The sequence below is a fragment of the Rhizobium sp. SG570 genome (assembly GCF_012275345.1).
Classification (GTDB): Bacteria; Pseudomonadota; Alphaproteobacteria; order Rhizobiales; family Rhizobiaceae; genus Rhizobium; species Rhizobium lusitanum.
This window is the reverse complement of sequence record NZ_JAAZQI010000007.1, coordinates 1-57,671: the sequence shown is the minus strand read 5'-3', so window position 1 is coordinate 57,671 and position 57,671 is coordinate 1. Positions and strand designations below refer to the sequence as shown.

48 protein-coding genes and 5 pseudogenes (1 of these 53 running past the window's edge) are annotated in these 57,671 nt (G+C 58.4%); 22 read left to right on the top strand and 31 right to left on the bottom strand.

The genetic code is table 11. The features are described 5' to 3' along the window. Positions 1-644: the 5' portion of a HAMP domain-containing sensor histidine kinase gene (locus tag FHT28_RS15700; protein ID WP_162740578.1), read on the bottom strand. The gene continues 565 nt to the left of window position 1, outside the view; 644 of the gene's 1,209 nt are visible here — the first part of the coding sequence; it begins with the start codon at positions 642-644; its stop codon lies beyond the left edge, outside the window. A 295-nt stretch (positions 645-939) separates the two neighbouring features. Beyond that, positions 940-1,791 carry a LysR family transcriptional regulator gene (locus FHT28_RS15695; RefSeq protein ID WP_168596823.1) on the bottom strand — a complete coding sequence of 284 codons (852 nt, stop codon included), beginning with the start codon at positions 1,789-1,791 and terminating at the stop codon, positions 940-942. 106 nt (positions 1,792-1,897) lie between these two features. On the opposite strand from FHT28_RS15695, the gene FHT28_RS15690 reads away from it, so the two are divergent. From FHT28_RS15690 to FHT28_RS15650, 9 genes are all read left to right on the top strand, one after another. Beyond that, positions 1,898-3,076, top strand: coding sequence for an MFS transporter (locus tag FHT28_RS15690; RefSeq protein ID WP_210255766.1), 1,179 nt, complete (start codon positions 1,898-1,900; stop codon positions 3,074-3,076). A gap of 230 nt (positions 3,077-3,306) precedes the next feature. Next, positions 3,307-3,750 carry a (2Fe-2S)-binding protein gene (locus FHT28_RS15685; protein ID WP_037198656.1) on the top strand — a complete coding sequence of 148 codons (444 nt, stop codon included), beginning with the start codon at positions 3,307-3,309 and terminating at the stop codon, positions 3,748-3,750. Between the two features lies 1 nt (position 3,751). Further along, positions 3,752-6,028 carry a molybdopterin cofactor-binding domain-containing protein gene (locus tag FHT28_RS15680; protein ID WP_168596693.1) on the top strand — a complete coding sequence of 759 codons (2,277 nt, stop codon included), beginning with the start codon at positions 3,752-3,754 and terminating at the stop codon, positions 6,026-6,028. Next, the gene (locus FHT28_RS15675) at positions 6,025-7,323 is read left to right on the top strand and encodes a c-type cytochrome (RefSeq protein WP_168596692.1); all 1,299 of its coding nucleotides are present in this window, start codon (positions 6,025-6,027) and stop codon (positions 7,321-7,323) included. Before FHT28_RS15680 ends, FHT28_RS15675 begins: the two co-directional genes overlap by 4 nt. 305 nt (positions 7,324-7,628) lie before the next feature. Continuing rightward, positions 7,629-9,065: a cytochrome ubiquinol oxidase subunit I gene (locus tag FHT28_RS15670; RefSeq protein ID WP_112442365.1), complete on the top strand. Its 1,437-nt coding sequence runs from the start codon at positions 7,629-7,631 to the stop codon at positions 9,063-9,065. 1 nt (position 9,066) lies between these two features. Beyond that, positions 9,067-10,077: a cytochrome d ubiquinol oxidase subunit II gene (cydB, locus tag FHT28_RS15665; protein ID WP_168596691.1), complete on the top strand. Its 1,011-nt coding sequence runs from the start codon at positions 9,067-9,069 to the stop codon at positions 10,075-10,077. Beyond that, on the top strand, positions 10,077-10,217 hold the full coding sequence (locus FHT28_RS15660) for a DUF2474 domain-containing protein (protein ID WP_080760542.1): 141 nt from the start codon (positions 10,077-10,079) through the stop codon (positions 10,215-10,217). Before cydB ends, FHT28_RS15660 begins: the two co-directional genes overlap by 1 nt. A 105-nt stretch (positions 10,218-10,322) precedes the next feature. Further along, on the top strand, positions 10,323-12,050 hold the full coding sequence (poxB, locus tag FHT28_RS15655) for a ubiquinone-dependent pyruvate dehydrogenase (protein ID WP_168596690.1): 1,728 nt from the start codon (positions 10,323-10,325) through the stop codon (positions 12,048-12,050). A 1-nt stretch (position 12,051) separates the two neighbouring features. Then, on the top strand, positions 12,052-13,344 hold the full coding sequence (locus tag FHT28_RS15650) for a cyclopropane-fatty-acyl-phospholipid synthase family protein (protein WP_168596689.1): 1,293 nt from the start codon (positions 12,052-12,054) through the stop codon (positions 13,342-13,344). Between the two features lie 237 nt (positions 13,345-13,581). Here the strand turns inward: FHT28_RS15650 and FHT28_RS15645 are convergent, their stop codons facing one another. From FHT28_RS15645 to FHT28_RS15625, 5 genes and pseudogenes are all read right to left on the bottom strand, one after another. Further along, on the bottom strand, positions 13,582-17,613 hold the full coding sequence (locus FHT28_RS15645; protein WP_168596688.1) for an ATP-binding protein: 4,032 nt from the start codon (positions 17,611-17,613) through the stop codon (positions 13,582-13,584). A 408-nt stretch (positions 17,614-18,021) separates the two neighbouring features. After that, a pseudogene (locus FHT28_RS15640) lies at positions 18,022-18,928 on the bottom strand (XdhC family protein); the annotation flags it as partial. Positions 18,929-18,947: 19 nt separating this feature from the next. Continuing rightward, positions 18,948-20,165 (bottom strand): MFS transporter, encoded by a 1,218-nt coding sequence (locus FHT28_RS15635; RefSeq protein WP_168596687.1) that lies wholly within the window; start codon positions 20,163-20,165, stop codon positions 18,948-18,950. Further along, positions 20,162-20,794, bottom strand: coding sequence for an MBL fold metallo-hydrolase (locus tag FHT28_RS15630; protein ID WP_168596686.1), 633 nt, complete (start codon positions 20,792-20,794; stop codon positions 20,162-20,164). Before FHT28_RS15630 ends, FHT28_RS15635 begins: the two co-directional genes overlap by 4 nt. 348 nt (positions 20,795-21,142) lie before the next feature. Beyond that, positions 21,143-21,469, bottom strand: coding sequence for a carboxymuconolactone decarboxylase family protein (locus FHT28_RS15625; protein WP_168596685.1), 327 nt, complete (start codon positions 21,467-21,469; stop codon positions 21,143-21,145). A gap of 189 nt (positions 21,470-21,658) precedes the next feature. On the opposite strand from FHT28_RS15625, the gene FHT28_RS15620 reads away from it, so the two are divergent. Next, entirely contained in the window at positions 21,659-22,270 is a 612-nt protein-coding gene (locus FHT28_RS15620; protein WP_168596684.1) for a hypothetical protein, read from the top strand. 127 nt (positions 22,271-22,397) lie between these two features. On the opposite strand, the gene FHT28_RS15615 is transcribed toward FHT28_RS15620, so the two are convergent. Beyond that, positions 22,398-23,081 (bottom strand): IS6 family transposase, encoded by a 684-nt coding sequence (locus FHT28_RS15615; RefSeq protein ID WP_168596683.1) that lies wholly within the window; start codon positions 23,079-23,081, stop codon positions 22,398-22,400. A gap of 95 nt (positions 23,082-23,176) precedes the next feature. On the opposite strand from FHT28_RS15615, the pseudogene FHT28_RS15610 reads away from it, so the two are divergent. Beyond that, positions 23,177-23,323: pseudogene (locus tag FHT28_RS15610) on the top strand (DDE-type integrase/transposase/recombinase); the annotation flags it as partial. Positions 23,324-23,487: 164 nt separating this feature from the next. On the opposite strand, the gene FHT28_RS15605 reads toward FHT28_RS15610, so the two are convergent. Then, positions 23,488-25,023, bottom strand: a complete 1,536-nt coding sequence (locus FHT28_RS15605; protein ID WP_168596682.1) for an acetyl-CoA hydrolase/transferase family protein — start codon at positions 25,021-25,023, stop codon at positions 23,488-23,490. 344 nt (positions 25,024-25,367) lie between these two features. Between FHT28_RS15605 and FHT28_RS15600 the strand changes: the two genes are divergently transcribed. Then, positions 25,368-25,826 (top strand): DUF3858 domain-containing protein, encoded by a 459-nt coding sequence (locus FHT28_RS15600; RefSeq protein ID WP_168596681.1) that lies wholly within the window; start codon positions 25,368-25,370, stop codon positions 25,824-25,826. A gap of 277 nt (positions 25,827-26,103) precedes the next feature. Here FHT28_RS15600 and FHT28_RS36175 read toward each other — a convergent pair. Further along, positions 26,104-26,532, bottom strand: a pseudogene (locus tag FHT28_RS36175) (IS3 family transposase); the annotation flags it as partial. 220 nt (positions 26,533-26,752) lie between these two features. Between FHT28_RS36175 and FHT28_RS15585 the strand changes: the two are divergent. Further along, positions 26,753-27,976, top strand: coding sequence for an MFS transporter (locus tag FHT28_RS15585; protein ID WP_168596680.1), 1,224 nt, complete (start codon positions 26,753-26,755; stop codon positions 27,974-27,976). A 10-nt stretch (positions 27,977-27,986) separates the two neighbouring features. After that, on the top strand, positions 27,987-29,102 hold the full coding sequence (locus tag FHT28_RS15580; protein ID WP_168596679.1) for an FAD-dependent monooxygenase: 1,116 nt from the start codon (positions 27,987-27,989) through the stop codon (positions 29,100-29,102). Between the two features lie 93 nt (positions 29,103-29,195). On the opposite strand, the gene FHT28_RS15575 is transcribed toward FHT28_RS15580, so the two are convergent. From FHT28_RS15575 to FHT28_RS15555, 5 genes are all read right to left on the bottom strand, one after another. Beyond that, a complete protein-coding gene (locus tag FHT28_RS15575; RefSeq protein WP_168596678.1) occupies positions 29,196-30,869 on the bottom strand; it encodes an FAD-dependent oxidoreductase in 1,674 nt (557 codons plus the stop codon). Positions 30,870-30,925: 56 nt separating this feature from the next. Further along, entirely contained in the window at positions 30,926-31,231 is a 306-nt protein-coding gene (locus tag FHT28_RS15570) for a UBP-type zinc finger domain-containing protein (RefSeq protein WP_168596677.1), read from the bottom strand. 24 nt (positions 31,232-31,255) lie between these two features. Continuing rightward, positions 31,256-31,627 carry a response regulator gene (locus FHT28_RS15565; protein WP_168596676.1) on the bottom strand — a complete coding sequence of 124 codons (372 nt, stop codon included), beginning with the start codon at positions 31,625-31,627 and terminating at the stop codon, positions 31,256-31,258. Between the two features lie 92 nt (positions 31,628-31,719). Then, a complete protein-coding gene (locus FHT28_RS15560; protein ID WP_168596675.1) occupies positions 31,720-32,361 on the bottom strand; it encodes a response regulator transcription factor in 642 nt (213 codons plus the stop codon). Then, positions 32,358-33,932 (bottom strand): ATP-binding protein, encoded by a 1,575-nt coding sequence (locus FHT28_RS15555; RefSeq protein ID WP_168596821.1) that lies wholly within the window; start codon positions 33,930-33,932, stop codon positions 32,358-32,360. Before FHT28_RS15555 ends, FHT28_RS15560 begins: the two co-directional genes overlap by 4 nt. A 377-nt stretch (positions 33,933-34,309) precedes the next feature. On the opposite strand from FHT28_RS15555, the gene FHT28_RS15550 reads away from it, so the two are divergent. Together FHT28_RS15550 and FHT28_RS15545 are read left to right on the top strand one after the other, a co-directional pair. Beyond that, positions 34,310-34,828: a DNA starvation/stationary phase protection protein gene (locus tag FHT28_RS15550; RefSeq protein ID WP_047557598.1), complete on the top strand. Its 519-nt coding sequence runs from the start codon at positions 34,310-34,312 to the stop codon at positions 34,826-34,828. A 70-nt stretch (positions 34,829-34,898) separates the two neighbouring features. Next, a complete protein-coding gene (locus FHT28_RS15545) occupies positions 34,899-35,870 on the top strand; it encodes an alpha/beta hydrolase (RefSeq protein ID WP_168596674.1) in 972 nt (323 codons plus the stop codon). A 258-nt stretch (positions 35,871-36,128) separates the two neighbouring features. On the opposite strand, the gene mug is transcribed toward FHT28_RS15545, so the two are convergent. The 6 genes from mug to FHT28_RS15515 form a co-directional block, all read right to left on the bottom strand. Beyond that, positions 36,129-36,698, bottom strand: a complete 570-nt coding sequence (gene mug, locus FHT28_RS15540; protein WP_047640071.1) for a G/U mismatch-specific DNA glycosylase — start codon at positions 36,696-36,698, stop codon at positions 36,129-36,131. Positions 36,699-36,741: 43 nt separating this feature from the next. Continuing rightward, complete coding sequence (locus FHT28_RS15535; protein WP_168596673.1) at positions 36,742-37,356, bottom strand: TetR/AcrR family transcriptional regulator; 615 nt, start codon at positions 37,354-37,356, stop codon at positions 36,742-36,744. 47 nt (positions 37,357-37,403) lie between these two features. Further along, complete coding sequence (locus FHT28_RS15530) at positions 37,404-37,778, bottom strand: nuclear transport factor 2 family protein (RefSeq protein WP_168596672.1); 375 nt, start codon at positions 37,776-37,778, stop codon at positions 37,404-37,406. Between the two features lie 125 nt (positions 37,779-37,903). After that, complete coding sequence (locus tag FHT28_RS15525; RefSeq protein WP_246704868.1) at positions 37,904-38,851, bottom strand: aldo/keto reductase; 948 nt, start codon at positions 38,849-38,851, stop codon at positions 37,904-37,906. A gap of 212 nt (positions 38,852-39,063) precedes the next feature. Further along, entirely contained in the window at positions 39,064-40,614 is a 1,551-nt protein-coding gene (locus FHT28_RS15520; protein WP_168596671.1) for an MFS transporter, read from the bottom strand. Further along, positions 40,607-41,569, bottom strand: a complete 963-nt coding sequence (locus FHT28_RS15515; protein WP_348644986.1) for an HlyD family secretion protein — start codon at positions 41,567-41,569, stop codon at positions 40,607-40,609. The genes FHT28_RS15520 and FHT28_RS15515 overlap by 8 nt, the downstream gene beginning before the upstream one ends. Before the next feature lie 1,228 nt (positions 41,570-42,797). Between FHT28_RS15515 and FHT28_RS15505 the strand changes: the two genes are divergently transcribed. Further along, complete coding sequence (locus FHT28_RS15505; RefSeq protein ID WP_168596669.1) at positions 42,798-44,759, top strand: elongation factor G; 1,962 nt, start codon at positions 42,798-42,800, stop codon at positions 44,757-44,759. Positions 44,760-45,038: 279 nt separating this feature from the next. Here the strand turns inward: FHT28_RS15505 and FHT28_RS15500 are convergent, their stop codons facing one another. Next, the gene (locus FHT28_RS15500) at positions 45,039-45,911 is read right to left on the bottom strand and encodes an SDR family NAD(P)-dependent oxidoreductase (RefSeq protein ID WP_168596668.1); all 873 of its coding nucleotides are present in this window, start codon (positions 45,909-45,911) and stop codon (positions 45,039-45,041) included. A gap of 26 nt (positions 45,912-45,937) precedes the next feature. Between FHT28_RS15500 and FHT28_RS15495 the strand changes: the two genes are divergently transcribed. Further along, positions 45,938-46,915, top strand: coding sequence for a LysR family transcriptional regulator (locus FHT28_RS15495; RefSeq protein WP_168596667.1), 978 nt, complete (start codon positions 45,938-45,940; stop codon positions 46,913-46,915). 179 nt (positions 46,916-47,094) lie between these two features. Here FHT28_RS15495 and FHT28_RS15490 read toward each other — a convergent pair. The 6 genes and pseudogenes from FHT28_RS15490 to FHT28_RS15465 all read right to left on the bottom strand — a co-directional run. Then, positions 47,095-47,231 (bottom strand): annotated as a pseudogene (locus FHT28_RS15490) (IS6 family transposase); the annotation flags it as partial. Between the two features lie 93 nt (positions 47,232-47,324). Further along, a complete protein-coding gene (locus FHT28_RS15485; RefSeq protein WP_047557266.1) occupies positions 47,325-49,262 on the bottom strand; it encodes a beta-galactosidase in 1,938 nt (645 codons plus the stop codon). 26 nt (positions 49,263-49,288) lie between these two features. Next, positions 49,289-50,386: a sn-glycerol-3-phosphate ABC transporter ATP-binding protein UgpC gene (gene ugpC / locus FHT28_RS15480; RefSeq protein ID WP_047557263.1), complete on the bottom strand. Its 1,098-nt coding sequence runs from the start codon at positions 50,384-50,386 to the stop codon at positions 49,289-49,291. A gap of 20 nt (positions 50,387-50,406) precedes the next feature. Further along, the gene (locus FHT28_RS15475; RefSeq protein ID WP_047640059.1) at positions 50,407-51,261 is read right to left on the bottom strand and encodes a carbohydrate ABC transporter permease; all 855 of its coding nucleotides are present in this window, start codon (positions 51,259-51,261) and stop codon (positions 50,407-50,409) included. 5 nt (positions 51,262-51,266) lie between these two features. Further along, on the bottom strand, positions 51,267-52,178 hold the full coding sequence (locus tag FHT28_RS15470; protein ID WP_168596666.1) for a sugar ABC transporter permease: 912 nt from the start codon (positions 52,176-52,178) through the stop codon (positions 51,267-51,269). A gap of 22 nt (positions 52,179-52,200) precedes the next feature. Beyond that, positions 52,201-53,433 carry an extracellular solute-binding protein gene (locus tag FHT28_RS15465; RefSeq protein WP_047640056.1) on the bottom strand — a complete coding sequence of 411 codons (1,233 nt, stop codon included), beginning with the start codon at positions 53,431-53,433 and terminating at the stop codon, positions 52,201-52,203. A 128-nt stretch (positions 53,434-53,561) separates the two neighbouring features. Here FHT28_RS15465 and FHT28_RS15460 point away from each other — a divergent pair, with 128 nt between their 5' ends. From FHT28_RS15460 to FHT28_RS15445, 4 genes and pseudogenes are all read left to right on the top strand, one after another. Next, the gene (locus FHT28_RS15460; protein WP_047640055.1) at positions 53,562-54,422 is read left to right on the top strand and encodes a helix-turn-helix domain-containing protein; all 861 of its coding nucleotides are present in this window, start codon (positions 53,562-53,564) and stop codon (positions 54,420-54,422) included. Between the two features lie 124 nt (positions 54,423-54,546). Continuing rightward, positions 54,547-55,062 (top strand): annotated as a pseudogene (locus tag FHT28_RS15455) (IS6 family transposase); the annotation flags it as partial. 260 nt (positions 55,063-55,322) lie between these two features. Further along, on the top strand, positions 55,323-55,589 hold the full coding sequence (locus FHT28_RS15450) for a type II toxin-antitoxin system ParD family antitoxin (RefSeq protein WP_168596665.1): 267 nt from the start codon (positions 55,323-55,325) through the stop codon (positions 55,587-55,589). Beyond that, positions 55,586-55,882 carry a type II toxin-antitoxin system RelE/ParE family toxin gene (locus FHT28_RS15445; RefSeq protein ID WP_168596664.1) on the top strand — a complete coding sequence of 99 codons (297 nt, stop codon included), beginning with the start codon at positions 55,586-55,588 and terminating at the stop codon, positions 55,880-55,882. The genes FHT28_RS15450 and FHT28_RS15445 overlap by 4 nt, the downstream gene beginning before the upstream one ends. A 439-nt stretch (positions 55,883-56,321) precedes the next feature. Here FHT28_RS15445 and FHT28_RS15440 read toward each other — a convergent pair whose 3' ends face one another. From FHT28_RS15440 to FHT28_RS15430, 3 genes are all read right to left on the bottom strand, one after another. After that, the gene (locus FHT28_RS15440) at positions 56,322-56,795 is read right to left on the bottom strand and encodes a type II toxin-antitoxin system VapC family toxin (RefSeq protein ID WP_168596663.1); all 474 of its coding nucleotides are present in this window, start codon (positions 56,793-56,795) and stop codon (positions 56,322-56,324) included. Continuing rightward, positions 56,792-57,094, bottom strand: coding sequence for a type II toxin-antitoxin system Phd/YefM family antitoxin (locus FHT28_RS15435; RefSeq protein WP_168596662.1), 303 nt, complete (start codon positions 57,092-57,094; stop codon positions 56,792-56,794). The genes FHT28_RS15440 and FHT28_RS15435 overlap by 4 nt, the downstream gene beginning before the upstream one ends. 110 nt (positions 57,095-57,204) lie before the next feature. Continuing rightward, complete coding sequence (locus FHT28_RS15430; RefSeq protein ID WP_168596661.1) at positions 57,205-57,582, bottom strand: hypothetical protein; 378 nt, start codon at positions 57,580-57,582, stop codon at positions 57,205-57,207. Positions 57,583-57,671: the final 89 nt, after the last annotated feature.

Here is a 57,671-nt window from a genome sequence, read left to right as displayed (position 1 = left end):
GCCTTCTCGACTTTCGGTGGGTCTTGGTTGAGCCAATGCAGGCCGGCACTGGCATGGGCGACCACCGCGGAAAGCGAATCGTTGATTTCGTGCGCGATTGTTTCCGCAACGCCAGCCAACGTGATTGGATTAATGTTTTCAAACATCGGATAGGGAATAGTCCGGACGGCCGAGCCTGTTTCGGGAAGGCTACTGACGACCTGCGCCGATCCAACGGCAGCTTCCTGCAATCTCAAGACCTGCTCAAAAGCTGACGCGTAAAGCTCGATAGCCTGAACGGTGGATGCGGAGAACCCGCTCACATCGTCGGCCATTTCCAGATAGAGTATCGATGAAACAAGACTTGTCTGGCCCATCGGAACAGCGAGACAAGCTGTCGCGGCCGCGGGCGCCTCACCCTGATGAGCGCACACGACGCTCGCGCCCAGTGAGGTAGCCTCGATCGCTGCCTTGGTTTGATGTGGCATGGGCATGGACGAAGGTATTCCGATGAAAGGCGCCTCGTTGCTGCCGCCCACAGACGTATGAATGAACAAGCCTTTATCGCCTGGGCAAAGTAGAAGCCCTCTGGCAGCACCGGAAAACTGGACGGCCGCATCCAGCAGTGCGACGATGCTCCCATCTGTCCTTCGGAGTCCGCCCATTGGTTCTACTCCCAAGCCAGAAAATGCGTCGACCATACCCAACACCGTGTCTAAATGTTCGTGCAGCGGGCATCAAAGCCGTTGACGCGCATGCTCGTCAACTTGGGGATCGCTACGGGCCCTCTTTTAGGGCGAAACTATTCAAATTGAGCCGACTTGAACGCCGTATTGTTCAAAATCACAGATCGGTGGCAGGAGGTTAAACGTGGCCGTAATCACGAGCCGCTGCAAAATGCGGCCTGGATGAGGGCCAGCCAGCATTCTTAACCGAGGGCGCTGCAGCAGTTTCGGGCTGTCAGTTTGCCAACATGCTCACGGCCATGTCTACAAAGGCACGTAGACGTGCCGATCGCCTCACGTCACGATGATAGCCCATCCAGATCTCTCTTGGGGGAGGGGCCTCACCGAGATCGACCCGCTTCAGTCGCGATTGCTGGTCGCCGACCGGACGGGGCAAGACCACTATTCCGACACCGGCACAACTCATTTGCGCCTGGACGTTCCGATTGTTCGATTTCAGAGCCACTTTCGCACCCGGCAGCTTCTGCTTCAGCCAATCGATGTCCGGAAAAGCACCGAGAGATGTGTCCATCGTAACAAGCGAAAATCCTGCGCCTTTCCCAGGTTCGGGAACATCGAGGTCTGCGTTGATGTAGACGCCATAAGGCATCTGTATCAGCCGCCGCTGGACAATATCGGCTTCCGCAAAGGGCAGAATTCTGAAGGCAACGTCAGCTTCTCGCTGGGCCAGGCTGAAGAGGCGGGTTCCGGTCAGGACTTCGATATCGACATCAGGATGGGCCTTCGAAAACCTCGCCATGACCGGAGGAAGCACCCAGGCGCCGAACCAGTCGGGAGAAGAGATGCGTAGCGTCCCCTCAAGCTTCTGGACGTCTCCGGCAAGCCTGCGTTCCATCGCAAGTGCCGCTTCCTCCATGTGTTCCGCCATGGTCAAAACGGCAGCACCTTCTTCGGTCAGTACATAACCGTCGGCAGTGCGTTGAAAAAGTGTTTGGCCGGTTGCCTCTTCCAGCGCCTGCAGCCGGCGGCTGACCGTGGGATGGCTGATCTTCAAAAGCCTGCCGGCGGCGCCGAGCGTGCCACTACGCGCAACCGCCAGGAAAATACGAACGTCACTCCAGCCCATCTTCACCCCGTTCAAAACCGTACCGTGACTGTGCAACATCGTCGATTGAGGAACAAGGTCGTTCGGAAGATAAGACTTTCCATTCTTCCACGAAAGGAGGTCAGAGATGGCTTTCACCACTCAATCCACAGCGGTTGCCCCGAGAATGACGACACCGCTGACTTTCGCGATGGCACTTGCCACAGGCGTCGCTGTCGCGAACATCTATTACAACCAACCGATGCTGAAGATCATGGCGCACGAGTTTCCTGGCGCGGCCAGCCTCGTGTCTCCCGTCACCCAGCTCGGATACGCCGCCGGCCTCTTTTTACTGGTTCCGCTCGGCGACATTGTTGAGCGTAAGCGTCTGATCGTTGCCCAGTTTGCCGTTCTCGCGGTCGCACTGCTGGCGCTTGCATTCGCTTCGGGCACGGCAACTGTGCTGATCGCTTCCGTGTTCGTAGGTTTCACGGCGACGGTGGCACAGCAGATTATCCCGTTTGCTGCTCATCTCGCTTCTCCCGATCGGCGCGGCGCAACGGTTGGCACGCTGATGTCCGGATTGCTGGGTGGGATCCTGTTGAGCCGAACCGTTGCCGGCTATATCGGCGGCGGCCTCGGCTGGCGCGAGATGTATATGATCGCCGTACCGGTGGCGATCCTCGGTGCCATCGGCATGTGGGCGGTTCTGCCGTCAGCGGCGCCATCGAGCCAGCTTCGCTATCCGGCGCTTCTCGCATCGATCCGCACGCTTTGGAAGGAGTTGCCGGAATTGCGTCGGGCGGCTTTCACTCAGGCGCTGTTGTTCGCTGGGTTCTCCGCCTTCTGGACTGTTTTGCCCTTCCGTCTGGCAGAACCTCAGTTTGGAATGGGCGCCGGCATGGCTGGCCTGTTCGGTATCGTCGGAGCGGTTGGTGTGATCGCGGCGCCGCTGGCAGGCAAGATCTCCGACCGGCGCGGCCCTGCCATCGTCGTGAAGCTCGGGGCGATCATCTGCCTTCTGTCCTGGGTTCTGTTTGCGGCCTCGCCCACCATCACTGCTCTCGTCATCGGCGTCACAACCCTCGACTTCGGCATCCAGTCGGCGATGGTTTCGAACCAGTCGATTGTTTATTCTCTGCGTCCCGAGGCTCGCGCAAGGCTCAACACCGTCTTCATGGGTTCGATGTTCCTTGGTGGTGCCGCAGGTTCGGCGATCGGAACGGCTGCCTATAATCATTCCGGTTGGACGGCCGCGACGCTCGTCGCCTGCGCAGCCAGCGCGGTTACCGTCGGTCTTCAGTTGAGCAGGCGGGCTCCTGAATGACCAAAGCGATGCGGCGGAGATGATCTCCGCCGCATCGTATCCTGCAAGTCGCCGCGATCGCGGATGCCCCGCCGCCTCGCGGCAGAGCCGGGTTGGCCCCTACACCTTGGTATAGGGGCGCTACGCTTAGGTCTCAGTTCTTCGAGACTGTATTCATTCTAAAATAATGCGGTCATTCACCGCTCATTTCCGTATCAGACATCCGATACGAACATCGAAAGCTCCCCCTCATGGCGATATCTGCAACCGTGAACGGCAGGGCCGTTCAACTCGACGGCCCTCCGGACATGCCGCTTCTATGGGCGCTGCGAGATCTTCTTGGCATGACCGGAACAAAATTTGGCTGCGGTATCGGCCAATGCGGTGCCTGCACGGTGCAGGTCGACGGCAAACCGGTCAGGTCCTGCGTGCTGCCGATCGGCGAGCTGGACGGCGCGATTACGACAATCGAAGGGATTGGCGAGACCGAGGAGGGGCGCAGAATCCAGAAAGCATGGCTTTCACTCGAAGTCGTGCAATGCGGATACTGTCAGTGCGGTCAGATCATGGCAGCATCGGCGCTGCTTGCGCGCGACCCGAAGCCGGATGATGCGGCAATCGATGCGGCCATGTCAGGCAATATCTGTCGTTGCTGCACCTATCCGCGCATCCGCGACGCGATCAAGGAGGCTTGATATGGGGCTCTTTGGATTGCTCGACGACAATCGTCTCCCGACTCTCGGTCGCCGGAAGTTTCTCGCTGGCAGTGCGCTGGTCATAGGTTTCGCCTTCGCCAACTCTGCGCGCGCGCTTGTACCCACAACAGGCCTCGGTCGCGCGGGTGCTCTCGATGCTGCGGCAACCGGGTTCGATGGTTTCGTACCGGATGGGTTCATACGCATCGGCACGGACGGGCAGATCGTTCTTGTCGTCCCGAGCGCGGAAATGGGCCAGGGGATTGCAACAACCGAGGCGATGTTGCTCGCCGAAGAACTGGAAGTCGGGCTGGATCAGGTGGAAGTCGCTCTCGCACCGGCCGATCCGACCGCGTACAATCAGTCTATTCTGAAAGGCCAGATTACCGGCGGATCGACCTCCGTGCGGGCATTCTACCTGCCTTTGAGACAAGCGGGCGCCGCCGCGCGCACCATGCTCGTCAATGCTGCCGCAGGTCTCTGGCAGGTTCCGGCCGCCGAATGCAGCGCAGCAAGAGCGGTCATCACCCATAACCCGACGGGGCGGGCAGCCTCTTATGCTTCGGTTGCCGAAGCCGCCCGTTCGCAGCCCGTCCCTAAGGATGTTCAGCTGAAGAAGCCGGGCGAGTTCAAGCTGATCGGCAAACCGCTGAAGCGGGTCGATACACCGGAGAAAGTCACCGGTGCGGTAAAGTTCGGCATCGATGTCATGGTCGAGGGTATGCGTTACGCCGCGATCACGATCTGTCCCACCATTGGCGGGAAGGTGAAATCCGTTGACGATACCGCGTCGCGGGCCTCGCCAGGTGTTATCGATATTCTGCGGATCGAAGATGCCGTTGCGGTTGTCGGCGAGACCTATTGGGCCGCCAAGAAGGGCCTTGATCTGCTCGCGGTCGAATGGGACCTGGGACCGAACGCGGATATGTCCTCCGATGATTTGTGGGACGGGTTGCGCAATGCCAAGGCCACGCCGATCGTCGGCAAGGTGGTCGGAGATCCCGACATCGCCCTTGCTTCAGGCGTTCGGATCGAATCCACCTATGAGCTTCCCTACCTGGCACATGCTGCTCTGGAGCCGATCAACACGACCATTCACATGCAAGGAGATCGCTGCGACATCTGGGTGAGCACCCAGGTGCCCGAAATCGCCAGGGTCGTTGCCGCGGAGATCCTCGGATTACCGATCGAAAAGGTGACGGTGCATCCGCATCTGATCGGCGGCGGCTTCGGTCGCCGTCTTGCCGTCGACACGATCCAGCAGGCAGCCCGGTTCGGCAAACTCGCAAATTATCCAGTAAAGATCATCTGGACCCGCGAGCAGGATATCATGCACGACTATTTCCGGCCCGCCTATTTCGACAGGGTCACGGCAACGCTTGATCCGAAAACGCGCCTTCCTTCTGCGTTCCATCATCGCACGACCGGCTCGACCGTCAGAACCTATTACGATCGAAAGCCCTGGCCGGAAGGCAAGCTCGATCCCGATACGCTCGGAGGGTCGGTCGACATGCCCTATGCAATCCCGAACGGGAAGTGGGAATGGGTTCGTCAGGACAGTCCGGTTTCGTTGAACTGGTGGCGCGGCGTGGGTGAGGGCCACAACGTCTTCGTCATCGAAAGCTTCATCGATGAGCTCGCGCTGGCGGCGGGCAAGGATCCGATCGAATATCGGCTTGCCATGCTGCAGAACAACCCGCGTGCCATTGCGGTGCTGAAGAAGGTCGCCGACGCCTCTGGCTGGGGGGGAGAGCTTTCGGCTCGGCGCGGCCGCGGGGTTTCCTTGCACCACAGTTTCGGAACGTTCGCTGCCCTGGTGATGGAAGTTGAAGTCGATCGCTACGGCGAGGTCTATCTCAGGAACGGGACGATCGCCGTCGATTGCGGTCAGCCGATCAATCCGGACGGCGTCGTTGCCCAGATGACCGGTGGCACGCTGTTTGGCCTGTCCGCGGCGCTCCACAACGGGGTGACCTTCAAGGATGGCCGCGTTCAGGAAAGCAATTTTCATGACTACCGGCAGATCCGCATGAACGAGGTGCCGCCTTTCCAGGTCTTTGTCATGCCCAGCACCGAAAACCCCGGCGGCCTTGGTGAAGTCGGGACCGTCTCGGCGCCGGCAGCGCTCACCAACGCGATTTACGCCGCGACCGGTGTGCGGCTGCGTTCGCTGCCGATCGACCGCAAACTCTTGATGGAGAAAGGGCATGGCGATGAGGTCGGCGGTGCCAGCTACCAGTCGAAGACGATCACCAGCCACCGGGGAGTGGCACAATGAGATACTTGCCCAAATTCCTCTTCGTCATTTCTGGCTTGGTCGTCGTCGTCGGGCTCGCGGCACTCGCCTTCTTTTTCTGGCCGCATCGACTGCCACAGGTGACCGCAAGCGCCTCTCAGCCGCATGGTTCGGAACTGATTGCACGCGGGAAATATCTGACCACCGCTGCCGACTGCGAAGCCTGTCACACCGCCCCCGGAGGCAAACCCTTCGCCGGTGGGCTCGCCTTCAAGCTTCCCTTCGGAACCATCTATTCGCCCAACATCACACCCGACACGAAGGATGGTGTCGGCTCCTGGTCGGATGCCGAGTTCGTCCGCGCGGTTCGCTCAGGTGTCGGCAGGCATGGTGAAGATCTCTACCCTGCCTTCCCCTACACATCCTACGCACTCCTCTCGACCGACGACATCCTTGCCATCAAGGCCTATATCGAAACGCTCAAGCCCGTGTCCGGTTCGGCGCCTGAGAATGAGCTGGCCTTCCCGTTCAATCAACGCTGGACGCTGCGGTCGTGGAAGCTGCTCTTCATGCCTTTGGGGCCTTTTGAGCAGGATACCTCAAAGAGCGAGCAGTGGAACCAGGGCGCCTATCTCGTCGAGGCTCTGGCACATTGCGGCGAATGCCACACGCCGCGCGGCCTGATGTTCCAGCGCGAGCAGGGCGAAGCCCTGTCTGGCAGCCTCGTTGACGGCTGGAAGGCCTGGAACATCACCTCCGACAAGGAGACGGGTCTCGGCAAATGGTCGGACGAGGCGCTCGCCGCCTACCTGTCGAGGGGCTACGCGGCAGATCATGGTCCGGCTGCCGGGCCGATGCGGCAGGCAATAGATTTGAGCCTGAGCAAGCTGCCACAGTCTGATATCCAGGCGATTGTCACCTACCTGCGCACCGTTCCGGCGAAACCAGCAAGTTACGAAGGTCCGCCGGTCAACCCGGTCGCCCCTGCTGCCCAAGCAACGAAACCATGGACACCGGACGAAGGCGGCAACGCTGTTGGCAAACGAATATTCGAAGGTACCTGCGCCAGCTGCCACGGCTTTGATGGCTCAGGCCAAAATATCGCCCGCGCAGCCTTGTCCGGCTCTCATTCCGTCAATGACCCGAGTGGTTCAAACCTTGTCAGGGTCATCCTGCAGGGGACCGTGGATCAAAGCGGAACGTCGACGACGGCGATGCCGGCATTCGCAAAAGGATACTCCGATGCAGAGATTGCTGCGCTGGCGAATTATGTGATCGGTCATTTCGGTGGCATGAAGGGACAGGTCACACCTAACGTCGTCTCGGCCGCTCGATAACAGCCTACCGATGCTCGTGGCGAGCAGGCACCCGGTTTCCAGAAGGGAACCGGGCGTTTTGCCATGGCTATCAATGAGGCCGGCTCGCCTTTGCCTCGGTCGCTCAAACGCACTTCGAATTTGAATATTGCGACACAAAACGCCCTATCCATTGGCATATCTAGGCATAGCCCAATCTATACCTACGTTTAGTTGCGACCAAGTCTCCCAACCGCGAATGTCATGGCAGACGCTCCGACTACGAGTGTCACGCAATCGAGCAAGCATTGCTCGCCATCGAACCATTCACGCGAAGGAGAGCCTCGATGCTGGGTTTCAGCGCATTGGAACTTGCGCGACTACAATTCGCTTTCACCGTCTCGTTCCACATTATCTTCCCTGCCATTACGATCGGCCTAGCCAGCTATCTGGCCGTGCTTGAGGCACTGTGGCTGATCCGTCGAAATCCGGTTTACGTAGAGCTCTATCACTTCTGGTCGAAGATTTTCGCCGTCAATTTCGGCATGGGCGTCGTCTCGGGCCTCGTCATGGCTTATGAGTTCGGCACCAACTGGAGCGGCTTTTCGCAATTCGCCGGCGGCGTCACAGGCCCGCTCCTCACCTATGAAGTGCTGACGGCCTTCTTTCTTGAGGCGGGCTTTCTCGGCGTCATGCTTTTCGGCTGGAACAAAGTCGGCCCCGGCCTGCATATGTTCGCGACGGCCATGGTTGCCATCGGCACGCTGATCTCCACAACCTGGATCCTGGCGTCGAACAGCTGGATGCAGACCCCTCAGGGTTTCGAGATCATCGATGGCCGGGTCGTGCCGACCGACTGGCTGGCGGTGATCTTCAATCCTTCCTTCCCCTTCCGGCTGGCTCATATGACGCTGGCAGCCTACCTCTCGACAGCACTGTTCGTCGCTGCTGCTGCAGCATGGCACCTGCTGCGGGGCCGCTCCACGCCGGCGATCCGGAAGATGTTTTCAATGGCGCTCTGGATGCTGCTTTTCGTTGCGCCGGTGCAGATGTTCGTCGGCGACGCCCATGGCCTCAACACACTCGAACACCAGCCCGCCAAGATCGCTGCGATCGAGGGGCATTGGGAGAATGATCCGAACGCCACCAGCCTCCCGCTGATCGCCTTCGGTATTCCCGACATGAAGGCCGAGGAGACGAAATACGCGATCGAGATCCCGTTCCTTGGAAGTCTGATCCTGACCCACAGCCTGCATGGCAAGATTCCCGGCTTGAAGGAATTCGCGCCTCAGGATCGCCCGAACTCGACGATCATCTTCTTCACCTTCCGCATCATGGTCGGTCTTGGCATGGCGATGCTCCTGCTCGGCGTCTGGGGTGCTTACCAGCGTTGGCGCGGCAAGCTGTTCGAAACCCGGCTCTTCCTGCTCTTCGCCCTCTGCATGGGGCCGACTGGGTTGATCGCGGTGCTGGCCGGCTGGATCACCACCGAGGTTGGGCGTCAGCCCTGGGTCGTCTACGGAATCCTGCGCACTCAGGATGCGGTCTCCAACCATTCGGTCCTGGCCCTCAGCGTTACGCTGGTCATGTTCATCGTCATGTATTTCCTCCTCTTTGGAACAGGCATCGGCTTCATGTTGAGGATGGTTGGCCAAGGTCCGGAAGAAGGCCGCGGCAGCATGGCGCCATCCCAGGATGGTCAGGTCCATAGACCCGCAAGACCTTTTTCCGCCGCTCCCGACAACATCAATTCAACGCCGCTGCGCGAAACCACGGAGGTTTAAGATGGGTATCGATCTTCCCCTCATCTGGGCTGTCATCATCGCCTTCGGTGTTATGATGTATGTGATCATGGATGGTTTCGATCTCGGGATCGGCATCCTCTTCCCGTTCGTGTCCGATCGGCTGGAGCGGGACGCCATGGTCAACACCGTGGCGCCGGTCTGGGACGGCAACGAGACTTGGCTTGTTCTTGGCGGAGCCGCCATGTTTGCGGCCTTTCCGCTTGCCTACGGCTTCCTGCTCAGCGCGCTTTATCTGCCGCTGATGTTCATGCTCGCCGGCCTGATCTGGCGTGGCGTTTCCTTCGAGTTCCGCTTCAAGGCCGCGGATCACCACAAGCCTTTCTGGGACAAGGCCTTTGCCGGCGGTTCTTATGTCGCGACCTTCTCGCAGGGCGTGGCGCTTGGTGCCTTCGTCAACGGTTTCGAGATCGACGGCACGACATTCACTGGTACGGCGCTGGATTGTTTCACGCCATTCAGCATTTTCACCGGCTTTGCCCTCATGGTCGCCTATGCGCTTCTCGGCTCGACCTGGCTCATCATGAAGACGACCGATGACCTGCAGCGCCGCATGCGCGATCTGGCCCAATGGATCTCGATTGCCCTGCTCGTGGCCATCATCATCGTCAGCATCTGGACCCCGATCATGCATCCGCAGGTGGCGGCGCGCTGGCTGAGCCTTCCCAACCTCTTCTTCTTCGCGCCTGTGCCGCTTCTGGTTTTGGGGGTGACCTGGCTTCATCTGCGTGTCCTGCGCAGCCGCGCGGTCCATGTTGCCCCCTTCATTCTCGCGCTGATCATGATCTTCCTTGGCTACACCGGCCTAGCAATCAGCATGTGGCCCTACGTGATACCGCCCTCGATCACGATCTGGGCGGCAGCGTCGACGCCGGAAAGCATGGGCTTCGCGCTGGTCGGAACGCTGCTGATCATTCCAATTATCCTCGTCTACACGTCCTGGTCCTATTACGTGTTTCGCGGCAAGCAGGCTGTGGGTGAGGGGTATCACTGATGGCGTTCCGGAGCCTCGCTCACGGTCCCGCCAAACGGGTCGGATGGTTGGTCGCCATCTGGTGCCTGTCGGTGATCGGTCTCGGCGTCTTCGCCATGATCTTCCGCTTCATCATGTCCCTGGCGGGACTGACCGAATAGGCCCGCCAGCTTCATTCAATCAAACCAATTCCAGCTTTGAACACTGCCATTTAGGCTGTTCGCCTTCGCAACTGACGCAGTTAGCGATCCATCAAGGAGAGTACCATGAGCAAGAAAGCAGCAGACGTCATCACCGAGATCCTTCACGCCGCCGGCGTGCGCCGCATCTATGGCGTCGTTGGCGACAGTCTGAACGGGCTGACCGAATCTCTGCGCGTTCGCAAGGATATCGAATGGGTCCACACAAGGCATGAAGAGACCGCAGCCTTTGCCGCCGGCGCCGAAGCGCATCTGACCGGCGAGCTTGCCGTCTGCGCCGGTAGCTGCGGACCGGGCAACCTGCACCTGATCAATGGTCTCTTCGATTGCCAACGTTCTCGTGTTCCGGTGCTTGCCATCGCCGCTCAGATCCCTTCGGCGGAGGTCGGACGCGGCTATTTCCAGGAAACCCATCCGGATCAGCTATTCCGCGAGTGCAGCCATTTCTGCGAGATGGTGAGCCACCCGGATCAGCTTCCCGGTGTTCTGGAATCGGCGATTCGCGCAGCCGTCGGCAAGCGTGGCGTGGCGGTGATCGTCATTCCAGGCGATGTGGCGCTGTCCGAGTTCACGGGCAAGATCTCCCAACCGGCGGCATTCGCTCTGCCGCAGCCGACAGTCACGCCCCAGCCCAGCGAGATCGTCCAGTTTGCCGACATTCTCAACAGCAGCTCCAAGACGACGCTGTTTTGCGGCCGCGGTTGCCAGGGCGCCCATGCCGAGCTGCTGAAGCTGGCCGAGAAACTAAAGGCTCCGATCGTCCATGCACTTGGCGGCAAGGAACATGTCGAATGGGACAATCCCTATGATGTCGGCATGACCGGCCTTATCGGCTTTTCTTCCGGCTACGCCGCGATGCAGGATTGCGATACGCTCGTCATGCTGGGTACCGACTTTCCCTATCGTCAGTTCTTCCCCTCACATGCCAAGGTCGTCCAGGTAGATCTGCGACCGGAAAATCTCGGGCGCCGTGTCCCCCTCGACCTCGCCCTTGTCGGCGACGTCAAGTCGACGATCGAGGCCGTTCTTCCGTTGGTCGAGGCCAACCCGAACACGTCGTATCTCGACTTCTGCAAGAAGCGGTATGTGAAGGCGCGGGCCGGACTCGATGAGCTGGCCACCGGCAAGGCGGGTCGGACAATCCATCCGCAATATCTGGCAAAGCTCGTCAGCGACCATGCGAGCGAAGACGCCGTATTCACCTTCGACGTCGGCACGCCAACCATCTGGGCCGCGCGCTATCTGAAGATGAACGGCAAGCGCCGGATCATCGGTTCTCTCGCCCACGGTTCCATGGCCAACGCCATGCCGCAGGCAATCGGCGCGCAGTCCGCTTATCCCGGCCGTCAGATCATTAGCCTGTCCGGCGATGGCGGCTTCTCCATGCTGATGGGCGATTTCCTGACACTGGTGCAGCAGGATCTGCCGGTCAAGGTCATCATCTTCAACAACTCGACCCTCGGCTTCGTGGCCATGGAAATGAAGGCGTCCGGCTTCCTTGAAACGGGGACCACGCTGAAGAACCCGAACTTTGCCGATTTCGCCCGGTCGGTCGGAGTCCATGCGCTTCGGGTCGAGGATCCTTCGGAGCTTGAAGGGGCGATCAAGGACATCCTGGCGCATGATGGACCGGCGCTGCTCGACGTCGTCACCAATACCCAGGAACTGTCCATGCCGCCGCAGATCAAGGCGGAACAAGTGAAGGGCTTCAGTCTCTGGGCCCTGAAGACGGTGATGAACGGTCGCGGCGACGAACTGGTCGACTTGACGCTGTCGAACTTCCTAGAGCGCTGACATGATCCTTGAAGCTGCACTTGAACGCCTGGTCAAGATCGGAACGTTGACCGTGACCTTTCCCGATGGATCGGTGAAAGCCTTCGGCACGGGAGAGGAGCCGCGTGCCTCTCTTGCAATCCGGAGCACACTGGCCCAGCGCCGGCTGGCAAGAAACCCGGCGCTTGCGCTCGGCGAGGCCTATATGGACGGAGAAATCGAGTTCGGAGACGGCGACCTCTTCGGCACGCTCGATTTCCTCGCCATGAACTCGATGGAGGGCGGCAGCCATCCCTTCGACAAGCTGATGGAGAAGGTCCGCCGGCTGCGTCGCAGTCTCGACCAGTTCAACACGACCGGGCGCTCCAGGCGCAATGTCGCCCACCATTACGACCTCGACGATCGCCTCTATTCGGTCATGCTCGATCATGATCGGCAATATTCCTGCGCCTATTTCCCCGATGGGGACGAGACGCTGGAAGACGCCCAGCTGAAGAAAAAGGTTCACATCGCCTCCAAGCTGATGCTGGACCGGCCGGGTCTTGAGGTTCTGGATATAGGTTGCGGTTGGGGCGGCATGGCCCTGTTCCTGGCAAGGGATTACGGCGCCCGCGTAACGGGGCTGACCCTTTCCCAGGAACAGCTTTCCGTGGCTCGTCGACGGGCCTTCGAGGAGGGTTTGAGCGATCTCGTCTCCTTCGAACTGAGTGACTACCGCAACTGGGATCACAAGGTCGACCGGATCGTGTCAGTCGGCATGTTCGAACATGTCGGCATCAATCACTACAAGACCTTTTTCGACAAGGTGAAGTCGCTTCTGCGCGACGACGGTGTGGCGGTGATCCATGCGATCGGGCGGGCAGACGGGCCGGGTAGCACCAACCCCTGGATCACCAAATACATCTTCCCCGGCGGTTACTCGCCGGCAGTGTCGGAAGTCATGTCGGTGGTGGAGAAGTCGGGCCTATGGGCAACGGATATTGAAATCCTGCGCCTGCATTATGCCAGGACGCTTGAGCTGTGGCGCGAGCGTTTTGACCGGCATCGTGCCGCCCTGACGACGGTTTATGATGAACGGTTCTGCCGGATGTTCGAGTTCTATCTCGTCGGATCGGAACTTGCTTTCCGCCGCTGGGGTCACATGAACTGGCAGATTCAGCTGACGAAAGATGTTGCAACCGTGCCTTTGGCTCGCGACTATATGGCGGCAGCGGAACGGCGAAAATTAGCGTCCATGACATCACAGGATGCGACGCCGATACATGCGGTGCCATTGAGAGCCAGCCATGGGCGCGCAGAGCAGATAGCTCAATAAACGAAACAGGGGAAGGAATCCTATTTAGATTCATTCCTTGCGACCTTTGGCGGGTGGCATTTTGGCGACCGCCAAAGGTCTTTACTGCGGAAGAAGGGCGCTCATTCCCGAACACAGCTCGATCGTCTCCAGCCGACCCGAAATAGAATAACGTGAGAAGCAGGCCATCCACCCCACCTTCAATGTCGGGGCCAGAACCAAATTCGTGTTTACTTGCCCCTGCTGACTTGGATCCGCCTATTCGGCAGCTGTCTGGCCGCCGTTGGGGGGGGCTTGTGTCAAAGGAAGGCGGAAGATCATAGTTGTGCCTGCAGCATTCGAGCTTCCGACGCCAAGGCTGCCGCCGTGGACTTCTGCAATCGTCTTGCAAATTGCAAGCCCCATGCCCAGACCCTTGTCCTTGGTCGTAAAGAACGGGTCGAATATTGACTCACGTGCGGAAGCCGGAATTCCGGTACCCGTATCTGTGACAGCTAGAACAACGAATGCATCGCGTATCTCGCTTTCAATCTTCAGTCGGCGCCCGTCCGCGCGAGGGTCCATTGCGTCGATTGCGTTGGTCATCAGGTTGAGAACTACCTGCTGGATCTGGATCGGGTCGGCAAAAAGCTGCCCGCCTTCAATCAGGTTGCAGTCAATCTCGACGCCTTTTGTTCGCTCGTCTGTCTCTACAACCGACAACACGTCGTTTACCACGTCTTTGATGTCGATAAACTCGAGGTTGGCGGGGGCCTGTTTTACCAGAGCACGCAGGGCCGATATGATATTGCTCGCCCGTACACCTGATTGTTCGATTTTACTAAAATTCGTTATCGCATTTTCGATCTGTGGGGTCGGCTGCTTCAGCCAGCGAATGCCCGAGTGCGCGAACGTTACGATGGCTGACAGCGGTTGGTTCACCTCATGAACGATCGAAGCAGCCATGCTGCCAAGAACTGTAACATGTGAGTTTTTGATCAATTCTGCGCGCGCACTGACAAGCGCGGTTTCGCGGAATTCCCGGGCGGTATTGCCACGCAATTGTTCGTGCAATTGTGCTTTGAGACGAAGGGATTCGGTCGTTGCGATAGCGAAGAGTTCGATCGCCTGTTCGATCTCGAGCGAGAATGCATCGCTCATGGCGTTGTTCTCGAGATACAGTACCCCTATCACTCTGTCCTTATCCATCAACGGAACGCAGAGTAATGAACGCGCAGGGCATTCGCGCAGGCTCTCGGCGTGGATATCGCCAGCTTCGGACACCGCGTTGCCGTAGCGCAGACTATGTGCAGATTTCACGACCATATTGATGATGGATACCGGGGCCATCTCGCCAGTCATGAGGCAGGGCTCGGTGGTGAAGCTCGTCATGCCGTCGCGAAACCGTGTGCTGGCAACGATAGACAACTGAACCCCATCCACGGCGATCAGTTGTCCGCGCATTGCGCCGGAATAGTCTATGGCTGCGGCAACCAGGTCGTTGATCAGCGAATCGGCACGCTCGATCGGTGGAATGCTCTGTTCGGGCAGTTCGACATCGACGGGCACGGAGAATATGTTTGCGAATTCGGTGCGCAGCCGATCTGCCTGTTGCTCTGCACCCCACTTATGGAAATTCTCCTGGGCGTGGCGGATATGGCCAAATGCGGAGAAGGAGAGGCCGATCTCAAGAGCCAGGCGACCTACACGCTCGTGGACGAGGGCAAGCTCGTGCAGAAAGCCTGCCGCCTTTGCGGCATTGATGGATAGCTCGTACTGACGTAACGCCTCAATCGTGTCGCCCGAGGCACGGGCTGCTTCTGCATTGATGAAGGCAAGCTTGTTGGCGAAGGTGGTCGGGTTCTGCTCTGCGAGGAGGCGAAGAATATCCAGCCCTGCTGAATTGGGTGTTCCGCTTCCGAGCATCTGCTCGCACAATGCCGTGTAGAAATGAAGGTCTGCAAGGTGGATATGTGCCGGCGTTGTCCATTTCCATGTGCGCGCCTCTGAAAATGACTCCGCAGCAGCTGCCAACTTCCCGTTGTAGAATTGGGAAATCCCTTCAAACAAATGACCCCAGAAGATCAGCGGCGACATCTGAGAAGCGGCGTCTGCCGTCGCGATTGCCAAGATCGTTCCAGGCTCTACGGCGCGGTCTTTCAAACTGTCTACAAGGGCGAGCTGAACCCGAAGGATTCGCACGACCTCCTCGAACCCGACGCTTCTCGCCATGGCAATCCCGCGATTGGCCTCGTTGCTGACCACAGACAGCGGCGCTCCCATGGCGAGCAGATCTGACACGATATGGTTCGTCGCGTAGCAGGCCATGCTGATATCGCCGCTGTTCTTGCCATGCTCAAACGCTTCCTTGGCGCGCGAAAGCGCATAAGAAAGTGGCTGCAGCCACACGGAAACCTGGTCCAAAGCAACAAGGGCCGAGGTTCGATATGCCTGGAAAGAATGAGCATGAGAAAGCGTCACAGCAGCTTCGGCCATGGCCAGAGCGCTGTCGAAGTCGCGGTAGTCACTGGCGATGCATACGCCGCACCATGCCAGACCGTAGCATGTCGCTTCGCTCACACCGTGAGCAGCGGATAGCTCGACAATCTTTGCGGTATGAAGGAATTTGAGGCCATCGTCGGAGAAAAATGAAGACTGCAACGTCGCGAGGAGATCCATGGCGACGATGATGGTTTCATCCGTTAGGCGAGGCTGCGCAGAAATCGCGGGGAAATTGAGCGCCTCGATCGCAGAATAAACAGCGCTGCGGGCACATTCCAGCTCTGAAGGGGACGGTTTCCTTGTAAGTTTGATATCGAGTAGATCCAAACCGACCATTGCAACGTCCATTGCCTGCTCGAATTGCCCGCGCAGGATCAATACCGCCGCGCGCAGACGCGCGGCTCGAGCGCGCTCATGCGTCGAGTTCGCATGGGCGATCAGTCGCTCCAATTCGCTGTCGTCAATCGCGGCACCATCGCGCTCAACTAGGATGGCGCAGCGCAGCTCTGCGAATTCCCAATGATACCGATCCGAGGCATCCAGGAGCGAAACGAGTTCTATCCCCTTTTCCGCATAACGAAGTGCGCCTTCGAGCGACCCCACTGCCTTGGCAATCTTGGCGGCCTTGTCGAGAGCGGCAAGAGCTGGGCCGAGGCCTTCAAGGAGGAGCGGGTGATGTTTTGCCTTGACGATCTGCTCCGCTGCAGCCAGCTGCTGGTCGGTCGCAGATGCATTGAGTGTCAACATTGCTCTGGCAATCTTGGCATGCCGCTCGGTACGTTCATCTTTGTTCAAGCTTGCGCGAATGTGCTCGCGAACCGCATCGTGCGAAAACTGCCATGCGTCGCCCTCCGTTTTGAAAAGGCCTAGCAGTAAAGCAGGCTCGATCAAGCGGTGAAGGTCCTCGATGTCGATGGAGGTCGCCGAGGTCAAAAGGGCGTTGGTGCCTGTGAACCCAATACAGGCGGCAGATTGCAGGACATTTCGTGTCGCATCCGGCAACTCCGTGATGATGCGGGTCAAAAGCGCGTCGAGGCTCCAGTTTTTCTGGTGAGAAACGAACTGGGCGAGGTCAGGCGCTATTTCGGCTCGATCCAGGACATTCAATATCAATTGGATGTGAAACGGATTGCCGGCCGCGACCGACTGGACCAAACGGGCGAGCGGACCCGTCGTTTCTCCGAAGCGCTTCGAAGACACCAGTCCTTCCACAGCTTCAAATGCTAATGTCTTAAGGACTATGTCAGTGACGCGGACAGCGGTGTCGCCGAGGAAGCTCTCCAGACCCGTGTCGCCGAAGTCAGTCCGGTCGTCGTTTCGATAGGTACCGATCACCAGAATGTCACGGAATCCACGTTCCGAAAGCGCGCGCATCAATTGCATCGAGCTTTCGTCGAGCCAGTGGAGATCGTCTATCAGAAGGACCAGTGGAGATTTGGGGGATGTGCTGGATTGTATGGCTTCAATAAGCCGGTCTTTGACCCGATTTACGGGACCAAGTGTGCTTGCATCACGAACCGATGCGATCTCTTCGAGTTCTCGGGGCGAAAGTAGCCGAGCGAGAGCCTTGAGGATAGCGCTATATGGTACATGCCGAAACGCCTCGTCCGCCTTGCCGATAGCATGCCTAATCGTGTGGTGAGCCGAAAGAAATGCATTGACCACCGAGGTCTTGCCGTAACCGGCGGCACCGCCGATCAAGACGATCTCGCCATATCCGCTCTGGATCACGCGTTCATAGGCCTGGCGAAGGAGTTCGAGTTCAGCTTCCCGACCAAAAATCTGTCGGTTTCCAAAAGCGTAGTTCATGATGTACCGCCGAGGGTTCGCTTGCGAACGACACGAAGAGCATCGGGGTCAGGCGCTGTCAAAACGTTTCTGCAGTGCAGCAAATCTTTAGGTGATCAATATTCAAAATACATGCATTTTAGACAATACGGAGGGATTTTAGTGAGTTAGCCTGCGGAGGTCGATCAAGGGTCGCTCTGCAGCTGCACGGTTGGCGTCTTCGATAGTATCAATATCGAATGTGGCGGCGCTTGCTATGTCGCACAACTGCTGTGCGACTGAGGATTGACGCAAGATATCCTGCGCGCCCACGTCGCCGTCAAGATCTTTCATATTCGAGAAAAGTGATTTAGGTACAATCACTGGATGGCCAGGCCTTTTGCCATTGCTCGCGCGAGTGATCACCCTCGCCGTTTTCCCGAATGTCGCGAGTCTGGCTGCGCTCACGTCTGCAAGGACCGACAGTTCCAAGGATTGGCATCCTTGGTCGGCCCAAACAACCCGATGGGTGCTTTGATCTTACGAATAGCTTCGTCAGAGAAGCCTTCCGCCAGCAGCCACTCGCGACGCTTCTTATGGGTTCTGCTGCTTCCGAGTGCGCCAAGATAAAAAGCCTGTGAGGCGAGCGCTTTCGTCAGGATGGGCATTTCAGCATCGAGGTCGTGATGTAGAAGTGCCACAGCGGTATGAGATGAGCGTCAATCAGGCTGTCGAGCTTATAATACTGGGTGGGTTGGAGCAGCACCACATCGAGCTCCGCTGCTGCGCCCAAACGGCTGACCGTTAGCGCCTCGATTGAGTTGCTTGAGATGATTAGCCTCAATGCTGGGCGATATATGGTGACGAAGTCGTTTCCGATCCATCCCGACCGTGTTGGGGACTCACAAACAAGGAGTTGTTGTGTCGCGGCAATGTAGCGTATCGCCACCTCTCTGCGATCAGCCAAACTATCGAGCGCGTATCGCAACGGGGTTACGTCGCGCAATATGTGAATCGAGACGCTTATGCCTCCCCCGCAAGGAAGTACGATATCGAAGAATGGAGATCCCACGCCGAGGCGCACGTTGCGGTCTTCTCCGCGAGCCATGGCATCCAGGGCCTCAGCTGCGACAGCTGCCTCGATGCATCCGCCCGAGACATAGCCGCAAAAGCTACCATCTTCGCAAATGGCAATCTGCGCGCCGAGAGCGCGCGCAGCGCCACCCCTGATCTCCACGAGGGTTGCAAGGGCTACTCGGCAGACGGCAAATGCCTCAACCGCGAACCTCAGTATTTCGACAGGATCGTCGCTCAGCTTCGAACGGTGCGGGGTTGCAAGCAAGCTGTCGTTGTTCATCAGCACAGAGCTTCATCCTTCATGGGTCATGGCGGGCACGAGAGTGGTTCGCTCGCATTGTTCGAATACGCACTGCGTCGAGCAGCAATGTGATGACAGCCAGTACCGCTATGAGGGCCACCCCTGTAACAACAGCGTTTGCCAGTCCTGCAGTAGTCGCGATACGCCCGAGTGAAAGGGCGACTATCGCTTGGGCGAGATATGCGACAAGGAATAATGCAGACAGGGTCGCTGCTCGATGCGTTTTCGAGGCTCCTTCATTGATCAAGGACAGCCCTCCCAAGAGCAGAAGGCTATAGGCCACTCCAGCCCCAATTTGAGCGGATGCGAAGACAATGAGGAGTTGCTCCTCTGCGGCGATAGCCAGACAGCCCACCGAAAGCAGCCCGATGACAGCTCCGATCCGCAATACGCTGCCTGGAGACCTACCGCGGACGGGAGCGGTTGCAAAGGCAGACGATACCGCAAAGATCGTGATAATCCCTCCGTTCATCAACACGTTTGTCGAAGCGACCACGTCATGTGCAACCTGAGCACCAAGGGAGAGCGTCATTGCGCCCAACACATAGGCGGTTGTGACCGCAGCAGTCGCCGATACAAACGGTGCAAAGAACCCATTGGGGATAGACGGAATGCTTGGTCGCCACTTTCCATGAGGTCGCGATGCTGTGCGATTTGGCAAATGCCAGGTTGCGATCGTAACAAGCACCAGGATGCCGGTCAGGACTGCAAAGTTCAGCCGGGAAGGGAAGGGGGCGTATTGGATCAAGGCGCCGCCGACGAGCGCCGCGCCCGACATGCCGATCGCTTGCGCGACCGCCGTGACGCTTCCTGCCTGCTTGAGCTTGTCGGGGGCGCTGAACTCTAGAACAGCCGCGGCCGAGGGGCCGGCCGATAGACCGACACCTATCCCCATGAACGCTCGCCCAACAAAGATCCAGTCGATGTCAGGCGCGATCGCAAAGATCAACGATCCGATCGTCGACGCAAAGAGACCAATCAACATGGTTTCTCGGCGACCGATATAGTCCGAGAGATTGCCGAAAAGCACGAGGACCAAAACGACGAACACCGGATAGACCGCGAAAATTGCGGTCGTCGAAAAGGTCGAGAGGCCCCACTCATGCGCGTATATCGGATATGTCAAAACCGGAGCGGCGCTCGTCCAGATCGTGTGGGCGACAACGGCAGCAGCGGTCAGGAAACTTGCCTGCCGCCCAAATATCGTACGTCTCATCGGGTGACCTCCGGCACACGGCGAAGCCGGAAAGCAGCGCCTAGGCGCTCGGCGCGCCCGACCCCGGGATATCGCCATCGAAATCCGAGGAGCTTTGCCCGCTCTTCTTCCGCCTGATTAAGGATTTGGCGTCGTGTGGTAGCCGCCTGTCCCGCATCAATGTCAAAGCCAAAGCTCCAATCGGGATGTTCGAATGAAACAACGTCGCTGGCCACCGCATCACCTGTCACGATGAGCGGCACGTCGCTTTCGAGAATCACCGCGATGTGACCTGGAGTATGGCCGCATGAGCTGAGAACCCGCAATCCGGGTATGATCTCGTCACCATCTTCAACCAGCGTCACGCGCACGAGGATCGCGGAAAGAGTTTTTCGCGTGTGGGCCCCGCTCATACGCTCATATTCTGTTGTCGGTTCATCGTTGTCCGTCATCCAGAATGACCACTCGGCTTCGCTCATCACATAGCGGGCATTTGCATACCGCAGTGACCCGTCCGGCCGCACAAGGTCCCAGATGTGACAAGGATGGGCATGCGTAAGAACGACAAGGCTGATGTCGGCCGCATGGACGCCAATCGCTTCCAGATTGGCTTCCAGAAACCCTGTTTTCTCGCTTTTTTTTGCCGGCACCGACGTCGACGAGGATCATCTCATCCGCGGTCACAAGGAAGGGTATGTTTGATGGCGCAGGACAAATCTCGTCGGAGCCACTGTCCTCACATTGAGATCCGTCCGAAGCTGTATGAACGTTTTCCCCCAAAGGTCCGAAATCGGAGCTTTCAGCTGGTGCGTCCGAGAGGACGGTGACGTCAAATGCACCATCGCGGAAGCTGTAAAAATCTCTCGTCGATGTCATGACTATTCCAATCTGTTCGATAAGGCACAGATCGGGTGTCTGAAGTGCGAATGGAACTGACGATTCCGGACAGTCAAAGTTCAAAAGTGAACCGGACATCCTGTGCGATGATCGGTGGAGCGTCATTCACCGTGAAGCGTCCCGAGAGCCTCATTGGCGATCGCCGAGGCACTGATTGCGGCAGGGAAGCCGCCATAGAAGGCGAGATGGGTGATTGCTTCACTGATTTCCTTCTTGCTCAGTCCGTTTTCGACGGCGCGGCGAAGATGCGAGGCGAGCTCGTTCGGCCGGTACATCACCACAAGGGCAGCGACAGTGATCAAGCTGCGGTCACGCTTTGAAAGGCCGTCACGTTCCCAAACTTTGGAAAACAGAGGGTCATCGACAAAATCGGCGAGCGCTGGCGTGAAGGCTCTGGCCCTATCACGGGGGCGGATTTGGTCGGGCATCTGATTGTCTCCAGGGGATTGGGGCATTCCATGACAATACTGATCGCCATCCCGATGGCCCATCGCGCAAAAGTCTGGTCTGACCAGACCTTTGTATAGGTGACGGCCGCAGTTGAGGCCGCTAACCTAGCTCCACAGTCGCTGATCTGCGATGGCGTTGGCGGCATGGCGGACAGACGGGACAATTGGATGGGCTTCGCGCAGGCAGAATTTCAGACGGCACGTCATGGAGAAATCCCGACGCCCCGGCTTCCGACCCCAGTTGCAAAGGCCGGCCCGCTCTTTTTCAGCCTTAACAGCTATACCAAGATGCGAGGCTTCTCTAACGCGACGCTGGCGCAGGCGGGAATGTTGCTGCTCCCCATGAAGTTCAATGATGCATCGGATCGGTTCGATGCCATTGAATGGGGGCATTGCTTTCATCTGATCGCGCAAAAGCTGCACGCGCGCGAGTCTTCGCCTTTCGAATTGGGAATGTCACCGGGCATATCGTTTGTATTCGACGCTTGTGGTGATGTGGAAATCATAGACGAGCCCCCCGTGGCAACCGCATCTGACAAGCTGAAACGCCAAGCCAGACACAATGCCGGCAGCAAGCCGGAGCTTGTGGTCCATCTTGTGTCGTCGCTTCGTCGTGAACATCTCGTCCTCGGAAAGGACACACTTTTGCTTCCTTGCCTCGAACCAGCGCAGGGTCGCGGCGGCTCAGTGGCAGATTTCCTTCGCGCCGACGGATGCTGGGCGCTTCCCTCTACGGTCCTGTGCCGAGAAATCGCCTCGCGAATACAGGCGTTCTGCTGACGGGCCTTGGGGTAGGCTAGAGGGAAGGGCGGTAGCTCGTCGCCACCGCCCCGCTGCAATCAATCCCAAGGGAGGTTCTGTCGCAAACTTTTGGAAAGGTTGCGGAAACAGCTATCGCTGAACATAGTTATGCTGCGATTGCGGCGAATTGCTGAAATGCGGATTGGCCACTTGTTGGAAATTGCCGCTTGCGGATCATATGCGCCACTTCGATGCCATCCAGTGTTGCTGGCGCAGACTGATAGGATTTGAAGCCTTTCATCGGACGTGTCAGCTTCTTAATAAACCGGTGGTCTTGCCCGATCATGTTGTCGAGGTATTTGACCTGCAGGATCTCGATCAGCCAGAACCATCCCGGCAACAGCAGCATCCAGTTCATGTTTTGCAAACCTGCCAGGTTCGCACCGCTCTTGTCGATGACGACCTTTTCAGGCCAGCCGTTGTTCTCGATCGTGCGGGCGAAGAAGGCGCTGGCCGCAGCCTCATCGCGGTGTTCAGACAGCATGAAATCAAGGATTTTACCGAATTTGTCGACAGCCCGATAGAAATAGGTCCATTTGCCTTTGACCTGGATATAGGTCTCGTCCATCCGCCAGGAACTGCTGGTAGCAGATTTCTGGCGCTGGGCTCGGCCGGCAATCAAGGGCGACTGTTTCACAACCCATCTGTTCAGCGTCGCGTCGTCAACGACAACACCACGCTCAGCCATGATCTCTTCCAAATCACGATAGGAGACCGCATATCTGATGTAGAAAAACACCGCGTATAAGATCACGTCTTTCGGGTAGTGACTGCCTTTGAAATCGATCATGATCGGGGAACCCAACAATGCCTGCTCATCTTCAACCCAGATCTATGGCATGACCATACAGGTTGCAAATCCGGTGAAAAGTTTGCGACAGAACCTCTCACAAAGGGCTGAACAATCGGGCGGAGAATTCCCATCAACCCATCAGACGGCGTGAGCGGATCATGAAACGCTTCAAATCATCACGACAGCTTCAAGGCTTCGTTTCCATCCACGATCCGATCGCCAACCTATTTCTTGTTCCGCGCCACGACACTCCTTCTGCCCATTGTCGCGAGCTGCGAGCTGCGAGCGGCCGCGATGCAGATGTGGAGCGAGATCGCCCATCTGCAGGTCGCTTGATCACAGACCTCGTGCCGCACTTTAACCCGAGACCGATAACTTTACAGTGCCCGGCATCGCCCATTCCTCAAGCCAGCATGGAACCGGTCTCGATGAACCGCTGGTGCCAGGACAGTGCTTCGCCCAGTAACGACGGCGACTGCTGGCCATAGGAATGTTCCTTGGCTCGCCGGAAATAATCGAGCAGTGCCGGCTTGTAGTCGGGGTGCGAGCAGTTCCTGATGATCACTTCGGCACGCTGCTTGGGCGAAAGGCCGCGCAGGTCGGCCAGCCCCTGCTCGGTGACGATTACCTGCACGTCCTGGGTGATGTGATCCACGTGGCTTGCCTGCGGCACGATTGCGGAAATCTTCCCGCCCTTGGCCGTCGAGGGCGTCATGAAGATGGAAACATAGGCGTTGCGTGCAAAATCGCCTGACCCGCCGATGCCATTCTGGATCCGCGACCCCATGATGTGCGTGGAATTGACATTGCCGTAAATGTCGGCCTCGATCAGCCCATTCATCGCGATACAGCCCAGACGCCGGATCAGCTCCGGATGATTGCTGATTTCCTGGGGGCGAAGGATCATCTTGTCGCGGAAGCGCGCCATGTCGCCATTGAGCCGTGCTGCAGCCTCGGGGCTCAGCGAAAACGCCGTGGCGGAAGCCATGCGAAGTTTGCCCGCCTCTAGCAGGTCCAGCATGCCGTCCTGGATCACTTCCGTGTAGGCGGTCATGTCCTCAAACGGCGCGTCAACAAGACCGCCGAGCACGGCGTTGGCAATGTTGCCGACACCCGACTGGATTGGAAGCAGGGAGGCGGGAAGCCTCCCCTTTGCCACCTCATGACGAAAGAATTCCAGCAGATGCCCGGCGATGGACCGCGCCGCCTCGTCCGGCAGCGCGAAAGGAAGGTTACGGTCCGGCGCGTGGGTCTCGACGATTGCGACGATCTTTTGAGGGTCGCAGCGGAAATACGGCTCGCCGATGCGCTGGTCGGGGCGAACGAGTGGGATGGGGCTGCGGTCGGGCGGCAATGCGGTGCCGTAGTAAATGTCGTGCATGCCTTCGAGGGCCGCATTCTGCCAGTTGTTGACCTCGAGGATCACCTGGTGCGCGCGATCGAGCCAAGTCTTATTATTGCCAACCGAGGAAGACGGGATAAGCGAGCCGTCGGGCCTGATCCCGGTCACTTCGATCACTGCCGTATCGAGCGGTCCGAGAAAGCCTTGCCACGCCATGGGTGCGACCTGGCTCAGATGCATGTCAAAATACTCCATCTCGCCGCGATTGATCATTTCACGGGCGACCGGATCGGAATTATATGGCAAGCGAAACTCTATGCCGTCGGCCGTGGCAAGGGCGCCGTCCAGTTCTGGTCCGGTTGAAGCGCCGGTCCAGACGCGTACCCGGAAAGGGTTGCCGGCTGCATGCTCGGCTTCGATCCGCCTGGCCAATGCGAGGGGGACGGCTTTGGGATAACCGGAGCCCGTAAAGCCACTCATTCCCACGGTACTTCCCGAGGTGATGAATGAAGCTGCGTGCTCCGCACTCGTGATCTTGGCGCGCAATCTGTCGCAGCCGATGCGTTGGCGATCCACCGTTCCTATCTCCCTTTTCATATCAATTCGCTCGTCGTCGCTTGCCGGCCGCAACTGGCCGAACGATTGTCGGCCAGTTGATAGGCCTTTACTGCAATGAGCATGACCTGTTAGCGACCCAATCACAGATCAAATACCATCTCTCTAGCGGCGTCACCTTGTTCCAAGTCAAGGCAGATTGGTTGACGGTGTTTCCAGCCTGATGACTTTCGGTATTGAGGGTGCGCTCGACGGTCTTCTCCAACGCTTTCGTCAAGGTCAGCTCCAGCGTCCGGATCGCAAGGTCCGCCGCCGATCGCCAACACGACTGTCGTGGTTCGTTCATCGGAATAATTTATAAGGACGGTGTCAACCGTGGGGGTGCCATGCAAGTTGATATGTCCGACCTCGACCAACTTCAAAGCGCGTACAAAGCAGCCGTAGGGGAGTGGATCGCGGCGATAATGCAGGAGGAGGAACTGGCCTCGGTCAATCACTCTGTCGCAGACGTCGACAAATGGGAGGCGGCGCATTTCAAGGAGGATGACGTGCGCGGCAAGGCGCTTCCCTCGAATCTCAAGATTGCGACCGCTCCGAAAGATGTCGATGTTCAAAATGAAGTCGGCTTTTACACGGCCAGGTACGAGAAAGAAGACGACCGCCTTGTCGTTCACCGCCGCCTAGTCCTGAAAGCCAGAGAACTGAAAGCCGCGGACTATATGGATCTTGAGAGGCTAATCTACGCGGCGCAGAACGACTTTACCGCGATAGTGACGACGAGCACTACGCAGACCGAAGCGCAGCCGGCACATGTGGACGTCGACATGGGCAAAAGCCATTCGTGAGACGCGCGCTCGCCGATGAAGGTGCGGAGCTCGCGGTGGCTTCGCCGTGACAGGCAGAGCGGGGATGGCGGTAGATGCAGCAACAGAGCTTTGAAATTCAGCGAAAATTAAGAGATCAGATGGGGCCATCCGCGCACGATCGTAACCTACTTTGTAGCCGGATTGCGTAATCGGATCAATACGTTGAATTCCAGCTACAGGGGGCGAATCTGAATGAGCCAGAATAGTGTTGATTTGGCTGTGGCTAACATGGCGGTCGTCGGTGATCAGGTGACTGGCCGTCTGAGCACCAACGTCGATTGGACTGCTCGACGGCGACGCGGCCATCGTGGCGGCGGGTATCGATTGCGCCTGTATAGCGCTGAAGAAGCATGCCATGCACCTTCATCACCCGATAGACACGTTTAGCGTTTGGCCACGAGCGGCTTTCGCTGCAAGCGTTACGGCGCAGGATGGCGTGAACCCTGCGATATCCGTAGGTTGGCATATCGGTGATGATCGCTTTGTTCTCATGCCGTTGTAAGCAGCGATGTAGGGACGAGCGGGTCAAATGCGGGATCGTAGCCTGCAGGACGTAGAGGCAGTCATCCAGCGGCAGCAGTGTGTGTCGGCGGAAGGCAACGATGATCGCCTCTTCCTCGATTGAAAGTGTCGCCGCGCCCTCAGCTATCATCTATTGACGAGGAAGGGGTTTTGGCAACGGCACTTCAGTGCGCCCCAGCCACCTGCTGACGATGCGTAGCGCTCGATCCCATCCGGTCCTTCTCGCTCATCGCAATTTCCCTTCATCGTATTCGCTAGGTCTAGCATGGAACCCATCGATGCGAACCTAGATCGATGTATAGGTCAGGGTAGACGTCCATTCGATGTGCGTGCAGCGCCGTTGGACATACCTTGCTCAGATCAATTGGCGATGGAGCAGGATGATGGAAAACACAGGACAGATACAGGCCGGGGCGGCAAGGACCGCCCATGATGATGCGATCGGACAATCAGCACTGCTGGCCATGGCCGTCGCGGGCGGCATTGCCGTCGCGAACATCTATTACAATCAGCCGATGCTCGGTCTTATCGAGGCGGATTTTGGCCAGCAGCCGATTGCCGGCATGGTGCCCACGGCGACCCAGCTCGGCTATGCGCTCGGGTTGTTCTTGCTGCTGCCGCTCGGCGACCTCGTTAATCGCCGCCGCATGATTATCGGTCAGTTGGTGGTTCTAGCGGCAGCGCTGGCGCTCGCGGCACTTGCGCCGACCGCCTGGACGCTGGTCGCAGCCTCCGTCATCGTCGGCGCGTGTTCCACTGTCGCCCAGCAGATCGTACCCTTTGCCGCATCTCTGGCAGCGCCGGAAAAGCGCGGCGCCACGATCGGAACGGTCATGGCAGGGGTACTGTCGGGTATATTGTTCAGCCGCACCCTCTCCGGTTTTGTCGGTGTGCATGCCGGCTGGCGCGAGATGTTCTGGATCGGGGTGCCGCTTGCCCTTTTCGCCGCAGGTCTCATGTTTGCCGTCCTGCCGCATCACCGGCCGATATCGACTTTGCGCTATCATCAGGCGATCCGGTCGCTCGGCCAGCTGTGGAAACGGCATCCGGCATTGAGGGCTGCAACGACCATTCAGGCATTCCTGTTTGCGTCCTTCACGGCCTTCTGGACTATTCTGGCGCTCTATCTCGCCGGGTCAAAGTTCCAGCTGGGAGCGGACGTTGCAGGTCTGTTCGGTATCGTGGGTGCAGTCGGCATATTTGCGGCGCCTCTCGCAGGCCGGATCGCCGACAGACGGGGACCACACTTTGTGGTCTGGATGGGCGCGGGCCTAACGATCGCCGCCTGGCTGATCTTCGGCGTCTGGGCATCGGTCGCTGCCCTGGTTATCGGCGTCATCGTGCTCGATTTCGGAATACAAAGTGCGCTCATTTCCAACCAGCACATTATCTATGCGCTCGATGCGGATGCCCGCAGCCGGCTCAACACGGTATTCATGACCGGTATGTTTCTCGGTGGAGCGGCAGGCTCTGCACTGGCGACGTTGGCATGGGGCGAGGGCGGCTGGCTCTTCGTTAGCCTGCTTGGCGCGGCACTTGGCATCGCAGCGTTCTCCGTGAAAATCTTTCATCATCGCCGGCACTCGCCAGCGGTTGTCGGACACTGAGGTCGGGACCATGAAACAGCTTCGTATCAGAATCGTCGGCGGTTCGCTCGCCGGCCTCTTCGCCGGCATTTTGTTACAGCAGGCCGGCCATGATGTTCGCATCTACGAGCGATCGAAGAACGGTCTTGCCGGCCGGGGAGCGGGTCTGGTCGGTCAGAGCGACCTGCTGCACATTCTCCGGCTGATCGGGTGTGAACATGTTGCCCGTCTCGGCGTGGTGGCGAAGGAACGCATCTATCTCAATCAGGATGGTAGTATCGCCCAGACCGTTAACATGCCACAGACGCAAATCTCCTGGGATTTCCTGTTTGAAACCGTCGCGTCGCATATCGCGCCCGAAACCTATTTCTTGGGCCGGGACGTCATCGAGGTGCTGGACGGCGGGAGCGGTGCGGAACTGATTTTTGGTGACGGTACGCGGGAGAGAGCCGATCTTGTGATCGGCGCCGATGGCCTCGGTTCCGTGGTGCGCGGGGCGGTCAATGCCAGGGATAATCAAAATCGCTATTCCGGCTATGTCGCTTGGCGTGGGTTGATTCCGGAAACGAGCGTGCCAGCGGCCGCCGCGCTGCTTCTCGACCGGTTTGCCTTCCATGTCCGCCCGGGCGTGCACGCTCTCGGCTATCTTGTTCCAGGTTCGAAAGGCGAGTTGAGCAGGGGCGACCGTCGATACAACTGGGTCTGGTACCGCAAGGTGCAGCCAAGCGCACTTGCCGGCACGTTCACCGATCTCGATCAGCGGACGCATCCGTTTTCGCTACCGCGTGGCGGCTTGTCGAACGACCGCCGGGAAACTTTTCGCGCCGATGCCAGGCAGATGCTTCCGCCGCAATTCGCGCTGGCGGTGGAAGCGGAGCTCAGCCCGTCGATACAAGGGATTTTCGACTACGAGGCACCCCGCATGATCGGCCGATCCATCGTTCTGATCGGTGACGCCGCATTCGTCGCGCGACCGCACACCGCGATGGGCGTGTCGAAAGCAGCCGGCGATGTCATGGCGTTGAGCAACTGCCTGGCGTCTGCGGTTGACCTTCATGCCGCCCTGCAGCGGTTCGAGGCTGATCGCATCTCCGTTGGCCGGGAAATCGTTGCTTATGGCCGGCAGCTTGGTGCATCGGCAATTTGATCGTCGACTGATCGTCTATCACGTCGGAGAATGACATTTCGACCCGTTGGTATCCGCCAGCGGGTCGTTTGATTTAGAATATTGGCGGGTGTTTCAGTGCGAGGTCTTCATCAGGCTGAGCGCAGCGTGGATCTGGGAGACAACAGCGGCACCTTCTCCGACTGCGGCGGCCACCCGCTTGGTCGATCCGGCCCTGACATCGCCGATGGCGAAGACATTCGGCAGGCTGGTTTCCAGCGGCAGGGGACTGCGGGTGAAACTGCTCAGTGCATCGAAGGATTGTCCGGTGACGATGAAGCCCTTGTCATCGGTATGGACGCGGTCGCTGATCCAGCCGGCATTCGGATCAGCGCCGATGAAGAGGAAAAGATGATGAAGTGACAGCTGTCGTTCGCTGCCATCAAGCCGATTGCGCAGGGTCGCGGATTTCAAGCCGCCTGCGGGATCGCCGTCGATCGCATCCACTTCGCAATGCATGTGCAGTTCGACATTGGGGAAAGCCCTGATGCGGTCGATCAGATATTGCGACATCGTCTCTTCGAGCGCGCGCCGGACGACGAGATGCAGTTTCTTGACCTGAGGTGCGAGGAAAACGATCGCCTGACCGGCAGAATTGCCGCCGCCAACCAGCGCTATCTCTTCACCGGTGCAGAGTTTCGCCTCGATTGGCGAGGCCCAATAGGAGATGCCATTGCCCTCGAAGCGTTCGATGTTGGCGATATCCGGGCGCCGGTAGTGCGCACCGGAAGCGATGACGATCGTACGCGACGTCACGTCTTTACCGCCGGCAAGATTCAATGTCAGCACACCGGCATCGCGCTCGGGCGCGATCAGTCCTTCGACCGCGACCGGCAAGACCATTTCGGCGCCGAACTTGAGTGCCTGGTTATAGGCGCGCCCGGCCAGCGCCTGGCCGGATATGCCGGTCGGGAAGCCGAGATAGTTTTCGATCCGCGACGACGCGCCAGCCTGTCCTCCTACCGAGCGTTCGTCGATGACGATGACGTCGAGCCCTTCGGAGGCGGCATATACGGCGGTGGCGAGGCCAGCCGGCCCAGCGCCAACGACGGCAACGTCATAAAGCTTGCCGGGTGTGAGTTCCGGCGTCATGCCAAGGCAAGCGGCGGCTTCCATGTCGGTCGGGTTTTTTAACACCGTTCCATTGGGGCAGACCATCAGCGGCAGTTCGGACGCGAGGATGCCCAAGCGTTCGGTCAGAGCACGGCCTTCGCCTTCGCTGGCAGAATCGAGCACGATATAGGGAAAGGCGCTACGGGCAAGAAATCCTTGTAGGCGTGACAGCGCTGCATTCCCCGGAACCCCGATCAGAACGGAACCCGCGCCGGAATCGATCAGACCAACGCGACGCAGGATAAAAGCCCGCATGATAATCTCGCCGACATCCGCCGAGCCGATCACCAGGGCGCGAAGATGGGCTGCATCGAAGGCAACCGCGGTGCAGCCGGCGGAGCCAGCCCGTGCTCCGGCCAGTGTCGGACGGCCCGAAAGTTGATTGACTTCACCCGACAACTGACCGGCACCATGGGTGGTGATTGGCGCCTCGTGCGACAGGCCTTCATGGCGAAAGACATCCATCGAACCTTCAAGCACCAGCCAGGCAGGTGCCGCGTGATCGCCGACCTTGTAGATAAATTCCCCGGGTTCAAAATGCTGCGGCTCGCCACTGGCAAAACGTTTGGCCGTCTCGACCTGACGAGGGCTCAGCTCCGGAAACATCTGGTGCTGTCTTGCGCTGAGATCCGCCATCAATTTTTCTCCTGGCTTGAAACGTGTTGGAAATGGCGTCGAGGATTTGTGGTGGTCTAGTAATAGCGAGGTATGGGGCCAAGCTGCGGAGTCTGGTCCGGCAGTTCAACCATGATCTCGTCGACGTAGCACCATCCCCAGCCTTCCGGCGGATCGTACCCTTCTATGATCGGATGCTGTGTGGCATGGAAATGTGCGGTGGCGTGGCGACCGGGGGACTGGTCGCAGCACCCGACATGGCCACACTCGCGGCAGAGCCTCAGGTGAAACCAAGCCTGTCCGGATTCAAGGCATTCCTCGCAGCCCAGCGTTTCGGGGCGAACCGTGCGGATCGTCGATGTGTGCGAACAACCGTGCGACATGGATTTACTCCTCGTTGGCGTGGATCAGTGCTTCAGCGCCTGTTCGAGACTCTGGAGCAGTTGGTTAAGATTCACGGGCTTGCCGAGAAAGGCAAAAGCGCCGCCACTCATCGCCGCCGCCCTTGTTATACTGTCGCTATAGGATGTCATGAAGATCATCGGCGGTTTCAGCGTATCCTGTTTGTTCAGCACAGCCTGCAGCTCGATTCCCGTGAGACCGGGCATTTTGACATCCACGAGCATGCAGTCGATTGAGGCGCGATCCTGGTCGGCAAGATACTCTTCCGCGGACGCGAACAGGCGACTCTGGTAGCCGCAGGACAAAATGAGATCGTCAAGGGCTTCTCGGATCGACCGATCATCGTCGACGATGGCTATGACTGGCGTCTTGTGCAATTTCTTTGGGCCTTGCCGTATTGGATCAACAACCCGGTATATGCTCCTTCGAGACCGGTCCTTGTACCATACAAGGGTCTAGGTTTTGCCTCTCACAGCCCAAGCAGCTCGGCTTTGCGGACCAGATCTGCTACCGAGCGCGCGTCCATTTTGCGCATGACATTGCCGCGATGGAGTTTGACGGTGATCTCGCTGATGCCAAGGTTGAAGGCGATCTGTTTGTTCATGAGGCCCTGGACGACAGCCGTCATGACCTCGTGTTCGCGGCGGGTCAATGTCTTGGCCAGTTCCGTGACGGCGCCACTGGCCGCAGACTGTTGGCGCAGGTCCCGGTCTTTCTGAAACGCCACGGAGACAGCATCGAGGATATCCTGATCCCGGAACGGTTTGCTAAGAAAATCCACCGCGCCGGCCTTCATCGCCCGCACGGTCATCGGTATATCGCCATGGCCGGTCATGAAGATGATCGGCATCTGGTTGCCGAGTCTTTCCAGATGAAGCTGGAAGTCCAGGCCATTGGCGCCGGGCAGCCTTACGTCGAGCAGTATGCAGCCTGGCCGCTTGAGATCGGCATTGTCCAGGAAATCCTGAGCGCTTTCGAACGCTTGCGCTTGCGTTCGGATCGACAGGAAGAGATCGACAAGCGCCTCTCGGATCGACGGATCGTCATCCACGACGTAAACGACGGGCGTATTGTTGTTCGTGGTTTTGGCGAGTTTTCTGACATCATTCATTGGATAGCCTCCATCGGCACGATCATTTCGAACAGCGCGCCGCCTTCGATGTGATTACTGGCGGTCAGGGAGCCACCACGGGCTTCGAGCATGCTGCGGCAGATTGCTAGCCCCATGCCGAGGCCGGTTTCCTTGGTGGTGCAAAACGGCTTGAACAATTTTTCGAGAATGCCGGCGCTCAGGCCAGGCCCACTGTCACAGACACCGACCCGGACGCTCCGTCCATCCGCCGGATTGATCGATACCGAGATCCGTCGAAGATCTTCCGGCGTCGCGGCCATTGCCTGAATGGCGTTGGTTATTAGGTTGATCAGCACCTGCTGCAGTTCGATGCGGACAGCACGGACGCTGGTGATGCCGGAAGTCTCGCTCGTTTCGAATATAATCCGGTTCCGGGAAAGTTCGCTCTCCATCAATGTTTGTGTCTCGCTGACGAGATCGGCCAGTGACACTGGCTCAATGACTGGCGAGCGCTCGCTCAGCATCGACCGGGTGCTCTGAATGATGTCGCTGGCACGCTGGCTGTCGCGCACGATGCGTTCAGCAGACCGGGAGACCGCAGCCAGATCCGGAGGGTCACGGTCTAGCCAGCGCTGAAGGGTTTGTGCATTGACGACAATTGCGCCGAGTGGCTGGTTGAGTTCGTGGGCCAGCGATGCAGACAGGGCGCCGACGGTCGCCGCGCGTGAGGCCAGTGCGAGTTCAGCCTGGGCCTCGAACAACGCCTTCTGGGCCAGTTCCCGCTCGGTGATATCGAACATGCCGACAATGACGCGGTTGAAATTGGCCACGTCCGCTGGAAAGCCGACCGTCAGCAACACCAGCTTGGTGGTGCCATCGCTAGTGATGATCGTGCCCTTTCCCTCGAAATAGCTTTGGTTTTCAAATATTGCCACCATTAGCCCGAGAAAGGTGGCGTCATCCTGCGCGATGTAGCGGCGCATCGAGCCGCCGTTCTGTGCACTGACATTGCCGAGAAGCTCCAGTGCCGCGGCATTGGCGGCGACCGTGGGGACGCTCGCAATACAGTTTGAGATGAAGTCCGGATTGTCTCGCGCGTAGGCACGCAGATCGACGACACCCTGCGTCTTCAGTTTCATCAACAACGCGCGCACCTCAGAATAATCACGCTCCCACAGGGCGACGCGGCTCTGCTCGAAAATCGTCCGGTAGCGTTCCTCGCTACTCTGCAAGGCGACATTGGATTTTATCAGATCATGACGCGCACGGTGGTTCCTTATGATCAGCGCACAGGTAATCAATATGGCCGCGACGGCCACAGCCAGGCGCAATATTGCTGCAAGGTCGGCGTCTGTGCCGTGGGCAGCCACGTAAGATAACATTGAAAGACCAACACAGACCGCCGTCAGCAGCAACGTTCCCTTTTCTGTCAGCGTTTCCGCCGACAGTAGGAGTGTGATGACATAGAGCGTGGCGAGCGCGCTGTGAATGTCGGTGAACGTATCGAGATAGAAGACTGTTACCGCAAGAGCGAATGCGAACGACAGAATGCCAGTTTCGTAGCGTGCTGATAACCGTCGTTTTGGATTCACAAGTTCAAGCGAAGGCATGCCGGTTCCCACCTGGATGTCGATCGCGTCATCAAGCCATCCCGTTGGAGAAAACGCAATTCCAAAATCCGCTATTCGCGTGTGAACTCAATCTGATAGGCGGTAAAAAAGAAAGGCCATCCCAGGGCGGCTGGGATGGCCTCGATCGGATCGCGACATCCGCTGGTTCAGGGGGAGAGGCCGCCTGAACCGTCAGGGCCTCGGTGCCCAGCATGTCTTCTTGGGAGGAGGTTGAAGACATTCGATATCTAACCTCAGCCGCAGCGCTGCGAAACTATACCAAAGTGTGGGTTCGACTAGCCAAGCATTGGATGTTGCGGGCGCGGGGCCTGGTCTAAAAAGTCTCCAGCAGCCCGCTCAACCCAATGGAGATCATGATGGACCGCACACTCGCTGAAAAACACCGCAAGTCGCCGCTTGCAACACCGACAACGCTTGGCACAAACGCGACTGCCGATATATCCGGCGCACTGACGGCGCTTCTGGCCGATGTCTTTGCCCTTTACCTCAAGACCAAGAATTTCCATTGGCACATGAGCGGGCCGCATTTCCGCGACTATCACCTGATGCTCGACGAACAGGGCGAGCAGATTTTTGCGATGACGGACGATGTCGCCGAGAGAGCCCGCAAGATCGGCGGCACGACGATCCGCTCAATCAGCCATATTTCCAAACTGCAGCGCCTGCTCGACAACGATGCTGATTTCGTCACGCCGGCCGACATGCTGGCCGAACTTCGCGACGACAATCTCACGCTGGTGTCGTTGATGAAGGAGACCCACAATCTCTGCGACGAGCACGGCGATATCGCGACTGCCAGCCTGATCGAGAACTGGGTCGACGAGGCCGAGCGCCGCGCCTGGTTCCTGTTCGAAAGCACTCGAAGCGCCGAGTAAGCATATCGGCCCGTCGATGGTCATGTCGGCCAATATGGACTTGGCCGGCTCAAAATCTCGGGGACATCTCATGACCAGCGAATTTTCCCTCTCGCGCCGGCAGATTCTGCTGACCGGCACTACTATTTCATTGGCTCTGGCCATTCCGGCTTTCGCTTCTGAAAAGAAAATCTCCCCTCATCAGCAAGGAACCGGACCAATGATCCATAGTTTCGTGACCACCAAGGACGGCGTTGAAATCTTCTATAAGGACTGGGGTCCGAAGGATGCGCAGCCGATCGTATTCCACCATGGTTGGCCATTGTCGTCCGACGACTGGGATGCGCAAATGCTATTCTTCGTCAGCAAGGGCTACCGCGTCGTCGCACATGATCGCCGCGGTCATGGCCGCTCGTCACAGGTGAGTGACGGTCACGACATGGATCATTACGCCGCCGATGCCTCCGCCGTGGCTGAGCACCTGAACTTGCGCAACGCCGTCCATATCGGCCATTCGACAGGCGGCGGCGAAGTCGCTCGTTACGTCGCCAAATATGGGCAGCCGCAGGGCCGTGTCGCCAAGGCCATTCTTGTCAGCGCCGTTCCGCCGCTGATGGTCAAGACCGCAGCCAATCCTGATGGCACACCGATCGAAGTATTCGATGGTTTCCGTAACGCACTCGCAGCCAATCGCGCGCAGTTCTTCCTCGACGTTGCCTCCGGCCCATTCTACGGCTTCAACCGCGAAGGCGCGAAGGTCTCTCAAGGCGTGATCGACAATTGGTGGCGCCAGGGCATGATGGGCAGTGCCAAAGCCCACTATGACGGCATCAAGGCCTTCTCGGAGACCGACCAGACAGAAGACCTTAAGGCAATCACCGTACCGATGCTGGTCACACAGGGCGATGACGACCAGATCGTTCCCTACAAGGACGCCGCGGAACTTCAGGCGAAGCTGCTGAAGAACAGCACCCTAAAAATCTACAAGGGCTTCCCGCACGGCATGCTGACCACGCATGCTGACGTGATCAATCCGGATCTGTTGGCGTTCATCAACGCCTGATTGTACCCTATCCGAAGGCGTATGCAGCGCCCACCTCATGGCCGGAGCATACGCCATTCCTCGCCGGGCGGCCCAATTCACGCAACTCGCGATCCAGTAGCTGCAATGTTAGTTCCAAGTCGCGCGAGGAACAGAGCCGCATTGCGCGGGAGAGCGACATGAGGTTACAGGGCTTCCTAGATGTCCACGCGCTTGGAATAGCAGGGTCGGTGGTTCGGATCCGTTCAAGAGCCACGACAAGTCATATCGTTTTCCAGCTCACAGATCTCCATGCCGGGCGGTGGGCTCAGTCTCCGCTCTCAGCTGAAGGTAATGCGCTTTCAGGCGATCCAGGCTGAAAGCTCTGTTGAGCCCGCTGGGGTTAGGCAGTACCCAGGTTTGTGCTCCGGCAAAAAAGTCGCTTTGCTTGCCCCAGTCGCAGTCGGGCTTGGATGTGATTGCTGCAAAGGCCGCTTTGCCGAGAAAGGCGAGGTTCGCGGGCGCGAACTTCCTCATCTTTGCTTCAAAGAGAGGTGCTGCCTCTTTGTAGTCGCTCGTCGTTATCTCAATGGCACTCCTGGTCGCGCGGGAGACAACGGCGGTAATGCCGCATCCGTACTGGAGAAGCTCCTGCTCTTCTTCGGCCTGCAGGAGTCGCGGCGTGAAGCCGGAAAGATGTAGCACCTTCCAAAATCGGTTACTCGGAGACGAGAAGTTGCGCCCGTCCCGGACAGCCGTCAAGGCGGGGTTCAGGCCGCAGAAAACGACCGAAAGACGGAAGTCAAGAACGTCAGACAGCCCGACTGCCGCCTGCTCCGCATTCTGATGACGAACGATATCCGAGGACATCGGTTACGTTCTCCTGTCGATTGGTTACGCCGATTAATGCCGATCATTGCTTCGGGCGGCTGGAAAGGCCGGCAATCTGCATCATGACGGGGCTTATAACCTCCTCCTTATGGAGTTCGCCAATCAGCAGTTTGAGCCAGCTGAAGCCGACCCATAACGAAATCTTGTCATCAACCTCGTGCGCCTGCAGTTCGCCCCGGTTTGCCGCGTCAGTCAAAATTCGTCTGACGTCGGCCGTCCGTTCGGGAAGGAACCTGTCACGCAAGGCGGTGAGGGCTTCCGGAGTGCCTTGCGCCTCGGCGATCAGTCCGCGCAGCGCGGCTCCTGCCGGATGCGCTGCCCAGAAACGCCAGAGGCTTGTCGTGTATTGCACGAGATCAGCAACGAGGTTTCCGGTGTCGGGAACAGGCACGGAAGCCGACCGTTCGGTCGTATAGATGGCGATGAAGAGGTCGGCCTTCGTTGGATACCAGCGATAGATGGTGGTTTTTCCGGCACCGGCGCGTCGTGCGACCTCATCGACCGAAAATCCCGCATAACCCCTCTCCGAAATCAGGTCTCGGGCGGCGGCAAGCACCGCCGCTTCGGCGTCGGGGCTGCGGCGCGATCCGATCGAGGTTCGTTTCTTTGCTGTCGAGGTCTTTGTCTTCGTGGTCATCACCAGCACCTATCCCGACTCGCCACCACCGATCAATGGCGCGTGTTCTATCTTTCAACCAAACGTGCCCAGGAGGGCGAGGGGGCGAACTGCTCAGTGAAGTATTGCGTCTCTCTAGCGACGAGCCTGTTGTGAAATTCCATGATGCTCACCGCATAAGAGGGCTTGCCGTCATAGGTCAGAACGAATTCCGTGACCCATAGGTTAGCGCTGCCGGTGATCCGGCGAGCGCAAAACCGCTTCTTGTTGGGCTGGGCGAAGCGGCTTTCCTGGATCTTGCGGCGACCATGGATCCGCTCGCCGGACTGCGGATATTCAAGCAATGCATCGTCGTGATAGATTTCATGCTCAACGTCAAAATCGCCGGCGTCTGATGCGGCCCAATGCCGCTCGAGCGCCAATCTCACTCTTTGGTCTTCCATCTTGGCCTCCTATAACTGCCGTCGTACGAACTGAAACTGGAGCTCCGAGGGCGATCGAAGCCTGGCGGCGCGCCGGAGAAGCGTTGACGGTCGCCTTGCCCCTCCGGGAGAGCTTAACTTGCGATCTACGTCGATTTCGCCCGAGGGATGAAACCGGGAACGCCTGTCTCGACGACGCTGTTGAACCGAACGTTCGTCGATATGTCGGAACGGATCCGTACCATTTCCTGATCTGGAAGCGTCGAGATTGCGAAATTTTCCTCGATGCGAAGCGGTTTGATCGACGTCGTCAGGAAGGCGGTGCCGCGCTGTACGGCCCAGGCAAGGGCCACCTGCGCCGGCGTCTTATTGACGCGGTCGGCGATCCCGGTGATGACAGGGTCTGTAAGCAAGTTGGGCTCCATCGCATGGCCCAGTGGCGCAAACGCCAGCAGCACGATCCCATTGGCCTGGCAATAGTCGAGCAGCTCCCATTCGGGCAAGTAGGGATGGGATTCCACCTGTACGATGGCGGGCATGATGCGTGCGTTCGCGACGATCTCCTTCAGCTTGTCCAAGGTGATGTCAGATAAGCCTATCGACCGACAACGACCGCTTTCCACGAGCGCCTCGAGCGCGTGCCAGGTTTCGATCAAGCTGATCCCGGCATCATAGATGATCTGACCGTTCTCGTCTCGCGGATCCAGTTCCTCGCCCGGAAGAAAAGCATAAGGCGTATGGATGAGATAGGCGTCCAGGTAGTCGAGCTTAAGACGTCGAAGGCTTGCTTCAAGCGCCGCTTTCACCCGTTCCGGGCGGTGGTTTGTATTCCATAGCTTCGTTGTGACGAACAGATCCTCGCGCTGAACCGTCCCATCCGCGATCGCCTCGGCAATTGCCTCTCCGACTGCCTCTTCGTTGCGATATCGTTCAGCGCAGTCGAAATGGCGAAACCCAACAGATAGGGCCTTTGCAACGGCCCGCTTCGTCGTGGCCGGGTCGGGGATGAGGGTACCGAACCCAACGGCAGGCATTTCTTTGCCGCCTGTGGCAAGGGGGATTGTCCTGTGGCGCAGCATATAGGGGGCTTCCATCGGCCTACTCCTTTGACTTGAGAACAAAATTGAATGGCTGTGATCGTTTGCCGCTCTGCAAGAGCTGATCAAATAACGATCGCATGTTGAGATCCTTTGATTGGAGAGCGATCGGCTATTGGCCAACTGTAACACGATATCGACGGGTCTTGACGTCACGTTCGAAACCGAGGCGCTACGCGCCGCGATCGGCAAATTGTCGTGACCTTACATCACGCGGTCAGCGGATGCGCAGGGGAGGGCTTCATGAGGGCAACTACGATCAATCCAGCGACCGCGGCCGCGAACGTAATCCAGTACCCGTCGATATAGGCCGCGACATTGGCTTCGCGCTGCACGATCGTGGTTAGAACGCCGATCCCGCGCTTGGCAACGTCTGCTTTCGATTCCATCCCCATGCTGGACGCAAGTTGCGACAGCGTGGTTCCCCATCCGGGCGTCGTCCCGGTGACGTGGAGGCCGATAAGATAGGAATGCAATTGCTCGCGCTGTCTGATCCAGGTCACCATGATTGCCGCCACGGTTTCCGAACAGATCAATCTCATAACCTGCACGTAGGCCGTCAACGATATGGCTCGCGCGGGGTCTACGTTGCTGAAGAGGGTTGCGACGGCTGCAAGGAAGACGATTTCCTCTCCGAATGTCTGGAGGATCGTGATCAGTCGAAATTCGGGCAGTGACCACTGGCTCGTCAACTGGGTTCCAATCCAGGCGGACAGCAGGAAACATGTAAAGCCTATCGTCAGGGCGGCGCGCTGCTTGAGTTTCCGCACGAGCGCCACGGCAGTGAGGGTCGCGCCTGCAACCAGAAGGATCGCATACGGCGCCTCGAAATCCCCAATCTGCTCAGGCCGCAATCGCGCCACCGAAGCAAGGAAGTTCGGCTCGATCAGCGAACTGCCGAGGCTTGTTGTCATGAAACACGCAATGGCGGCGAACCCGAGCGCTATGTTTCGCGTGCGAAGAACCGAGACATGGGCCCAGGGATGTTCGACCCGAGACTCGTGCCACAGAAACGCGCATATCAGAAAAAAAGCCGAGGCAAGCAAGGACACGATGAGGCCAGACTGAAACCAATCAAGCCGATTGCCCTGATCAAGCGCGAAATACAGCGTCGTGAGCGCCGAGCCGAACAGTGCCATACCGCCCCAATCAGCACGCCTGAGAAGGGCATGGTCGATTCCAGCCGGTTTGGTCCCATACCAGAAGAGAATGCCGATCATCGGGGAGACAATAGCACCTTGCCAGTACAGCCATTGCCAGCCGATCGTCTGGGAATAGCTGCCGGCCGTATAGAGGCCGAGATTTTGCGCGAACGGGATCCGCAGGACGTAGAAGGAAAGAGCGATGATCCAATACCTGCGGTCAAGATTGCGGAAAGCAGTTAGCAGCGTTGCGCCGACGAACATGCCGAGGAAAACGGCCCTTAAAGCATGCAGCGCGACCAGGTCATTGAATCCGTGGACGAACGGGATGACCACGGAGATCGCCGAATAGAGTATGGTCGGAGCGACCATGACCCGCTTCACCCCGAACACCGCAATCAACCAGCCGATCGACGGGGCCACAAGGATCTGTGGCGCCGTTGCGAAGGTGCTCAGCCACGCGCCCTCATCGAAGCCGAGCCCGAAGGCGCCACGCAGATCCGAGAGCCCAATGCCGGCAGTGCGGACGTCGAACGCTGTCAATATCGATGCCATGATCATCGCCACGGCGATGTAGCCCTGGCGAGAGAGGTCGCGCCGATGTAAGTTCTCAGACATGGTCTTCGCCCTTGGTGGCGATGCGCGTCGTGACCGACATACCAGGCCGCAGCCGATCGAAATTTGGCTGATCCGAGTCGAGTTCGATCCGAACGGTGAGACGCTGCGCGACCTTTGTGAAGTTGCCGGTCGCGTTGTCAGCGGGCAGCAGAGCAAAGGTTGACCCAGTCGCAGGGGATATTTTCGATACCGTTCCATGGAATGCCGTACCCGGCAGCAAATCGATAGAGATATCAACCGACTGCCCTTCGTGAACCATGGACAGCTGGTTCTCCTTGTAATTCGCCAGGATGTAGATCTTCGGAAGCGGGACGATCGAGATCAGGGGCGTGCCCGCAGCAACGTAGTTCCCGACCTGCGCGTTTCGTCTGGCGACGATGCCATCGACTGGCGCTCGTACGTTCGTGTATCCGAGCTCCAGTTCGCGGGCGGCAAGATCTGATGCTGCGGTATCGAGATTTGCTTTCAGTATGTCGCGCTGTCTGGCGAGGACGTCGAGCTTGACCCTCTGAGCGGCGACGTTGGCACGCGCTACATCCAGGTTTGCAAGCGCCCGCTCGTGAGCGGCGGTCGCCTTTTCGAAGCTCTGGACCGTACTTACCCTCCCGTCGATGCCTAGCCTCGTCTGTCGCTGGAGCTCCTTCTCCGCCTCGACCTCTTCAGCGGCAGCCGCCTGTTGCTGGGCAACGGCCACGTCGATCTGCGTCAGTTGAAACGTGTGCTGGGTGTCGTTATCGCCAAGTTGAGCGTTGACGGCAGCGAGCCTCGCTTTCGCGCCACGAAGTGCGACCTCATAGGGCTTTCGGTCGATGGTGAATATCGGATCGCCCGCCTTGACCCGGGCGTAATCTTCGACCGAGATGGTCTCGACAGTGCCGCTGACGCGGGCGCTGACGGCGGAAATATCGGAGTAGACCGCAGCGTCGTCTGTGGATTGAACGCTTCTTGTCGCCACCCATGTATCCCAGCGCGTCGACGAAGCACCGACCGCAACGAACGCAATGATAATAGCGGTTGCCGGGACAATTAACGCCCGCAAATTTGCCGTTTCCTGCGGAGCGGACCGCGGTGCGCTCGCTTGCGAGTTGGCCGGTGCCGTCATGACACGCTCTTCCGGCCGTTCATCTCTTTGGTTCCTATTCAGTAACCTGATCATGTTCTCCACCATACCCCGGCTCATCGTCCGCTATAAAAACGTCGCTGCATGCTTAGTCATTGCGCCTCCAGGCGACTGACGTGTGCGTGCTATATAAACGATACGTATCGTTTATACAAGCGGCACGTCGGATATTGGTGTTGGGTAGGTGGACCAATATAACGCTGATCCGACGCAGCGGACCTAGGTCCGTGGCATAATCCCATTGATGCCGCAAAAGCGTTTGGCAGCCGGGGGCTGTGGAGCTTCGCTGCGATGCGAACCACACCACGCGGCGTCAGTTCGCGGAGAATCGCGGGGACCTTTGCCGCTTAAAGGCTCCGTAGAAAAGTTGGTCGCGACCAACTCTGCTAAACCTTTGTAGTCGTTAGGTTTTTGAATTTCGATATTTTTGAGCGAAATCACCAGCTGGAGGAACGATATTCGAGTGGACCGAGGTGATCTCCGATAGGCAGCAGCGCCGGTCGGTGGGAGAGGCGAGCCAGTCGTCGGATCATCGATCCTGCGGATCGGCCAAAGGCGCAGCATTGTGTGAAGAGGCGCTCGATCTCCCCACGCTGTTCGGCGTGTTTGACCGGATTGTCGTTCCTTAGTTTTTGCAGGTTGAGGATCTTCCAGCGGACGGCTGGCAAGGCGAGGGCGTGCGTCAGGCCGATAACCTCGATGTCGGGATCGCCATCGTGAAGGGACAGAAGAAACGTCCGGGGCCGGCAAGAAGACTTTATAAAAATGGAGAAATGTCTGTTTCAAACGGACTTTCACACCCGATCATGCCGCGGTGCAACCTACCCGTCATCGTTCGTCTTGAAGCCATTTTGCCCAAAGCTGCAGGAAAGCGCGGTAGTTCTTCATGCCCACGCGCAGAAAATGCAGGCTTTCGACCTCGCCGCTTTTCACGTTCGTACTCAGCCTCAAATGCAAGTCCAGGTCAAAGCGCTGTGAAACGGAACACCTCTGGCGCCTTGCAGCGGTTCAGGGCATCCTATGAAGGCTGAAAATTATGTTTATGGCAGTTGGAGGAATGCCTATGCGCTGCTTTACCGTGCTTGGACCCTCGCAGACCGGAAAATCAACAGTCGTGGAAAGGCTCGGCTCCCTGGAGGGGGCGCCGAGAAAATCCAGCTCCCCTTATGGATTGAACCTCACAGAATTCACCTTTGGAAACGAGGCGTGGTGTGCGCTGGATGCGCCAGGATCCAGCGAAGCGTTGGTGCATGCACAGCACGCGCTTCTTGCCAGCGACGCCTGCATCCTGTGCGTTTCATCGGCACCCGAGGAGGCTGTGCTCGCCGCGCCCTATCTGCGCGTAATCGAGGCCTCGGAGACGCCGTGCATCCTCTTCGTCAACCGGATGGACGAACCGGGAGGGCGGCTGAGGGACGTGATCGCCGCGCTTCAAGACTACGCCAACCACACGCTTTTGCTTCGCCAGATCCCGATCCGCGAGGGGGACAGGATCATAGGCAGTTGCGATCTGATTTCGGAACGGGCGTGGCGCTATCGGGAAGGCCAGACTTCGGCGCTGATCGCAATCCCCGAAAGCGCGGCCGAGCGCGAGCACGAAGCGCGCAGCGAGCTCCTGGAACACCTGTCCGAATTCGATGACCGGCTTCTCGAAGAACTGATCGAAGATCGCGAGCCGCCCAGCAACGCGCTCTATGCCATTTCATCGCGGGTTCTCAGGGAAAACAGGATTATTCCAGTCCTGATCGGTGCCGCAAGTCACGGCAACGGCATGATGAGGCTGATGAAGGCGCTGCGCCACGAGGCGCCGCCGGTGGGGGTTCTTCGACAGCGCCTGGCTCGTGCAGGCAATGTCGATGAAAACAAGCTGACCGCCATGAGCTTCCATGCCTATCATCGCCAGAATGTTGGTAAGACAGTGCTCGTGCGCGCGCTTGGCGAGGGACTGCGGCAGGGCGTCTCACTGGGCGGCTCCAGCCTCGGCGCCGTACAGCATCTCGCAAACGGGAAGTCCAATTCGGCGGTTGTGCCTGCGCTGGGGGACGTCTTCGCGACGGTCAAGTCCGACCACTTGCCCGTCCCTTCGCTGTTGACATCAGACGCGGTGGCCGCCCCGCCTGAGTGGACGGAGCCGACCACCCCGATGCTTGAAAGGATCCTAGTCCCGGGCAGCGAGCGCGATGAAAACAAGCTCTCCGAAACACTGGCAAAACTTTCCGAGACGGATCGCGGCCTAACGGTCTTGCAGGAGGAAAGCACAGGCGCCCATCTCGTCTGCGTCCAGGGGCCGGTGCATCTGCGCGATCTCTGCCGAACACTGTCCGACGTGTTTCATATCGACGTAACTGATCGAACGCCCAGCCCGATCTACCGCGAAACAATTGCGAAACCATCTGAGGTTCATTATCGTCACCGCAAACAGACCGGCGGTGCCGGACAGTTCGCGGATGTGAAGCTGAGCATTCGCCCCAATGAGCGCGGCCGGGGCTTCACCTTTAGCGAAACCGTCAAGGGTGGCACCGTTCCGCGCAACTACATCCCTGCTGTCGAAGCAGGCGCGCGCGAAGCGATGGAGAAAGGGCCGCTAGGCTTCAAGGTCATCGATGTCGGCGTAACGCTGTACGATGGTCAGCACCATGCCGTCGACAGTTCGGAACACGCCTTCCGAACTGCGTCGAAAATGGGAGTGCGACAGGCGCTTTCCCAAGGGGCGGCCGTTTTAATGCAACCGGTCTTCCGCAGCGAAATTCACATTCCTTCGATCTATTCCGGCAGCCTCGTCCAGAGCGTCTCCGCTCTCAAAGGTCAGGTTCTCGGCTTCGAACGGGATGAAACCGCCAAGGGATGGGACATCTTCCGGGCACTCATTCCGGGCGGCGCACTTGACGATCTGGCGCGGGCGCTGCGCTCGGCGACGCAGGGCATTGGTTATTTTTCCAAGACCTTCGATCACTTCGAGGAGCTATACGGCAAGGAAGCGGACGCCATCGTGAGGGCACATGAAGAACCAGGCGTGGCACACTGAAACGTTCGCACCATTTCATGCTCGTTCGCAGAATGGGGCTCATGTCGTTTGGCAGTCCGCCCGACTAGGCGCGCGGTGGCTTTCGGAAAAAGCAAATAAAAGTTGCGCAGATAGCTATCCAAGGGTTGCAATTTTTCTCTATGAATGAGGTGCCGGATGAGTTGAACGAGCAGGATTTCTTACGCCGCGAACTGCTAGATTTTTGACACCTCAGGCAGTAGTCCGACCGCTGAGCAGTACGTGGCGCAATGCCAAGCGTGTGCTCAGCGGATTTCGAAATCAAGCTTTGAGCGTCAGCAAGTCGTCCACGCCGAATGCCCCGTAGATGCCGCTTGTCACCTGGGCGAGCTGGTCGTTCATCTTTTGCACCTCTTCTCCCATCCCGATGAAATCGACGACCGTCCGGTTCGGACGCGAACCCGCCGGGGTCTGGACCAGGTTGACGATCGCCTCGCTGACCTTGTTGACGTCCTGCTCGGGTTTGGAAGCGAGGAACTGCTCGTAGCCAGCGAGAGCATGATCCGGAACCTTGGCGAATTGGCCGTAGCCCTCGAGGCGCGCCTCGTCGTGCGGATGGACGAGATTGCCGATCCATGACGTCTTGAATCCGCCTGGCTCGACGAGGACCACGTCGACGCCGAGCTGCGAAAGTTCGACACGGTAGCTGTCGCTCAGGGTTTCGACGGCGAACTTCGTTGCGCTATAGGGTCCATAGAACGGCATGCTCAGGCGACCAAGCAAGCTGGAAACGTTGATGACGAGACCGGAGCCCTGTCCGCGGAAGGTCGGCAGGACGGCACGCATCATGCGATGGACGCCAACGACGTTGATGTCGAAGAGACGCAGCATCTGCTCGGAGGTGAAGCCCTCCGTCAGGCCGTGCGTTCCGGTTCCGGCGACGTTAATCAAGACATCGAGACCGCCCACCGCCGAGATTGCGGCTTCGACGCCTTTCGAGACGCGGACGTCGTCGGTCACGTCAATATCCACGACATTCGCTCCGGCGGCACGAAGTTCGGCTGCGACAGCGGCGTTGCGCTCGTCTGGGTCACGCATGGTCGCAACCAGATCGTGACCGTTTTTCAGCAACGCACGGGCGGCCAACGCGCCGAATGCGCCGTTCGCTCCGGTGATCAAGACTTTCTTTCCCATCATCGTCTCCTTTGGATGGCTTGAGGATGAGGGAAAATTATCAGTTGCGAGAAATGAAACAATGTGGTTCAACGCAACACATGGTTCAGGAAAGCAGAACGATTGATTTGGAGGGGCTTCGGGTGTTCGCGGCCATCGCGCACTATGGGGGACTGACGTCTGCGGCGGCTGCCCTCGGGGTCTCCAAGTCTACGATATCGCATTCGCTGACACGGCTCGAGGAAGGGCTCGGGGGGCGCTTGTTCGAGAGAAGCTCCCGGCGGGTAGCGCTTACCCGCGAGGGAGAGCAGATGCTTCCGCGGGTGCAATCGCTTCTGGCCGAGGCCGACAATCTGTTGGAAGAAGCCGCGCGCACTTACACCACCCCGCGCGGGACAGTGAAAATTGCTGTACCACCCGCATTGGGGAGCGCCGTTCTCGAACGGCTCGTTCCTGAGCTACAGGAGCGCTATCCCGACATCGTGCTTGTCGTGTCTCCGAACTACGGGATGGACGATTTACAAGACCCCGTGTTCGACTTCGCGATCCGCGCCGGGCATGTCCATGACGATAGCCTCGTCGCCAACAGATTGGGGTCGTTCTCGCGCATCTTGGTTTGTGCGCCGACACATCCAGCCGCAAAGATCGGATCGACTGCGGATTTGAACGGTCTGCCGCTGCTTGCATTCTCGGGACGAGCACCCCGCGTGGAGTGGCGATTACAGTCCATATCGCAGCCGAAAAACGAGGTGTTGATCGACAGGCGAGCCAAATTTGCCGCCCAGGATTTCGACATGCTGGTGCGGCTGGCGCGGACAGGCCACGGGGTCGCCGAGGTGCCCGCGTTCATGGTACAGACCGACGTGAGGGATGGAAAGCTGGCCCACGTTCTGCCGGACTGGCGATCACCGCCGGTAGACGTAATGCTCGCCCACAGGGTCGGCGCAGCGCGGGTCAGTCGGGTCGCGGCGGCAATCGAGGTCGCTCGCGATTCCGTTGTTCAAGTCCTCGGAAAGAGCATTTGATCGGTCCTTGGAACCATGCATTTACGAGCGTCGAATGCAATCCAAGCCGACAAAGGGCCACGGTCTCGACATAGCGCCCTACAGATGGCATCAATAGTTTCGCGGCGGGCGTGTTGCAAATTTTCAGCGAGGCCAAAGGGACCGCACTGCGCGATTGATTTTCTTGCTTTGTTAACCTTTTAGAGCCCGAAGAGGCGTGCGAGTAGATCGTTTTGATCGTTGACGGTCCATTCGCCGTGAAGCCAAACCCCTTCCGCAGTCAGAGCATGGCTTCGAACGCAGCGATCGTTCGACGCGCGGTTTTGAAGGATCGGAACCAACGGGTCGTAGGTCCCGATCGGTACAAGCGCAAGAAGGGACAACGTATGGCCCGTCTCCACTTGAAATTTTTCCTGCTTCGGGCAGGACGTTAGCCGTCAACCCAGCAAGCGAAATCGTGAGGGCCTACAACTTCGCTGCCGATCTGAAACAGTATCCCTCCGAAAGGCACTGTCCACGGCATTGGGCCGTAATTAAAGGCAAACGTCAAGGCACCTCGTTTACGCAACCTGATGTGATCAGGTAGTTCGATCATGGCGACGCCCTCAGCCTTCAGGTAGTCCGCAAAGATCTGCCTGAGAAAATCACCGTCAATCCAGGCACCCAGATAGGAGCAGTTGCGTTGAGTGACCATTGCCGCCGAGCCGTCCTCATAGGTAAGATCGGCGGGAAGATCGGTCTCCAGACGCTCGGCCCAGTGGGTTGCCACGCCGGACGCCTTGCTACCGGTGAGGGAGAGCGAAACACCCGGTCGCAGCGACGAAACCTCGCTAACTTTTACTGAGACGAGCGATTGGAGCGCTCCGGGCGGCAATTCCCAGGGAACCGCATGAGATGTTGTCTTCGATCCTGTTCGCGGCCCGAAAATGATATGAGCGGTCGTCGCCTTGAAAGCAGCTAGGCTGCGGTCATCGATGATCGGCAAACACGGCACGAGCACAAGCTTGTAGCCCGCCAACGATTGTCCGGGTGCGACCACGTCTACGTCGACACCGAGCCGCCGGGCTGCCTCATACCACGCATGCAGCAGTAGCTTGTAGTTGAAGTCGTCACCCTGGGGCTGGATCCGGGTGATCCATGACGCTTCATAATCGAGGACGATCGCCACCTCCGCTCGCTCGACCGGGGGCAGATCGCCCATTACCTCTATTTCTCGCGCTACCTGCGCCACCTCCAGGCCGCCCGGAGACGGCTGTCGGTCGGGGCGCTGCAGGCCGGCGTGCATCTGTTCCTGCGCATACGGCAACTGCCGCCAGCGGAAATAACTGACGACTTCGGCCCCATGCGCGAAGGCCTCCCAGGTCCATAGACGCACCATGCCATTGGCAGGCGCCGGATTCCAGTGGGCCCAGTTCACGGGGCCGGGCTGCTGCTCCATGATCCAGAAGCGATCGTTGCGGATGCCACGGTAGAGATCGTGATGAAACGCCGAGAAATCCGGATGGGAGGTGTTGTACCAGCGCACCCGCTCGGCTTCGGGCAGTGGGAAATGCTCGACCTTGCCCAGGGGATAAGAATCCCAGCTGCAGAAATCTAGCGATTCAGCGAGCTTGAAATGATCGAAATTGTGAAAGAAGCCCATGAAGTTATGGGTTATGAAACGGTCGGGTGAATGCTTGCGGATGATCGCCGCCTGAAGCGCACAATACTCCGCCAGGCTGTCCGAGGCGTAGCGCCAGAAATCCAGGCGGGCCGCCGGGTTGGTCTCGGAGACTGCGCCGACCGGTGGAATGACCTCGTCAAAGGAATTGACTTCCATGGACCAAAAGACGTTTCCCCAGTCCTCGTTGAGCCTCTGCGGCGACTGATAGCGCTGGCTGAGCCAGTTGCGGAATCCGGCGGCATCTTCCGGTCCGTAGGAGAGGACGGTATCGTCACCGCCGAACTCGTTGTCGATCTGCCAGCCGACGACGGCCGGATGTCGGCCATAGCGTGCGGCCACCACCTCGACGATCCGTCGCGTTTCGCTCAGCCATTGCTCGCTGGCCGGCGTGTAGTGCCGCCGCGATCCGAACAGCCGCGCCTTACCGTCCTCGCCGACGGGCAGGACATCCGGATAGAGATCGACCAGCCATTTCGGCGCCGCAGCCGTCGGCGTGCCGAGAACGATCTTCAGACCTTCGGCGGCCAAAATCTCTATAGCCCGATCAAGCCAGTCCCAGTCGTAGCGTCCCTGTTCCGGCTCCATGCGGCTCCAGGCGAACTCGCCGATGCGCACGTAGCGGATGCCAATTTCGCGCATTTGCCGCGCGTCCTCCGGCCACCATTCCTCATTCCAATGTTCTGGGTAGTAACAAACGCCTAGCATGGACAAATTCCTGGGTAGTAAACGCGTTATTGTATGGAGTTGCGGACCAGCGCCGTGCCGCTGCTGTCGAATATCTGACAGTTGCCGGGGGTCAATCCGATTGCCATCGTTTCTCCGGTCCGGATCCGGTTGACGCCGTTGGTGCGCACCGTGATCGGCGTGCCCTCGACTGTCCTCAGGCTGAGCAAGGTATCGGATCCTAGATGCTCGACTAGTTCGACAACGCCCTGCATGACGGCGCTGGCTGCGCTGGCCTCGACGAAGTGCTCCGGACGCACGGCAAACGTCACCGCATCGCCGGCGGCAGCCCGTGCCCCGTTCAGCGGCATGGCCATCAAGACCTCCGAGGGTAACCGAACGTAGGCAACATCGGCTTCTATTCTTTCGATCACCGTCGGAAAGCTGTTGATCTTGGGCGAGCCGAGAAATTGTGCCACGAACAGGTTGTCGGGGTTGAGATAGAGATCGAGCGGCGAACCGACCTGCTCGATCTGGCCGCGATTGAGCACGACGATCTTGTCAGCCATCGTCATCGCCTCGACCTGGTCGTGGGTGACATAGATCATCGTCGAGCCGAGCTCCTTGTGCAGCCGCAGAATCTCGATGCGCATCTCATGCCTTAGCGCCGCATCGAGGTTGGAGAGCGGCTCGTCGAACAGGAAGACGCTCGGATCGCGGACGATCGCCCGGCCGATGGCGACGCGCTGGCGCTGGCCGCCGGAAAGCTGGGCGGGCTTGCGGTCGAGCAGCGGCTCCAGATGCAGCATTCTGGCCGCCCGGGAAAGCTTGTCGGCGATCTCCGCCTTAGCAACCTTGGCCATCCGCATCCCGAAGGTGATGTTCTCTGCCACCGTCATATGCGGATAGAGCGCATAGGACTGGAAGACCATGGCGATGCCGCGATTGGCAGAGTCGACATCGGTCATATTCACGCCATCGATCGTCAGGCTTCCGCCCGTCATGGTTTCGAGACCCGCGACCAGACGTAGCAGCGTAGACTTGCCGCAGCCGGAAGGGCCGACGAAAACGACGAACTCGCCATTATCGATGGTAAGATCGATGGCATCGATGACGCGGGTCTTGCCAAAGTCCTTGGAGACCTTCTCCAGTGTCACATAGGCCATTGCGTTGGTGTTCCTCAAAATTAGCCCTTGGTCGCGCCGAATGTCAGGCCTGCTATGAACTGGCGCTGCATCAGGAAAAAGACGATGACCGGCGGCATCGCTGCCAGCAGCGAACCGGCCGAGACCAGATGCCATGTGGTTGTCCAGGTTTCGCGCAACGCCTGCAGGCCTGCTGTCACCGGCCGGGCGGAATCCGATTGCACGAGCACCAGCGACCAGAAGAAATCGTTCCAGACGAAAGTGAAGACCAATACGAATAAGGCGGCCATGGCCGGACGGACCAGCGGCACGATGACATGCCAGAAGATCTTGAATTCGCCGACACCCTCGACCCGCGCCGCCTCGATCAATTCATCGGGCAGTTCGGCGATGAAGTTGCGCATAAACAGAGTGCAGAAGCCCGTCTGGAAGGCGATATGGAACAGGATCAGTGCCCATATGGTGTCATAGACGGGGATGACATGGATCGACAGATCTCGGACAGGGATCATTAACATCTGGAACGGCACGAAGTTGCCAGTGATGAAAAGCGCTAGCAACGCCGTGCTGCCAGGAAAGCGATATTTGCTGAGCGCGAAGCCTGCCATCGTCGCCAGTGCGATGGCACCGCAGACGGATACCAGCGTGATGACGGTGCTGTTCAAGAGAAAGCGCAGCATTGGCGATGAAGTGAAGACCTTGCGGTAATTCTCGACGAACATCGTCTCGGTCGGCCAGCCCCAATAATTGCCGGCGTTGAGATCCTGGACGGAGCGTATTGATGTCAATGCCACGGCGATGATCGGCAGAACCCAGATGATCAGGCCGATCCACACAGCGATGTGGTAACCGGCCCGTGCCTTGGCCGACGCGTTGGTGATGGGAGCAGGAAACATCGGCGCTACCTCTTGTTGCTGGGCAGTGAGCGCAGCAGATAGATGACGACGCAGACATCCATCAGCAGAAAAAGGCAGGTGGCGATAGCCGCACCATAACCGATGCGCAGCGCGCCGAATGTCTGCGCATACATGTAATAGGCGAGCACCGTCGAGGAATCGTATGGTCCGCCGCCGGTCATCACCGAGACCAGATCGAAGGATCGTAGCGCGCCGACGACCGAGACGATGACGGCGATCGAGGTCGCCGGCAGCAATTGCGGCAAGACGATATGCCACAACAACTTCCAGCCCTTGACGCCTTCCATTCGCGCCGCCTCGATCAATTCCGGATTGATGGCCGTCAGGCCCGTGAGATAGAGGATCATGCAATAGGCGACCTGCGGCCAGAGACCGGCCGCGATGATGGCGAAGGTCGAGAACCTCTCGTCTTCTAGCAGGGCGATCTTCGGCAGGTCGAGGGCGGTCAGGATATGGTTCAGCAGGCCGAATTCGGCATTGAAGAACCAGCCGAACATCAGGCCGACGACGACCTGGCTGATGACGAACGGCATGAAGTATAGCGACTTGACGAAGCGCATTGCCAGCCCCGCCTGGTTCAGAAACAGCGCCAGAGCCAGGCCAAAGGCAGGTGCGAACAGAAAGGCGACGAGCCAGTAGATATTGTTCTTCAGCGCTGTCCAGAAGACCGGATCGTCGCGGAACAACTCGACGTAATTGTCCAGCCCGACAAAGCGGTTCTCGCCGATCCCGTCCCAGTCATGCAGGCTTAGCCAGAGGCTTTCCAGCACTGGCCAGATGACGAAAATCCCGAACATGATCAAGGCAGGGGCGACGAACAGCGGCGGAGCGAGCCGTCGCTGATAGCGCTTCCATAGGCTTGGTGCGAAGGTGTTCGTGGACACATTGCTTACCATCGCAGGCTTATTCCTTGCATGCTCAGTTCGGGTATGCGCGTTTGGCGGCACGATCTATGTTCTGCAGGATGCGGCCAAGACGATCCGGGTGGACCAGAAACTCCTGGAAGCCGGTCATCGCGATCGTGGAGACGGCATCGGCGGTGTCTCGGTCGATGAACTGGGCATAGGACTGCGCGCCGGAAGCCAGCGACGCGCTTTCCTGCAGCAGGCGGTTTTCCGGCGGTTTTGCCTTCGGGTTGGCAGGGAGGATGTGATAGGCTTGCGTCATCTGCATCTGGACGTCGGCCTGGCCGAGATAGGCCAGGAATTTCTTGGCGTCCGGGATGTTCTTTGCCTTGGCTGGAATATGGTAGGTCTCGATCGGCGCATCCTCGGCGCGCGGCACGGTCGGGTCGATCGTTGGGAAATTCATCGCTTCCGTCACCGGCTCTGATTCGGGCGTCAGGCTGTCGATCAGATAGTTGCCCATCAGCATCATCGCTGCCTGGCCCTGGTTCATCATTGCCAGCCCTTCGCGCCAGGCGAGATTGGTGTGATTTTCAGCAAAGCAGTTGGCATCGACCATCTTCTTCCAGTCAGCAAACACTGTCTTGACCTTGTCGTCGGTCCAGCTGACCTTGCCGTTCATCAGATCCATATGAAAGGCGTAGCCGTTTTGCCTGAGGTCGATATAGTCGAACCAGCCGGCGAGCGGCCAGGGGGCTTTCGATCCCAGTGCCACCGGCGTAATGCCCTTGGCACGAAAGACCTTGCAGCTGGCGACGAGGTCGTCGAAGGTCTTGAACGGGGCGACTCCAGCGGCGGCAAATACATCCTTGCGGTAGTAGATGGCCCAGGTCGAATAGGAAGTCGGCATGCCGTACTGCTTGCCATCGACACTGATCGAATCCACCATGCCCGGACCAAATTCCGCCTTCACCTGTGGCGTCCAGATATCGCTGACATCGGCGAGCAGGCCGGGCTTCACGAACTGGGCCATCTTGTTTCCGGCATACCACTTGATGATGTCCGGCGGACTTGTCGTCAGCCAGTTGCGGATGGCGGTCTTGTTGCTTTCCTCATCGTAGAAGTTCACCTCCACCTTGATGTCCGGATTGGCCTTCTCGAAGGAAGCGACAGCGCCGTTGACGGCATCGCGATCGGGAGCGCTGGCAACAGACGCATTGAGGACGACCGTTCCGGCAAAGGCAGAGGATGCCGCCAGAGCGCTCGTACCGAGAAGCAGGCAAGCCAAGGAATGGGAAAGCTTCATGAATCGGTCTCGCTGGTTAGGACGATGAAGTGGTGAAAAAAACATCACACTTCACCTCTATATAAATTTTGTGCATATGGTCGTCGCGGTTTGGTATAATTTATTCTTGGATAGTTGGATCTCCATATATGACAGTGAGGCGCAAGGCTCCATTCGGCGTTGCCGAAGATCGATTTTCGGCCGATCGGCGGGAATTGGTGCTCCCCATGGCAAAGCCGCACGCCCACAATCAAATCGAGATCAATTATCTCTACGCTGGTGCAGTTACCTATCTCTACAACGGCAAGATGGTGGAGGTGACGGAAGATGATTTCGTCTTTTTCTGGGGCGCGATTCCGCACCAGGCCATTGCTGTGAAGCCGCACAGTCGCTTCGTATGCATTTATGTGCCACTCGAAATGTTCATGTTCGCTCCGTTCAGTCCGGAGTTGAAATCAGCCATTCTGGCCGGTGGCTTCATCAAGATCGGCGAACGCCTGCCCATGGATGACGCCCTGATGCGGCAAATTCGCTTTGAACTGCAGACCAGCGATCCGTTCTTGTCCGAGCTTAACTATCGTCACCTGGAATTGCGCCTCAGACGCGCCGATACAAAAGGGTGGATCAACCTGGTTGACATCTCGCCTTCGCACGCCTCGTCGCCGGGCAACACGCACCGGAAGATCATCGAAATGACCCGTTACATCAGCGAGCGATCCGATTCTGCATTGACGGTGGCCGCGATTGCCGAGGCGGTGTCGCTGCATCCGAAATATGCCATGACCTTGTTTCATAAATCGCTTGGGATGACGATCACACAATACCTCACCCGGCGAAGGCTTGTAACAGCACAAAGACTGCTGGTTACTAGCGAGAAGAACGCCGCAGCAATTGCCTATGAGTCGGGCTTCGGCTCTGTCAGCCGTTTCTATGCTGTTTTTCGCGACCAGATCGGGATGTCCCCGCGGGAATTCCAGGATGTTTATGATCAGAAGGGGGTATCGTCGTGATAGTGAGCAATTTCACCGGCCCCATAGGGGATTACTACCCGTCTTCTCTGGAAACGCGTGTCATGCCCTCGCGATGGCAACCACTTGGTTAAATGTCCGTGTTTGACGCTTCAATCTCTACCCCGCGACGCTGAACAGATGGGTTGTGAAATATTCACCGCTTATTGCCTGTAAGGCTCAGCGCCGGAAATCTGCAACCAGCAGCTCCTGGCGGATGGACGAGACCTATATCCAGGTCAAAGGCCGGTGGACCTATTTCTATCGTGCTGTCGACAAATTCGGCAAAACCCTCGATTTTATGCAGTCTGAGCACCGCGACGAGGCTGCGGCCAGCGCCTTCTTCGCTCGCATGATCGAGAACAACGGCAGGCCCGAAAAGGTTGTCATCGACAAGAGCGGGACCAATCTGGCAGGCTTGCAAAACATGAACTGGATGCTGCTGTTGCCGGGATGGTTCTGGCTGATCGAGCAAGACCAGCGGTTTATCAAGAAACTGACCCGCCCGATGAAGGGCTTCAAATTTTTTCAGTCTGCGTCAGCGACACTGGATGGTATCGAGGTGGCCCACATAATCCGCAAGCGGCAATTTTCAACCAATGGCCAACCCGCACTTAAGCAATTCACCGCGCTCGCTGCATAACTGTGCCCAGCGATAGCGTTTCTACGACCTTCCCAAAAGTTTGCGACAAAACCTCTGGCGTTGAGCGCCGAACGCTAGCCGCTTCGCGGACGTTCTTTTGCGGCCACACTGCGCAGGCAGAAGGCCAAGGGCAACTCGGCACAGGATAATCCGGATGTCGTCGATCCGGACGGTGCGTCATTCTGATGACGACTACCCGCGTTGATAATAGTTGATAAGTGCTCTATATTGGAACCATCGCGACCGATGGAGAAATTCACATGATCAGTGCTGATCTTGGCAAGCAGCTCGAAAGCTATATCCAGACGCTTGTCGACGCGGGCCGATACGGCTCCAAGAGTGAGGTTTTGCGGGAAGGCGTACGATTGATCCAGGATCGTGAAACGAAGCTAGCCGCGCTGGATGCATCAATCATGCGTGGGATAGCCGATGCTGACGCCGGTCGCACGGCACCTGCCAGCGAAGTCTTTGGACGTCTGGAAGACAAGTATCGCGCCATGGCGGAACAGGCTGAAAAGTCGGCATGACGGTCTACTTTTCGTCCGAAGCGGAAAGTGATCTTGAGCGGATCGCGGACTACATTGCAGTAGACAATCCACGCCGCGCGCTTTCATTGGTCCAAGAGCTACGCGGCAAATGCGAAAGCCTCGCAGACGCTCCGCTAGCGTTTCCTTTGCTGCCCCGCTATGAACGGCACGGAATCCGCCGCCGCGTGCATGGAAATTACCTGATTTTCTATCGGGTGGATGGAGAAAACGTTGTCGTCATCCACGTTCTGCACGGAGCGATGGACTATGCCGCTATATTGATTGAGCCCTAGAAAGGGTGGAATCTTGGGATTCCCCATTTTGCTACAAGCACACTCACCATCATAAAGGATTGATGCGTTAGTAGCGTTGATTGGCCCTTTTGATGGATGAATTGGTTCCTTATGGGGAAAGAAGCGATCCAGTAGGATTGGCCGAAAATTTTTATCCAATTTTGAGTGGCCGGCAATTGCAGGACGGCGGGGAAGTTGACGACCTCATCATGGCGAGGCGACTTGGCGGATGATCTCCAGCGTTGCCGGGCTGGTACCACACAGGACCGGCCCTTCGTCATGCTACTATCGAGGATTTGCCGTTTCTTGTGGTTTTTGGAGTTCGCCGGCAGCCTTCATCAGCAGCCGCCTTGATCGCCAGACGGGGCTTTGGCTCCGCCCACTTTCTTATCAGCCTTGCCTAGCCGGTCCCTCACAAGACCTGCCCATCGTCTTGTCGCTATCGCTGTCTGCCAACGCGGGGGCTCAAAGGAAACATCTCCGCTTGGTCGTTCCATGGATCGAACACCATCGCGCCCGACGGCTTCGTGTCCTTAACGTTGCGTGTGACCAGATAGAGATCGTGCTCGATCGCCGTTGCCCCGAGCATCGTGTCGATCACCCGCGGCGGATGGCCGCTCGCGCGCTTCACTTCACCAGAAGTGCGGCCCCAACGGCGAACGATATCGTCATCCAGAGACAGGACACGCGTGCCGAAGCGCTCGGCCAGCGCATCGCGCGACGCGATGTAGCGCGGCCGATCGGCGTGGTCGTCGGGAAGGTTATGAATTCCTTTGTCATATTCGGCGAGCGTCAGAACGCTGATGTGGAAGGTCTCTTCGTCCTGTCCAGCGGCCCAGGCTTTTACCGATAGGCCGCCCTGCGGATTGATCAGGGCGGCCACGACATTCGTGTCGAGCAGCCAGCCCCTCAAAGCTCGACATCCCGGCCGTGATCGGCCTCTCGTGTCAGATCAAGTCCGCCGAGATGCAAGCCCTCCATGAATTCAACGAACGGTGTCCGAGGCTTTTCCGGAGCGAGCCGCTCGAACTCTTCAACGCTCATCACGACGACTGCATCGTGACCGCGCACAGTCACGCGCTGCGGCCCGTTTTCGCGCGCATGCCGCACCACCTCGCTGAACCGCGCCTTCGCGTCTTCAAGCTTCCATCGTCCGCCCGCCGTCCGGCTGCCAGACCTCTTTGTCTTCGTTAGTTCCGCGCGCTTACTCATCGATCTGTTCCTAGTCAGCTAGTCAGATACATAGCATGCCTATCGCCGGACTTCCACATCGCGCTACTCCCGCTAGGTCGCCCGTGCCGCGATTGGCCCGAAACCTACTTTCAGAGAACTGCGCGCAAACCAGGTATTCGCCGGGCCACAAAGCCGACAATGAGAAAGCTTGCCAGGATGCCGCCCAGACTGGCGAGCGCGAATTTGGGGCCCATGGAAGCAGGTAAAAAGTGCAGCGAACGTGTAATCGCGACTAAGATCGGCGCATTCAAGACGTAGACGCCGAACGCATTGCGCGTGAGGAAGCGAGCGATGGGTCCTTGGCTGTCAAAGCGGTCTCGGTAGAGGACGATTGCCCTAACGAGAGAGCAAGACAGGTGAATGAGCGCCAGGCGTCCATGCCGGCAGGGCATCGTAATGTCTGGATGGCGCCCGCTTGGCAAGGTGATTTCGGCGATGTTTGAGCGTTGCGGGTCGGGTGCAGTCATGTCTCCGGCCTGTAAGCGCGGTTTGATATGACCGCTGGCCCTGATGTTTTGCGCTCAAACCGATCCCTATCACCTTATCGCGCTTTGAC

Excerpts from the sequence above, each read along its gene's own strand:
- FHT28_RS15695 (WP_168596823.1), bottom strand. The coding sequence starts at position 1,791 with ATGGGCTGGAGTGACGTTCGTATTTTCCTGGCGGTTGCGCGTAGTGGC.
- FHT28_RS15690 (WP_210255766.1), top strand. The coding sequence starts at position 1,898 with ATGGCTTTCACCACTCAATCCACAGCGGTTGCCCCGAGAATGACGACA.
- FHT28_RS15685 (WP_037198656.1), top strand. The coding sequence starts at position 3,307 with ATGGCGATATCTGCAACCGTGAACGGCAGGGCCGTTCAACTCGACGGC.
- FHT28_RS15680 (WP_168596693.1), top strand. The coding sequence starts at position 3,752 with ATGGGGCTCTTTGGATTGCTCGACGACAATCGTCTCCCGACTCTCGGT.
- FHT28_RS15675 (WP_168596692.1), top strand. The coding sequence starts at position 6,025 with ATGAGATACTTGCCCAAATTCCTCTTCGTCATTTCTGGCTTGGTCGTC.
- FHT28_RS15670 (WP_112442365.1), top strand. The coding sequence starts at position 7,629 with ATGCTGGGTTTCAGCGCATTGGAACTTGCGCGACTACAATTCGCTTTC.
- cydB (WP_168596691.1), top strand. The coding sequence starts at position 9,067 with ATGGGTATCGATCTTCCCCTCATCTGGGCTGTCATCATCGCCTTCGGT.
- FHT28_RS15660 (WP_080760542.1), top strand. The coding sequence starts at position 10,077 with ATGGCGTTCCGGAGCCTCGCTCACGGTCCCGCCAAACGGGTCGGATGG.
- poxB (WP_168596690.1), top strand. The coding sequence starts at position 10,323 with ATGAGCAAGAAAGCAGCAGACGTCATCACCGAGATCCTTCACGCCGCC.
- FHT28_RS15650 (WP_168596689.1), top strand. The coding sequence starts at position 12,052 with ATGATCCTTGAAGCTGCACTTGAACGCCTGGTCAAGATCGGAACGTTG.
- FHT28_RS15645 (WP_168596688.1), bottom strand. The coding sequence starts at position 17,613 with ATGAACTACGCTTTTGGAAACCGACAGATTTTTGGTCGGGAAGCTGAA.
- FHT28_RS15635 (WP_168596687.1), bottom strand. The coding sequence starts at position 20,165 with ATGAGACGTACGATATTTGGGCGGCAGGCAAGTTTCCTGACCGCTGCT.
- FHT28_RS15625 (WP_168596685.1), bottom strand. The coding sequence starts at position 21,469 with ATGCCCGACCAAATCCGCCCCCGTGATAGGGCCAGAGCCTTCACGCCA.
- FHT28_RS15620 (WP_168596684.1), top strand. The coding sequence starts at position 21,659 with ATGGGCTTCGCGCAGGCAGAATTTCAGACGGCACGTCATGGAGAAATC.
- FHT28_RS15615 (WP_168596683.1), bottom strand. The coding sequence starts at position 23,081 with ATGATCGATTTCAAAGGCAGTCACTACCCGAAAGACGTGATCTTATAC.
- FHT28_RS15605 (WP_168596682.1), bottom strand. The coding sequence starts at position 25,023 with ATGAAAAGGGAGATAGGAACGGTGGATCGCCAACGCATCGGCTGCGAC.
- FHT28_RS15600 (WP_168596681.1), top strand. The coding sequence starts at position 25,368 with ATGCAAGTTGATATGTCCGACCTCGACCAACTTCAAAGCGCGTACAAA.
- FHT28_RS15585 (WP_168596680.1), top strand. The coding sequence starts at position 26,753 with ATGGAAAACACAGGACAGATACAGGCCGGGGCGGCAAGGACCGCCCAT.
- FHT28_RS15580 (WP_168596679.1), top strand. The coding sequence starts at position 27,987 with ATGAAACAGCTTCGTATCAGAATCGTCGGCGGTTCGCTCGCCGGCCTC.
- FHT28_RS15575 (WP_168596678.1), bottom strand. The coding sequence starts at position 30,869 with ATGGCGGATCTCAGCGCAAGACAGCACCAGATGTTTCCGGAGCTGAGC.
- FHT28_RS15570 (WP_168596677.1), bottom strand. The coding sequence starts at position 31,231 with ATGTCGCACGGTTGTTCGCACACATCGACGATCCGCACGGTTCGCCCC.
- FHT28_RS15560 (WP_168596675.1), bottom strand. The coding sequence starts at position 32,361 with ATGAATGATGTCAGAAAACTCGCCAAAACCACGAACAACAATACGCCC.
- FHT28_RS15555 (WP_168596821.1), bottom strand. The coding sequence starts at position 33,932 with ATGCCTTCGCTTGAACTTGTGAATCCAAAACGACGGTTATCAGCACGC.
- FHT28_RS15550 (WP_047557598.1), top strand. The coding sequence starts at position 34,310 with ATGGACCGCACACTCGCTGAAAAACACCGCAAGTCGCCGCTTGCAACA.
- FHT28_RS15545 (WP_168596674.1), top strand. The coding sequence starts at position 34,899 with ATGACCAGCGAATTTTCCCTCTCGCGCCGGCAGATTCTGCTGACCGGC.
- mug (WP_047640071.1), bottom strand. The coding sequence starts at position 36,698 with ATGTCCTCGGATATCGTTCGTCATCAGAATGCGGAGCAGGCGGCAGTC.
- FHT28_RS15535 (WP_168596673.1), bottom strand. The coding sequence starts at position 37,356 with ATGACCACGAAGACAAAGACCTCGACAGCAAAGAAACGAACCTCGATC.
- FHT28_RS15530 (WP_168596672.1), bottom strand. The coding sequence starts at position 37,778 with ATGGAAGACCAAAGAGTGAGATTGGCGCTCGAGCGGCATTGGGCCGCA.
- FHT28_RS15525 (WP_246704868.1), bottom strand. The coding sequence starts at position 38,851 with ATGGAAGCCCCCTATATGCTGCGCCACAGGACAATCCCCCTTGCCACA.
- FHT28_RS15520 (WP_168596671.1), bottom strand. The coding sequence starts at position 40,614 with ATGTCTGAGAACTTACATCGGCGCGACCTCTCTCGCCAGGGCTACATC.
- FHT28_RS15505 (WP_168596669.1), top strand. The coding sequence starts at position 42,798 with ATGCGCTGCTTTACCGTGCTTGGACCCTCGCAGACCGGAAAATCAACA.
- FHT28_RS15500 (WP_168596668.1), bottom strand. The coding sequence starts at position 45,911 with ATGGGAAAGAAAGTCTTGATCACCGGAGCGAACGGCGCATTCGGCGCG.
- FHT28_RS15495 (WP_168596667.1), top strand. The coding sequence starts at position 45,938 with ATGAGGGAAAATTATCAGTTGCGAGAAATGAAACAATGTGGTTCAACG.
- FHT28_RS15485 (WP_047557266.1), bottom strand. The coding sequence starts at position 49,262 with ATGCTAGGCGTTTGTTACTACCCAGAACATTGGAATGAGGAATGGTGG.
- ugpC (WP_047557263.1), bottom strand. The coding sequence starts at position 50,386 with ATGGCCTATGTGACACTGGAGAAGGTCTCCAAGGACTTTGGCAAGACC.
- FHT28_RS15475 (WP_047640059.1), bottom strand. The coding sequence starts at position 51,261 with ATGTTTCCTGCTCCCATCACCAACGCGTCGGCCAAGGCACGGGCCGGT.
- FHT28_RS15470 (WP_168596666.1), bottom strand. The coding sequence starts at position 52,178 with ATGGTAAGCAATGTGTCCACGAACACCTTCGCACCAAGCCTATGGAAG.
- FHT28_RS15465 (WP_047640056.1), bottom strand. The coding sequence starts at position 53,433 with ATGAAGCTTTCCCATTCCTTGGCTTGCCTGCTTCTCGGTACGAGCGCT.
- FHT28_RS15460 (WP_047640055.1), top strand. The coding sequence starts at position 53,562 with ATGACAGTGAGGCGCAAGGCTCCATTCGGCGTTGCCGAAGATCGATTT.
- FHT28_RS15450 (WP_168596665.1), top strand. The coding sequence starts at position 55,323 with ATGATCAGTGCTGATCTTGGCAAGCAGCTCGAAAGCTATATCCAGACG.
- FHT28_RS15445 (WP_168596664.1), top strand. The coding sequence starts at position 55,586 with ATGACGGTCTACTTTTCGTCCGAAGCGGAAAGTGATCTTGAGCGGATC.
- FHT28_RS15435 (WP_168596662.1), bottom strand. The coding sequence starts at position 57,094 with ATGAGTAAGCGCGCGGAACTAACGAAGACAAAGAGGTCTGGCAGCCGG.
- FHT28_RS15430 (WP_168596661.1), bottom strand. The coding sequence starts at position 57,582 with ATGACTGCACCCGACCCGCAACGCTCAAACATCGCCGAAATCACCTTG.